Here is a 57671-nt window from a genome sequence, read left to right on the forward strand (position 1 = left end):
TGCAGCCTCAGTTTTTGGAGCCTTGGGCTTTGGTTCCGAAACACTGGCAGTGGCCTGCACAGAAGTGATATGGGAGGGGTGAAACGGCGTTCAAGAGGGCCGAAACAGGCCCTTTTTTACGCTCCCGCCTTGATTTTTAGCCCTTTTCACCTAGCCGGTTCCCGTCATGACGCTCGTCTCCATCCCCGCCAATCCGGTTCCGGAGGACGTCGTCTCGGGCATCATCAAGACGCCCGACGGCGCGGAACTGAGGTTCGCGCGCTGGGCGCCGCCGGCGGGGCGCAAGGGCACGGTCTGCGTCTTCACCGGGCGCAGCGAGCAGATCGAGAAATATTTCGAGACGGTGCGGGACTTGCGCGATCGCGGCTTTGCAGTGGCGATGATCGACTGGCGCGGCCAGGGGCATTCCTCGCGCCGCCTGCGTGATCCGCGCAAAGGCTATGTCCGCGACTTCTCCGATTTCGAAGTGGACGTCGAGACCTTCGTGCAGCAGGTGGTGCTGCCGGATTGTCCGCCGCCTTATTTCGCGCTGGCGCATTCGATGGGCGGCGCGGTCATGCTACGGGTGGCGCATGCGGGAAAGCGCTGGTTCGACCGCATGGTGCTGTCGGCGCCGATGATTGATCTGCCGGGGCGCACGACGTCGTTTCCGACCCGGGCGCTGCTTCGGACCATGCGGCTGATGGGGCAAGGCGGCCGCTACGTGCCCGGCGGCAGCGATGCGCTGACCGGCACGGAATCCTTCATCAACAACCCCTTCACCAGCGATCCCGTGCGCTACGCCCGCAACGCCGCGATCCTGGAAGAAGACCCGACGCTGGGCATTGGCTCGCCGACGGTGGCCTGGGCCGATACCGCGTTCAGGGCAATGAATACCTTTCGCGGCGTGAACTACCCGTCCGAAATCCGCCAACCGATCCTGATGCTTGCCGCCAGCAACGACACCATCGTTTCAACGGCGGCGATCGAGGAATTCGCCTATCACTTACGCGCCGGCTCGCATTTGGTGATCGCAGGCTCCAAGCACGAGATCCTGCAGGAGCAGGACCGCTACCGCGCGCAATTCTGGGCCGCATTCGATGCGTTCGTGCCGGGCACGCCGCTGTTCAAATGATTGCGCAAGTACGCGCCGGCGTGCCCCGGATGCTGCGCAGCGCCATAAGCGCGTTCACGCGCGTCTTCAACGCGCTATGGCGAGCGGCGTGGTGCGCTGCTGATCCGGGCTCCATAAGTAGGTCCCGGCGCTGCGGAGCAGCGTTACACGCCGCACCGCGTCCGGGACACGAGAGCTCACATCTTGGCGGCCGCCGGCTTCGGCAGCCGTGCCGTGATCCGCTCGGGCAGCCGCTTCTCGACGAACAGCGTTCTGACCTCGGCGACGCTGAGGTAGCGCGCCTCGCCTTCGCCCTTGCCGAGGATTTTCAATAGGACCGGCCACTCGCCCTTCATCAGGATCGGGAAGTACCAGCGCGCTGCATCGTCGCGCTTGATATTGTCTGCCATGAAGGCCTCGATCTCCTTCGCTGTCAGCCCGATCTCGATGCCTCCAGCGGGATCTTTGCAGTCCTTGCCGAAGCTGGCGAGCCGTTCGATTTGGTCTTCGTGGACGTTCGCTTCGGCGTCGAGAATGCGTGAACCGCCGCCATGCTTGTCGAGCGGGCCGTTGCGCAGCTCGTCGAGCACGGCGCCAGACGTTGCGCTCTTGAATACGCGCAGCGGCCCGAGGCCGTTGGCAATGACGGCGACCATCCAGGCTTTCCGCCGCACCTCTTTTTGGGCCGAGCCGGTTTCGCCGCTGGCCAATCCGATCATTTCGGACAGTTGCGAGAGCGGCACGACCTGGCCGCCGACATAGCCGTTGGCGACCAAGGCGCGCAGGAAGGGGCAGGGATTATTGGGCGAAACGGGAAACTGCCCGGCAGGCGCAGCGCCCGGGGCGGTGGCAATGTGGTGGTCTGACATGGCTCAAATCCTCAAAGGCGCCGAATATGAAAAATGGTCTGTCACCGACGCCGAGCGGATGACGGTTTTGAAAAGAAAATTCGGCGGGGCGCTACTTCAGGGTGTGGCAAGTTTTGGCGGAATTCGACGCTGTGTCAACCGACCGGCTCACACACGTTCAGGAATCTGCGGCAAGCTTTGGCGAGGATTCGACGAGGGTCAATCTGGTGAAGGGGATGCCGGCTTTCACAAGGCCGTCGCGGTAGTGCGCGACGTCGGCCGCCGACTTCCAATGAAAGTTCCGCAAGTACCGGTCGACGGTCAGGTTTGGATAGTTGCTCAGCAGAACCTTGGCCGCGCTCTCGGCTTCCGCGGTTCGTCCCAACTGCGCGAGCGCTGCCGCCCGTATCGCCAGCGCCTGGAGATGATTGGGATTCACATAAAGCTCTTCGCGCGACCAGGACAGCGAAGCGTCGTATTGCCCGAGCAGGTAATGGCTGAACGCGTTGACGGCGGCCCACTGATATCGAGGGTCGTTGTTGCCTTGCTGTGCCGCCATCGTAAACAGTTCGATGGCTTGCCGGTGTTCGCCACTCATCAGATGACAAAAGCCGAGCACGCCGCGAGCACCCATGTCGTACGGATTGAGCCCGACTGCGCGCTTTGCGGCATCCATTGCCGCCTCGTAGTGTCCTTCGACAGCGTGCAGATAGGCCAGAATCTGAAACGCGAAAGACGAGCGGGGATCGAGCCGGACGCTGCTCTCCGCAAGACACATCGCGGAGTCCCACAATTCGCGCGTGCTCTTGATCCATCCGAACTGAATGCCCTGGATCTGGATGGTAGCGAGATAGGCGCGTGCGATCGACAGCGTCGGATCGAGCGCGATGGCTTCCTTGAACAGGCTGATCGAGGTTTCGTAGTCTGCCTTGGTGTGCAGGTAGTAGTAGGACAGCCCCTTGAGGAAGCGATCCCAGGCGGTGATGTCGTTCGAAGAGGAGCGGGGCGGGGCGGACGCTTCCGCCCGGTAGATTTCGGCCGCGATCGCCGCCGACAGGCTGGTGGTGAGCTCGTCCTGCATCGCGAACAGATCGCCCATGTCGCGGTCGAACCGGCCGGTCCATAACTGCTCGCCGGTTTCGGGCGCGATCAAGTCGGCGGTGACGCGGATCTTGTTGGCGGCGCGGCGCACCGAGCCCTGGATCAGGTAGGTGGCATCGATCTCGCGCGCGATCAGGCGCGTGCTCACATTCTTGCCCTTGAACGAGAACGTCGAGTTGCGGCTCAGTACCCGATAGAACGATTGCAGTGATAGCGCGTGGATCAGGTCCTCGGTCAGCCCGTCGGAAAAATACTCGTCCGCGCTTTCGCTCAAGTTCGTGAACGGCAGCACGCCCACGATCGCGGTGCGATATTGGGCAGGCAGGTTGGTAGCCGATGTCTCGGACGCGGCCTTGGGTGCCGGGCCGACGGCATCGGCCCCCCCGGGCTGCCAGGTCCAGACATGGATCGGCTCCTCGATGTTCTTGAACCGGTAGGGACCGGCGTCGACGAATGTGACGCTGAGGCGCTTGCCCGCTTCATGGCAGGCCTTGCCCGAAACCGCCACGCCGCCGGGGGCGGCAACCGATTCGAGGCGGACCGCAATGTTGACGTCATCGCCGAACACCTCGTCCTCGTCGGCCATCACGTCGCCCATGTGGATGCCCATGCGAAACTGCATGGCGCGATCGGCGGGCAGGTGCTCGTTGCGTTCCGCCATCACCATCTGCATCGCGACCGCGGCCTCGATGGCGCCGACGATAGAGGGAAACTCCAGGAGGAAGCCGTCGCCGGTGTTCTTCACCAGACGGCCGCCGTGATTGAGGATGATCGGATAGATCGCGCTTCGATGGGCCTTGAACGTGGCGTGCGTCCCCGCCTCGTCGGCTCCCATCATTCGGGAGTAGCCGGCGACGTCAGCGCAGACGATGGCTGCCAGGCGTCTTTCCATATCCCCACTATATCCCCAATGACACCCGAACGGGCAGGATAACCACTACGCGGTCAGCCAACCAATTCCAATGTTTATAAAATATGCGCAATCTGGTGGAAGCCCGATTTGCTCATGATAGTACTGCAATCCCTAAGGGATTGGCATGTGCGCAACAGGGCTGCTGGCGCCAAGGGAACCGTCAAATGATGATAGAGATGCTCGGCATTCACCAACTCTGGCTATTCATCCTCTCGGGCCTGTTGCTCAATATCACCCCGGGGCCGGACACGGCCTACATTATCGGTCGCAGCATCCAGTTCGGATGGCGCGGCGGGGCGGCGGCAGCGACCGGAATCAGTGCCGGCTGCCTCGTTCACGTGTTCGGCGCCGCCATCGGCCTGTCGGCGCTGTTGATGGCGTCATCTGCCGCTTTTGCGGTCCTGAAATGGGTCGGCGCCGCCTATCTGCTGTTTACGGGTGTCCAGATGCTGCTATCGCGTTCGCGCCCGCTGGCGGAGGCGGGAGTGGCAGGCAATGGCTCGGCAGGCAGCGAGACATCGCTTGCCCGCGTGTTCTGGCAGGGCGCCCTGACCAACGTGCTCAATCCGAAGGTGGCGCTGTTCTTTCTGGCGTTCCTGCCGCAGTTCGTGGCGGCGGAGTCGGCCCACAAGACCTTGGCGTTTCTGGTGCTCGGCCTGATCTTCATCACCAGCGGCACGTTGTGGTGCTTTTGCATCGCCGCCTTCGCGGCCCGGGCCGCGGGCCATATCCGGCAATCGGCCGGCGCGGTGGCGTGGATCAACCGCGCACTCGGCGGGCTGTTCGTCTATCTCGGTATCCGCGTGGCGATGCTGGAGGCGCGCTGATGCTTCAGCCGTGGATTTTCACGAAGGCGCTGCCGGCGAGATAGAGGCCGAGCAAGATCATCGCGATCAGGAACCAGCGGCGAAACACGTCCGGCTGCATGCGATTCCGCACCGCCTGTCCGATGAACATGCCGGCAAAGGACGCCACCATCGCGACCGCGCCGGGTAGCGCAGTTGCCGCCGTCAGCAAGCCCGCGGTGGTGAGATTGAAGGCGAGCGCCACCGTGGCGACGGTAAAGAACACGCCGAGCGCCTGCACCAGTTCGTCCTTCTCCATCCCGATCGCCTGCAGATAAGGCATCGACGGAATCACTTGAACGCCGGTTGCGGCCGACACCACGCCGGTGATCAGACCGACGATGCCGCCGATCCATTTCTCGTCGCGGCGTGCGACCTTGAAGTGAAGCTTGCTGAGACCGAGGATCGCGTAGATCACCAGCAGCGTGCCGAGAACGACGGTGCCATAGGGCGCGTACGGGCCGGTCAAAAGTCCAGCGTTCAGCCAGATACCGGCGACGGTGCCGGCCATCAGCGGCCATAGGCGCCGCATGATGTCGCGCAAATACGGGCCGCCAAAAGTCTGCCAGATATTGGTGACGATCGCCGGCACGATCACGATCGCAATCGCCTGCGCCGGCGGCATCGTCACCGCGAGCAGGCCCATCGATACCGTCGGCAGGCCGAGCCCGATCACGCCCTTGATGAAACCGGCCAGCAGGAAGGCCGCGGCGATGAGAATGAGCATGGAATCGAACATGGGTCGGACCTTGACCCATTGGCGCATCGGGCACAATCTGGAGATTACGGAGACAGCCTTCGGGAAAAGCGAATGCTCTGGTCTCCGTCATTGCGAGGAGCGATAGCGACGAAGCAATCCATCTATCCCCGTGTGGAGAAGTGGATTGCTTCGCTCGCAATGACGGCTCCACAAGGAATCCCCATGCGTTTCGATCTGGTCGATCTTCAGCTCTTCATAGCGGTCGCCGAGACGCGAAGCATCACCAATGGTGCGCAACGGGTCCATCTCGCGCTGGCGTCGGCGAGTGAGCGGATCAAGGGCCTGGAGGAAGCGCTCGGTGTTTCGCTGCTGAGGCGAGGCCGCCGCGGCGTCGAGTTGACGCCGGCCGGCGAAAGCCTGCTCGACCATGCCAGGATCGTGCTCCACAACATCGAAACCATGCGCGGCGATCTCGCCGACTTTGCCCGCGGCATGAAGGCCACCGTCCGCTTCCTCGCCAACACGTCGGGGCTTTCGGAATATCTGCCGAAGACGTTGGCGGGCTTTCTGGCTGCACATCCTCACATTTCGATCGATGTCGAGGAACGCGAAAGCAGCGAAATTGCACGCGCCATCGTCATCGGTGCCGCCGATCTCGGGCTTGCCGCCGAACACGCGCTTGCAGACAATATCGAGCGGATGCCGTTCAGCGAGGATCGGCTGGTGCTGGTTGCCGCGCGGAACGACGAACTGGCTAATCGGCGGCAGGTCGATTTCGCCGAAGTTGTCGAGCGCGATTTCGTCGGCTTGATCAGCTCGATCGCACTCCACGCCCATGTCAGCGGACACGCGGCGCGTCTCGGTGCGCGGCTGCGCTTTCGCGCGCGGCTGAACAGCTTCGATGCGATCGGCCAGATGGTCGCCGCCGGCATCGGGATTGGCGTGATGCCTGAAGTCGCGGCAAAACGATGCGCGCGATCGATGAAGATCAATGTCATCAGGATCCGGGACTCCTGGGCCAACCGGCGGCTCGTGATCTGCGCCCGGAGCTTTCGGGCGCTGCCCAAGCCCGCGCAGCAATTGGCCGAGCACTTGCGCAAATCTGCGCCACGTTGAACTTGTGAGGGAGCGCGAATGCTGAAGGTCTGGGGAAGCCCGGCGTTACTTGCCGGTGGCGAGGCCGGCAGCCTTGATGACGCGCGCCCACTTTTGGGCCTCGGTTCCGATGTAGTCGCGAAAATGCCCCGGCGTGTTGCCGGCGACTGTCAGGCCTTGATCTGCAAGCTTCTGCTTCACCTGCGGATCATTCATCGCCTCGTTGGCGACGCGGTTCAGGGTGGCGACGATCGCCTCGGGCACTCCGGCCGGCGCGATCATGCCGTACCAGTTTTCGATCAGGAGATCCGGCATGCCGACTTCCGCGGTGGTCGGCACCTCAGGTGAGGTGGACGCACGTTTCGGCGCGCCAAGGGCAATCGGGCGCAGGCTGCCCGCCTTGATATGCGGCAGCAGCACCGGCAGATCGAGGAACGCCATCTGCACCTGCTGGCCGAGCAGATCGTTGATGGCGGGCGCGGCGCCCCGGTAGGGCACGTGCACGATGTCGATTCCGGCTGTCTGCTTGAGCAGTTCACCGGCAAGGTGCGGCATGCCGCCGACACCGGCGGATGCAAAATTGAGTTTTCCGGGCTGAGCCTTGGCGAGCGCGATCAGTTCCTTCATGTCGCCGGCGGGCACGTTACTGGCGACGACCAGCATCTCCGGCACTGTCGTCACCAGCGTGACCGGCGCAAAATCCTTCGCCACGTCGTAGGGCACCTTTTCCATCGCCGGGTTGATGACCAGCGCGCTCGCGCTCACGATGCCGATCGTGTAGCCGTCGCGCGCCGCCTTTGCGACCGCATCCGTGCCGAGCACGCCGCCCTGGCCGCCGCGATTGTCGATCACGATCGGCTGCTTTGTGATTTCCGACATGCGCTGGCCGACCAGCCGCGCGATGATGTCGTTGGGACCGCCGGCCGGGAACGGCACGATCAGCTTGATCGGTTTGCTCGGGAAATCCTGCGCTGAGGACAGCGTCGGCAACAGCAGCAGCAGCGCCAGTCCGGCAAGCAGCTTGCTCAGCGGTCTCATGAATGCTCCCCGATGGCGCATCTGTTGTGCGCGTTGGCGGGCATCGTACGCGATAGACTGTTCTATGCAAGGTTCCGTCGGTAGCGGCGGAAGCCGAGTCTCGTCAGAGCAGGAGTTCGTCCGTGCGTGCGAGCCGGACCGATCGCTGCGTGATCAAGTGGCTCCAGACCCAGTTGTGGTGACGAATGACGCTCGCCGCGTCGAGATGGGGCCGGTCGTTCACAGTATGGCCGTCGGTCACCACCACAACGTCGTAATGGTTCGAAACGGCCGATCGGACCGTTGCATCGACGCAAAGATCGGTTGCCCACCCCGTAATGAGGATCCGGTCGGGCGCGATTTCCTTCAGGCGCGCCGCGAGATCGGTCTCGACGAAGGGATCGTTCAGGGTCTTGCGTATGACGATGTCGGCAGCCGCGCGATTCAGCTCCGGCAGAAGCTCCCAGCCCGACGTGCCCGGCACGAAATCGTCTTCCGCGCCACTGCAATGCTGTACGAAAATCACCAGGCCTGAACGTTCGCGGATGCTGGCGGCGAGCCGGTTGATGCGCTCGATGATGCCGCTCAGATCGTGCTTCGGTTTCCCATTGAGAAGCCCGACCTGCATATCGACAACGATCAATGCATCCATCGGGGTCCAGGGTCCTGTGCTGCTAGCCGTTCAGCAACTTCAGCGTGGCCTCGTGCACCCGGGCGTCGCCGGCGGCGACGATGCGGCCGCCGCGCTGGGCGGGGCCGCCCTCCCAATTGGTAACGACACCGCCGGCGCCGGTGACGATCGGGATCAATGCCGCGATGTCATAGGGCTTGAGTTCGGTCTCGACCACGAGGTCGAGATGTCCGGCCGCCAGCATGCAATAGGAGTAGCAGTCGCCGCCATAGCGCGACAGCTTCACCGCATTTTCGACCCGGCCGAAGATCTCGCGGTCGGCGGCGTTCATCAGCAGCGGACTGGTCGTGAAGGAGGTCGCCTCGTTCAGCGACCCGCAGCGGCGCACCGTCAGCCGGCGCTCGCCGGATGGCCCGGAATAATGCGCTGAGCCGCTATCGCCGGAAAAGCGCTCGCCGATATAGGGCTGGTGCATCATGCCGAACACCGGCGTGCCCTTGTGCAGCAGCGCGATCAGGGTGCCCCAGATCGGAAATCCCGCGATGAACGATTTGGTGCCGTCGATCGGATCGAGCACCCAGACATAGTCGGCATCCTCGCGCTCGTTGCCGAATTCCTCGCCGACGATGCCGTGCTGGGGGAAATTGGCTTTGATCAGGCGGCGCATGACCGCCTCGGCGGCGCGGTCGGCCTCGGTGACCGGATCGAAATCGCTGGCGCTCTTGTTGTCGATCGAGAGTGAGGTTCGGAAGAACGGCAGGATGGTCTCGCCCGAAGCGGTAGCAAGGCGCCCGATAAACGCTGTAAAATCGATGACCGTCACGGCTGTCCCTTACCGCACTAGAAATGCCGTCTCTTGCCTAGCCCAATCCGGGCTGCCGCGCATCGCCAACGGCACGTTATTCCCATTCGTCTTGCCAACGGACTTTCGAATCGGCTTTCGAAAAGGCTTCGTTTCAGGCGTGGATTTTTGGTTAGCGCGGCCATCACGAAGTTGCGATTTTTGGCATACCAGCACTGCAATAAGCATGGAACTGACGCGATCGTTGCCTTAAGTACTTGATATTGTTTAGCTAAAAGACAAAAACTCGCCGGTGTTGCCGATTGGCCAGACTGACCCGGTTTGCACCGAAAGAGATCCGAAAACCCTTGCCTTTTGTGCAGCGCGGTCGCATATTGTTGCGGTGCGGTAGCGCCTCGCGCTATCGCTGCCCTCCTTGGGCGTTTCCTCCCTAGACTTGGGCCGCTTGTTCATTCAAGCGGCCCTTTTTTCTTTTGGGGTAGACGTCATTCCGGGGCGCGAAGCGAACTCAGATGCGCAATCGCGCATCCTGGAATCTCGAGATTCCCCGATGCGCAATTGCGCATCTGAGGCCTGGTCCTTTCGGACCATCCCGGAATGACAATCTGACTTCTACTCCGCCGCCGCCTGGAACGGGCCGAGGTCGCCGAGCGGCACGTGTGCCAGCGCGTCCGCCAACATCGCGAAATCAGTGACCACCTGGGCAAAGCGCGGGCTGCGCTCCCTGCGCCGCTCGTCCATGTAGATCGCACGGTTGAGTTCGAGCTGCACGGTGTGCAGGCCGCTCGCAGGGTTGCCGTAGTGCTCGGTAATGAAGCCGCCGGCATAGGGCTTGTTGCGGCCGATCGAATAGCCGAGCCCGCTCATGATGTGCTCGACGACATCGGGCAAAAGGCTCGCGCAACTGGTGCCATAGCGATCGCCGATCACGATATCGGGCCGCCGCGGCTCGTCTCTGGACACGCCGACCGACGGCATCGAGTGGCAATCGACCAGGATCACGGTCCCGAACGCCTGATGGGCCTTGTTGATCAGCCGCCGCAGCGCGCGGTGGTACGGCTTGTAGAGCGCCTCGATCCGCCTCAGCGCGTCATCGACGGAAAGCCGCTCGCGATAGATTTCCTGCCCGTCGCCGACCACGCGCGGGATGGTGCCGAGGCCGCCGGCCACCCGCATCGAGCGGGTATTGGCAAAGCTCGGCAGGCGGCCGGTGAACATCCGTGGATCGAGTTCATAGGGCTCGCGGTTCACGTCGACATAGGAGCGGGGGAAATTGACCCGCACCGTCGGAAAGCCCTGGTCGCTCAGGCCACCGATCAATTCGTCCATGAACGAATCCTCGGAGCGGCGCAGCGCGGCGAGGTCGATTCGGGAGGCGTTGAGGAATTCGGACGGGTAGACCGAGCCGGAATGCGGCGAGTTGAAGATGATCGGCGCCCGCCAGCGCTGCGGCTCCACGATCTCGAAGGGAGGCGACAGTTCGCCATCAAACTGGGTCATCGTCGGGCGCCGTCCCTTGAATGTCCGCATTTCCCCTCGGCCGGCCGGTCATGCGACCGATTCTGCCGAAGGGCGGGTATTGTAAGGATGCATTGTCCGTAATCGTAATCATTCTGCCAAGCGAAAAAAGCCACGGTTCTTCTGAAAGGTGTCATAAACGCCTGAAAAGCGCCGCCTTGATCGATCCTGATGCGCGCCGCTACAAAAATAGCGCCGCCCGCTGCCGCCAAGAAGCCGTTACCTTTCACCCGAAATTTACCCTCTGTCGGGCTTAGTGGGCGCAATGATCCTCCAAGCTAGGTTCGACGACTGACCGCCATGCACAAGATCCTCCTCGCCGAAGACGACAACGACATGCGACGTTTCCTGGTCAAGGCGCTGGAAAACGCCGGGTTTCAGGTCTCACCCCACGATAACGGCATGTCGGCCTATCAGCGGCTGCGCGAGGAGCCGTTCGAGATGCTGCTGACCGATATCGTGATGCCCGAAATGGACGGCATCGAGCTGGCGCGCCGCGCCTCGGAACTCGACCCCGACATCAAAATCATGTTCATCACCGGCTTTGCCGCGGTGGCCCTGAATTCCGATTCGGAGGCACCCAAGAACGCCAAGGTGCTGGCCAAGCCGGTTCACCTCCGCGAACTGGTCAGCGAAGTGAACAAGATGCTGGCGGCCTGATTCGGCGGCTATTTCGTTCGAAAAGGCAACAGAAATTAGTCCCGAGCATCCTTGCCCGGGCGCTTTGGAGCCGATATACGGACCCCACCCAATACGAATAAAGCTGGAGCGGGATGACAGGTCATCCCATTCCGGGGCGCGTAGCTCAGCGGGAGAGCACTACCTTGACATGGTAGGGGTCACAGGTTCGATCCCTGTCGCGCCCACCAGCCTTCGCTTGCTTCGCAAGCTACGGCTCGGCAAGCCACGCGGAGACCGTCAGGTCGAAGCGTGTCCGGTGCAGCTTGAACAAAGTGAAAGCGAAGACGGACTGCTAGTCGCAACCTCACGCCGGTAATCCGGCCTTGAGCAGGCCCGCCTCGTGACGCGCCCGATCGGCCTCATGCTTGTAGTGCTGGGTCGCAAGATAGGCAGTCACCGAGAAGCCGGGCTCGAGCTTCACGACCTCTGCGGCATGGGCGCCGGCCGCAACGGCGTCGCCCATCTGCGCGAAGATGGCGGCGAGGAAGGCGTGATGGGTGAAGTCGGGCCGCGTGATCCGCGCGAATGCCTCTGCGGCCTCGGCAAATTTCTCCGCGCAATAATACGCGCGACCGAGGTGGCTCCAGAAACGCTCGGGGTGGAACGGGTTGAGGCGCATCGCCTTCTTGATCCAGTCGATCCCTTCTTCCGGCCGCCCCAGCCAAGTCAGAAACTCGCCCTGCTGCACCACGACGATATCGTAGTTGGGATTGAGCGCGAGTGCCCGCTCCTGATGGTAGGCCGCCCTGTCATGATCGTCGCGCGTCAAGTTCACGGCGGCCAGGATGCGGTGAACGTCGCTGTCATTGTCATCGAGCGCCAGCGCAATCTGCAACTCGTCAGCTACCTGCTGGAAGGTGGCGTCGCGATCCTCGCACCATCCGTAGACCCAGGTCTGGCCCAGCACGCACGCCTTCCAGGCGTGGGCGTGCGCATAATTCGGATCGAGCGCGATGGCGCGGTCGAGCAGGATCTGGGCCTGCGCATTGTCTTCACGCCGTGAGCGGTGGTGCAGGACTTTGGCGGCGAGCACGCATTCATAGGCTGCCATGTTGTCCGGCCGCTTGCGCTTCGCCCGTTCCTGCGTGGCGGCCTCGACGCGGCCGGGAAGCGTGGCAACGATCGCCCCGGTCACCTCATCCTGGATGGCGAAGATATCCTCGAGCTTGCGATCATAGCGTTCGGCCCAGACATGCCGGTCGGTTTGCGCGTCGATCAACTGCACGGTGACACGGACGCGATCGCCGACCTTGCGTACGCTGCCCTCCAGGACATATTCGACGTCGAGTTCGCGTGCGACCTCCTGCACCTTTACGGCTTTGCCCTTATGCACGAAGGTCGAGTTCCGCGAGATGACGAGAAGGTCGCGGAAGCGCGACAGTTCGGTGATGATGTCCTCGGTGAGGCCGTCGGCAAAGAATTCCTGCTCCGGATCACCGCTCATGTTGACCAGCGGAAGCACAGCGATGGACGGCTTTCTGGTACCGGACGTCGCCGCCGAGCTGTCCTTGCCACTCTCGGTCGCTGCGGTTGCTGGCTCAAGCCGCACCCGAAAGACGTGGATCGGGCGGCTGATATTCTTGACGCTCTGCTCGCCGAGATCCTCAAATGCGATCTCGTCGAGCCGATCACCGACTTGGTCGCGCACCGCCCCCGAGACGCATATGCCGCCCGGCTCGGCGAGCACCTCGAGCCGCGCCGCGACATTGACGCCGTCGCCAAAAATGTCGTTTTCCTCGATGATGACGTCGCCCAGATTGATGCCGATGCGGAACTGAATCCACCGTGCCGGCGACACGTCGGCATTGCGCCGCATCATCCTGCGCTGGACTTCGGCGGCGCACAGCACTGCGTCGGCAACACTATGGAATTCGACCAGCAGGCCATCGCCGGTAGTCTTGATAATGCGACCGCGATTCTTGGCGATGGCCGGATCAATGAGTTCAAGCCGGTGGGTCTTCAGGCGTGCGAGTGTCCCTGCCTCGTCGACCTCCATCAGCCGGCTAAAGCCGACCATGTCGGCGGCAAGGATTGCTGCGAGCCTTCGCTCGGGTCCAGGCGTTTCCATTTTTTCGCCTCGCTGGCAGGCAGTCTAGCAGATTTGCCGTGCCGGCCAAGACTGGACGGCCGCCAGCCTCATCCCGGTCGATCACCCACCCTAGATTGCAATGACGAGGCAAAATTTCGAAGGAGTTCGTCTCACGCTCGATGATCGGGCAACGCCAACAAGCCTGTAAGAACCGCCGGCGCATTGAGCACCGCGAACTTCTCGCGCGGGCTCAGAAAGCCCGCCGCCTCATCGAACGTTTCGGCATCTTCGATCTTCGCGCGCGCGATCGCGAGATGCGGATCGACGTCGCCGCGCTTCCGCGGCTTTTGTCCGGAGAGGTTGTTCAGGTGTGCTTCGAGCAGGCGAGCATCGTCGAGCAATTCGCGCAGCGGGCAGGGGAGCGACGAATGCGGCGCGCCCGCGAGCTCATTGGCGCGCGCCAGCACCGGCGGCGGCGCCGTCTGCTCGGGGGTTCTGAACAATCCGGACCTGCGGTTTGCGCCCGGCGACGACGACAGCATCGCGATCGGAATGGAAAGCAACAGCCCGAGGATCACCGGCGTCATCCACAGCAGCAACGAAAGCGACACGGCATAGGCGCTGATGGCCATGGCGATGCCAATCAATGTCGGCACCGAATAGGTGCTGACGATGTCGCGCTGCGCGACCGCGCCATCGTCCCGGCGCTGAACCTGCCATCCTGCGTCGCGCCCGAACAGGATTTCGCCGACAGCGGACGACTGGAAGATCATCATGACAGGCGCGGTCAAACCGGAAAGGATTGTCTCGGCCCCGATGCCGGCAAGCACCAGCAGGCCGCCGCCGAACTTCCTGCGCGTGTCGCGATCGGCAAGGAGCACGATGAAGGCCAGCAGCTTCGGCACGATCAGCATTCCCATCGTGCCGGCAAATACCCATGCTGCCAGGACCGGATCCTGCGCCGGCCATTGCGGAAACAACGAATATCCTTTCGGAAAATATTCGGGCCGCACGAACTGCGCTTGCAATGAGACCAGGATTCCGAAAACAAGAAAGATCAGCCAGAGCGGCGCGGTGAGATATGATCCGATCCCCGTCAGCAGATGAAGCCGCGAGACCCAGTGAAAGCCGCAGGTCGGCAGCAGCGCCAGATGCTGCAGATTGCCCTGGCACCAGCGACGGTCGCGCGCGGCAAAATCTGAAAGTGTGGGCGGAGATTCCTCGTAACTGCCGCGGAGCGTCGGCGCCATGTGGATGGCCCAGCCACCGCGCCGCATCAGCGCCGCCTCGATGAAGTCATGGCTCATGATATGCCCCCCGAACGGCTTGCGTCCGCTGAGTTCGGGCAGCCCTGCATGTTGCGCAAAAGCGCGGACGCGAATGATGGCGTTGTGGCCCCAGTAATTGCCTTCCGAGCCATGCCACCATGCGATCCCCGCGGCCAGCATCGGACCGTACAGGCGGCCTGCGAATTGCTGCCAGCGCGCGAACAGCGACCTTGCATTGACGATGACCGGTAGCGTCTGAATCAGCGCGGCCTTCGGATGTGCCTCCATCGCGGCAACGAGCCGAACGATGCTGTCGCCCGTCATCAAGCTGTCGGCGTCCAGGATCAGCATGCATTCATATTTGGAGCCGAACCGCCTGACCCACTCCTCGATATTGCCCGACTTGCGCGCGATGTTCTCAGGGCGGTGGCGATAGAAGATTGCGGCGGCGCTGCCGACGTCCTGCCGAAGCTTGAGAAAACATTTTTCCTCGGCGATCCAGATCGCGGTATCGGTGGTGTCGCTCAGCACGAACCAGTCGAACTGCGCGCCGTGTCCGGTCTGCTCGACCGATTCATAGATCGCGCGCAATCTCGCCAGCACGCGATAGGGGTCCTCATTATAGGTCGGCAGCAGCATCGCGGTGCGGCTATGGATCGCGGGCAGAGGCGCACTGGCGTCGATGCCGAGCTCATCCCTCCTTCTCATCAGCAGCACGAAGAAACCGCCAAGCGCCGACATGAAGGAGAAGGCGATCCATGCAAACAGCAGCACGAACAGTGCAAGGATGATCGACTCAAGGACCGTGACACCGCCGACCCGGAGCACCCGGTACATCTCATAACAGCCTGCCGCGGTCAGCATCGCGGTGCCGGTCAGAACGAAGGCGCGCCGGATCCACAGCGGCGCAAAATCGGGCGCCGGCGGCGGCTCGAACCGCCGCAGCGCCTGCACCGTCATATCCGTCGGCGATTCCGAAGGAAGGAAATCGGTCAGCGGGATATCCCGCTTTCCAGGCGAACCGCCGGCTTTCGTCAGGGTGTCCATCGATAGACCCAGACCTCCGATACCGCCTCATCGTTCTGCATGAGCGATGCGCGGAGTTCGACCGGGGTCTTTTCCTTCAACAACTCGAAGCTCAATCGCCAGCCACCTGTCGCCGGATTTGGCTGGGTAACGATGTTCTGGATCTTCGCTTTCTCGGCCGTTACGACACCGCGCAAGCTTTTCGGATCGACCGATTTCAGCCGCTCACCGGTTACGTCGAGCACGAAGAGCGTCGCGTTGTCGCCTCGTGTGCCGATCCCCGTCCGGGAAAATCGTGCCAGTGACGTCGACTTTGGCGTATCCGGCCCCCAGTGCAAACGATAGGTGTAGGTGTGCTCGCCCTTGGCCGGCAATGCCGCTTTGGGGCGCCAGAACAATGCGATGTTGTCGTGAATCTCTTCCTTGGTCGGAATTTCGAGCAGCTTCACCTCGCCTTCGCCCCAATCGCCGATCGGCTCCGCCCACAGGCTTGGCCGGCGCTCGAAATTCGATTCCAGGTCCTGGTAGGCGGCAAAATCCTTCTGACGCTGCATCAGGCCGAAGCCGCGTGGGTTGATATCGCCAAACGAAGAGACCTGAAGGTCGCGCGGGTTGTGCAGCGGCCGCCAAAGCTCCTCGCCGCGGCCGTTGAAAACCGCCAGGCCGTCTGAATCATGCACCGACGGACGGAAGTCTTCGACGTCCTTGCGGTCGTTCGGTCCAAAGAAGAACATGCTGGTCATCGGCGCGAGGCCGGCTTGTTGCAGATCGACGCGCGGATAGATCGCCATTTCGACGTCGAACACGGTGGTGTCGCCCGGGCGGATGGTGAAACGATAGGCCGCGGCGGCGCTCTCGCTATCGAGCAACGCGTGCACGACGATGGAGTTGGCGCCCGGCGCCGGCTTCTCGATCCAGAACGTCTTGAAGAACGGGAATTCTTCGCCCTTGGCTTCGCCAGTGTTGATGGCGAGCCCCCGCGCCGAAAGACCGTACAATTGTCCCTTGGCAACCGCGCGGAAATAGCTTGCGCCGAGAAAGACGCAGACTTCGTCATAATAGTCGGGCTTGTTGATCGGCGCATGAAGGCGAAAGCCGGCAAAGCCGAGATCGACTGCCGGGCCCGGCGGCGCCAGGTCGCCGAATGAAAACAGGTCAGGCCGGTAGGCGATTGGTGCCGCCTGGCCGTCCTTCACCTCAAAGAGATCGACGCGGTTCTTGTAGAAAAATCCGCGATGAAAAAACTGCACCTCGAACGGCAATTTTTCGCCGCGCCACAGCGCGCGGTCCGGCAAAAACCGGATCGCCCGATAACGGTCGTAATCGAGATTGGCAAGATTGTCGGGCAACTTCTCGCTTGGCGCCGTGTAGGCTTTGCTTGCGAGGTCGCGCGCCATTTGCCGGACGATGGATCGATCGAACGGCGCAGGCTGGGCATGGGCGGCGGACAAAAGCCTGGATGCCGTGATGGTTACCAATGGTAACGCAGAAACAGCGAGGAAATCCCTGCGATTCACTAAACAACCTCGCGGTTACTGATGCGGACCATCTGCAACGCAGCGCACACTGGACGGTTCCCCGCGCCGGAATAGATCTGCTGTTTTTCCCGATTGCCTAAGATCCGGTCACGGGCGCGCTAGCTTCGCAGCGTATGGCTTATCCGCGTAACCACGTCGTCCCACTGGCGTTTTTCGGAGACGGGATAATTGATCATCACGCAGTTCAGGGTGCCGTTGCCGCGGTTGCAGCGGTTGTACCAGATCCGGTCCTTGCGAATGCTGGACACAACGAAAAAATCGGACGTGATCCGTCTATAGATGATGCCGGCAGGCGGCCGCATCTTGGCCAGGAACGTGGCGGGCGAATCGTTGTCGGGGTTGGGAACGGACTGCACCGTCAGGTCGGCGCGGCGGTCGTCGGTGAAAAAGCGCCGTCCTGTGCCGCCTTCCGGCGGTCCGGCGTCGACGGTGAAGATCGAGACCGGCATGTCGACGCTGGTCCCGGTGCTCGCGATCACGTATCGCCGCCATTCGGCGTCGCCGGCAAAGGCGAGGACGGGAACGAAGCTCAAAGCGACGATGGCAGCGCAAAGGTGCAGCACACGCATGGAACGGTCTCCGGTTCGATTCGAGACAATCGATTCCATCGAGGTTCGTTCCAGCTCCGGACATTTCTAGCGCGCAGCCCCGCCCGCGAGATGCTTGCCCGCGATGTATCCAAACGTCAGCGCGGGGCCCAGCGTGATACCGGCGCCGGGATAGTTGCCGCCCATGATGCTCGCCATGTCGTTGCCGGCGGCGTAGAGGCCGGCGATCGGCTGGCCGTGTTCGTCGAGCGCGCGGGCATGCACATCGGTCTTAATGCCGGCATAGGTGCCGAGATCGCCGACCACCAGCTTGATCGCATAGTACGGTCCGTCCTTGATCGGCGCGACGCAGGGGTTCGGCCCGTGCAGCGCATCGCCCTGGTAGCGGTTATAGGCGCGCGATCCCTTGCCAAACGCAGGATCGCGCCCCTCCGCGGCCGAGGCGTTGAACTCGGCAACCGTCGCTTCGAGCCCCTGTCGATCGATGCCGGTTCTATCAGCCAGTTCAGCCAGCGTTGCGCCGCGCTTGAGGTAGCCGGTGGCGAGATGATGGCGCAGCGGCATCGGAAACGGGGGCACGCAGCCCAGACCGTATTTTCGCAGCGCGCGGTGATCGCACAGCAGGAACGCAGTGATCTCCTCGCCAGGCCTTGCAGCCTTCACCATTGCCTGCACGAAGTCATGATACGAATTGCCTTCATTGGCAAAGCGCCTGCCGTCGCGCATCACCGCAATCACGCCCGGTTTCGCGCGATCGATGAAATGTGGCATCACGCCCTTGGAGCCGTCCTTGCGTTCGGTGATCGAGACCGGCACCCAGGCCGCCGCGTTCGGCAGCGTATCCTCGATGCGGCCGCCGGCGGTCTCCGCCAGGCGCAATCCGTCGCCGGTGTTGCCGACGGGGCCCGGCGAAAAATGCTCGGCGCCGGTGGGCGCGTGCGGAAACATGGTCTTGCGCCTCGCCGCATCATGCGGAAAGCCGCCGCAGGCGAGCACCACGCCGCGCTTGGCGATGATGCGCACCAGCTTGCCATGGCGCTCGACGATCGCGCCGCGCACCGCGCCGTCCTCGACGATCAGTTCGTGCACCGGCGAGGACAGCCACAACGGAATTTTCAGGTCAAACGCGGATTTCGCCAGCCGCCCGGCCAGCGCATTGCCGTTGGTCAAGGTCATGCCGCGGCCGTGGCGCATCACGTCCATCAAATGCTTCGACAGGCGTTTTGCGACGTAGACCGCCGAAGTCAGCGATCTGGTCGCCCGCATGAAATGGATGATCTCCTTGCCGGAGCCCAGCATCATGCCGAACACGGTGAGTTCGGGGAGGGGATTGCCGAGATCCTTGATATGCTCGCCCAGTTCGCGGCCATCGAACGGCCGCGTCACCATCGAGCGACCGCCCTGCGCGCCGCCCGGAGCTTCGGCGTGGTAATCCGGAAAGGTCAGCGGCATGTCGAACTGGACGGCCGTCTTCATGGTGAAGAAGTCCACCGCCGCGGGACCGGCCGAAAGAAACGCATCGACGCGCGCGGCATCAAAACTATTGCCGGCCTCGTGGCGCAGATAGGTCCGCGCCTGCTCCGGGCTTTCCTCGATGCCCCACGCCTTCGCCAGCGAAGTGCCGGGGATCCATAGCCAGCCGCCGGAGCGGGCAGTGGTGCCGCCGAAGCGCGGCTCCTTTTCAACGATGAGAACGTTGAGCCCGTGATGCCCCGCGGTGACCGCTGCTGACATTCCGGCACAGCCGGAGCCCACCACCAGCGCGTCGCATTCGTAATTCTCTTGTTCGTTGCCAGCCACGCGATCCGCCTCGTTTCCGTTTCTTGGGCAGACATTTGGGTTGGGATCGATTGGCCTGTCAATCGCGGGCGTTTCTTCCTTTACCTCGTAGCGCCGCCGTGCATCCAGGGAAGGGCGGCCCCTCAAGTTAAGCGCTTGCCCTAACCGAGCATCGGCGGCACATTTGTCGGTGCGACACCAAGATCGCGGTGACGAATATCCGAGGAACCCTGATGGCGGCCATGCGGATCGACTGCGACATCCATCCCGCCCTGGGCGGCACCCGCACCACGCTGTTGCCTTATCTCGACGATCACTGGAAAGAGCAGGTCGTCAGCCGCGCCATCGACGGCCTCGATCTCAACTCCTATCCCCCCAACATGCCGTTCACCGGCCGCGCCGACTGGCGGCCGGCCAATGGCAAGCCGGGCAGCGATCTCGAGATGGTGCAGCGCGGCGCGTTCGGCCAGCTCGGTTCAAGCCATGCGATCTGCAACGTGGTCTATGGCGCACAGGCGGTGTTCGATCCTTACATGGCGGCCGGTTTCTGCAAGGCGATCAACGACTGGATCGCAGCCGAATGGCTTTCGAAGGATTCAAGGCTGAGCGCCTCGATCGTGTTGCCCTTGCAGGCGCCGGATCTGGCGGTGGAAGAAATCGAGCGCAGAGCCAGCGACAATCGCTTCGTCTCCGTGCTGGTGCTGGCGCAGGGCGAAACGCTGCTCGGACGCCGGCATTACTGGCCGGTCTGGCAGGCCGCCGCAAAACACAAACTTCCGGTCGCGATCCACGCCGGCAGCGCCTATCGCACCGCGCCGAGTTCGATCGGCTGGCCGTCCTATCGCTACGAATATTATCTGGCCGAAGCGCAGGCATTCCAGGCCCAGGTGCTGAGCCTGATCTACGAAGGCGTGTTCGGCAAATTCCCCGATCTCAAGGTCGTGCTGATGGAGTCGGGCGTGAGCTGGCTGCCGGCCTTCATGTGGCGCGCCAACAAGACCTGGCGCGGCGTCCGCGTCGAGGTGCCCTGGGTCGAGCGCGAGCCGGCCGTGATCATCCGCGACCATGTCCGCGTTACCATGCAGCCGTTCGACGGTCCGCCCGATGCGGCCGGCGTTGCCGACGTCATCGAGCAGATCGGCTCCGACAAGATGTTCCTGTTCGCATCCGATTATCCGCACTGGCAGTTCGACGGCGACGATCCGATGCCGCCGCATCTGCCTGATAGCATCGTCTCGCGTATGTGTGCCGACAATCCGTTAGAGACCTTTCCGCGACTGAAGCTCGCCGCGTGAATTTGAACACACACGGAGGATCGCATGAGTGACGTCATCGACCGTCCCATCCTCGCCGAAGAAGCCGCCGCCCAAAGCCGGCTGCGCATCATCGATTGCGACGTGCATCCCAGCATTCATGCGCATGCCGATATCGAGCAGTTCATGCCGAAGCGCTGGCAGGAGCATTTGCGCACCTACGGCAGTCATCTGCGCACGCCCTATATCGGCACCACGCCCTATCCGCGTTCCTCGCCGCTGATCGCGCGCCGCGATGCCTGGCCGCCGACCGGCGGGCCGCCGGGCTCCGATCTCGATTTCATGCGCAAGCAGCATCTCGATCCGCTCGATATCGAGTACGGCATCTTGCAGGTGCTCGACCTCTTCATCTTCTCCCAGCAGAATCTGGAATTCGGCGCCGCGATCCAGCGTGCCATCAACGACTGGCAGCTCGCGTTCTGGTCCGATCGCGAGCCGCGGCTGAAAGCGTCGATCCTCGCGGGTCAGGACGACACACAATTCGCGATCTCCGAGATCGAGCGCTGCGCCAAGATCGGCCGTTATGTGCAGATCAACGTCTGCCCGCGCGCCAACGAGCCGCTCGGCCGCCGCCGCTACTGGCCGATCTATGCCCGCGCGCAGGAGCTCGGCCTGCCGCTCGGCATTCATGTCGGCGGCTATGGCGGGCATGCGCCGACCGGCGGCGGTTGGCCGTCGTATTACGTCGAGGAGCACCAGTCGAACGCGCACACCATGGCCGCGCAGCTCACCAGCCTCGTGCTCGAAGGCGTGCCAGAGCGTTTCCCGAACTTGAAGATCGTCTTCATTGAAGGCGGCTTCGGCTGGATTCCATCCGCCACCTGGCGCATGGACCGGCACTTTGAGGCGTTCCGCAGCGAGGTGCCGCATCTCAAGCGCCGTCCGTCCGAATATGTGAAGGAGCATTTCTGGTTCACGACGCAGCCGATCGACGAGCCGGACGAAGCAAAACATCTGCGCTCGCTGATCGAATGGGTCGGCGCCGATCGCCTGCTGTTCTCGTCGGACTACCCGCACTGGGATTTCGACGATCCGCGTTATGCGTTCAAGACGCCGCTGACCGAAACCGAGCGCCGCAAGATTTTTAATGGCAATGCGCGCGCCCTCTACAAGCTTTAGGAAACGACAGGATCACATGGCCCGCCACATCGTCGCCCGCACGTCCGATATCCCGCCCGGCGGCAACAAGGTGTTCGGCGTCGAGGGCCGCGACATCGTCGTGTTCCACGTCAACGGCGAATTCTTCGCGCTGCTCAATCGCTGCCCGCACGAGGGCGCGCCGCTGGCAAAGGCCGCCTGCGTCGCGCGCCTGACCTCGCCGGAGGCCCGGCGTGTATGAGCGCTCCCGCGTCGGCGAGCTCTTGCGCTGCCCGTGGCACGGCTGGGAATTCGATATGCGCAACGGCCAGTCCTGGTTCGATCCGAAGCGGGTGAAGGTGCGCTCCTATCCGGTCGCGGTCGAAAGCGGCGAGGAGCTGCAGAAGGGGCCTTATGTGGCCGAGACGTTTCCGGTGCAAGTCGAGGACAGCTACGTCATCATCGAGACGTGATGCTCTGGGGGGTGGGCAAAGGCGCAGTTGCGCCGTGCCCACCGTCGATGACTCCGCTCGTGATGGTGGGCACGCGGAGCCTGTCATCACTCCGCGAGCGCCCTTGCGCTCGTCGCCGGGCACGCATTCGCGCGACTCGGTGGCTTTGGCCACCCTACGTTTCTGAACTCCTTTCGCAGGGAGGTGGATTTGACTCATCACATGTTGTGCCGGTCGCCCTTGAAGGTTCTCGCGTGGCTTGTCGGATTGCTGTGTCTGTCGGCGGCGGGAGCCGACGTCGCGCATGCCTGCGCGTGCGACTCAATCTCGCCTGCCCAGGGCTTCGCACGCACTCAATACGTCTTCACCGGCAGGGTGACGGAAGTGAAGGACCATACCTGGACCGTGGACGTCGATCGAGTTTGGAAAGGGGCCGACAAACTAGCCGCCCGCGTCAAGCTGCTGGATGTCTACAAGGACATGGATTGCGAATTTTACTTCGAACCGGGCCGCGCCTACCTCTTCTTCGCGATCGTGGCGAAGAGCAGTCGCTATGTGTACTATCAACCCGAGGTGTGCAACTGGACCAACGCATTGCGCTCGAAGCGCGTCGCCAGTCCGCACGGCGCGATCTGGCTCGAAGATTTGATCGTCGAGAACTACGGCCCTGGTGAGCCCCCGAGAGGCGAAGACCCCTGGAAACGCCTGCCGGAGCACGACCGCGACTGACCGTTACATTCTCTTCGAGATCTAACCAGGCTTGCCGGTCAGCCCATCGACCATCGCGCGCACGATGGTCGCAATTTCCTTGCGCAACGCCTCGACCGGCACCGCGATCAGTTTCTGCTCGAGCCCGAGCAGCACCATGCCGTGCACGGCGGAGAACAGACTGCGTGCGGTCACGCCGAGTTCGTCCGGCGTACGCTCCGGAAAGAGTTCGGCCAGCGGCTGATAGATGTGTCGGAATAGATTCATCTGTTCGCTGATCGCCCAATCCGGCACCGGCTTGCCCGGCGCCATCCGATGCTCGAACAGCGCGCGCCACAGTTCGAGATTCTCGGCGGCGAAATCGCAATAGGCGACCGCGATGCGGACCAGCGTTTCACGAGGGGAGGGCGGCCCATCGGCTTCGGCAGCCGTGAGCGTGGCGTCGAGCCGCGCCAACGTGCGCGACCCGACCCGCAGGATCAATTCGTCCACGTCTTCGACGAGATTGTAGACCGCGCCGTTGGCGATGCTGATGTCCCGCGCCAGATCGCGCGTTTTCAGCCCCGCCAGACCCCCTGCGGCAATCCGTCGCTCCGCGGCTTCGATCAGGGATTCCCGGAGTTTTGCTCGTCTTTCCAATGCTTTAGACATTTTCTTCCAATCTTGAGCGATGCTCAAAATAATTCTTGAGCAACGCTCAAACTATGCTACAAACCTTTCATGAGCAATGCTCATAACACAGGGAGCCACCAATGTTCAAAACTGTTTTGACGCTTTTCCGGGGCAGCGTGGCTGCCGCGGGAGAAGAACTGGAAGACCGCGCGGCGCTGCTCATTCTCGACCAGCAGATGCGCGACGCCGCCGCGGCGGTCGAACGTTCCAAGCGCTCGCTGGCGCTGGCGATCGCGGGCGACCAGCAGGAGGGTCGCCGTCTCGACGCCACCAACGCCCGTATCGCCGACCTCGAAGTCCGCGCCACCGCCGCGCTCGATGGCGGAAGGGAAGACCTCGCCCGCGAAGCGGCGCAGGCAATCGCCAATCTCGAGGCCGACCGCGATGCCGCGATGACCGCGCGGACGCTGTTTGCGTCTGAAATCACGCGCATGAAGCGCCAGGTCTCCAACGCCGAGGCGCGGATTACCGAGCTTGATCGCGGCCGTCGCATCGCTCGCGCGTCGGAAGCAGTTCGCGCGCTGCGAAGGGGCGGCGTCGAAGTCGCGCGCCCTTACGAATCCACACTGCCGGAAGCGGAGAACACGCTCAAGCGGCTGCGTGAGCGCCAGATCGAGGCCCAGGCCGCCGCCGACGCCTTGATCGAGCTCGATGCCGCCAGCGGCCCGCTGGCGACCGCCGAAAAGCTCGCCGAACAGGGCTTTGGGCCACGCCTGAAATCAACCGCGGACGACGTGCTCGCGCGGTTGAATGCCAAACGCACGCAAGCTGCCTGACACTGAACCCGATCGATTAAAACCCATACCAACAGGAGATTATCATGAACCAGAACGTCCAACCCCACAGCGGTGCCTGGGTTACCTTCACCTACATTTCGTTCGCCGCCTCGGCCTTCATGGTCGCCGTCGGCGTGTTCTTCCTGCCGCTCGATCTCTGGATCAAGGGCTATCTCGCAATGGGCATCGTGATGCTGGTGCAGTCCTGCGTCACCCTGACCAAGACCGTGCGCGACATGCACGAGAGCGGCAAGCTGGTGAACCGTATTGAGGACGCCAAGGCTGAACGGCTGCTGATGGAAGTTTCCAAAGCCGCGTAACCTGTGGCGCGGTGCTGGCGAGGGCGGACGGCGGATGTTACGGCATCCGTCGTTCGCTTGTCCGCCTTCGCCCTCACCAGAAACAGCAACTCGCTACCGGACAAAGCAAACTGAAAGGGAATGTCCGTGCCTCCTCCTGAAAATGACGACGGCCGTGGGCATCCGACTTCGCTGCAAAGAGCGCTCGTATTCGTGTTGCTGGGTCCCGCCCTCGGAGTGCTCATAGCCTTTTCAGTGGTGGCCATTGCGATCCGCGGATACGCCGCCGATCTTTTCGGCGTCTCGATAGCGTTTTTGTTCAGTCTGGTTGTATGTGCGATCACCGGTATCGTTGATGGAGTCCTGGCTTGGGCTGCGCCAATTTCCTTGAGGGCGCCCTTGACCGCGATCGTCGGGGCGGCCGTTGCCGTCGGTCTCGTTCTTTTCCTGGCAGCCCAATTGGGGGGCCAGATGACGCCGCCGCTGCACACGCTGATTCCAATCGCAGTCATCGGAGCGCTCAATACAGGTGCGTGCTCGCTGCTCACGTACTATTACCGTCGCAGGAAGGCTTGACCTGGCCAGCATCCGCACCGCCGTTTCCTGTCACGAATTATTTGATGCCGCCGTTCAATGCGTCGTTTACCCTGCGGCAATCGCAACATATCGCGCTCATGGCTCCTTAACGGGCCCCGGCGCATAAATCCGCCCCCGAGCGGGAAAGCGGCATGGCGTCTGTCTGGAGCGACAATTCGGCGATCCGTCACGCCTTGGGGCAGGTGCGCTCCGCCGCTACGCGTCTGGGCGGATATGGCCTCTTTTGGCTGAAGGCACTGCGCCAGCCCACCATCGATCTCACCCTGCGCACCCATACCGGGCTGATCACGCGAATCGTCGAGGCCCCCGGCCTGTCGCTTTCCGAAGCCGAGCTCGACGAGCTGGTCTCGCAACTGCGCGTCGTGGCGGCCAAGACACTGCCGAAGGAGAGCCTCACCTACGGAATATTCTCCGGCGAGCGCGAACGGCTGTCGCGCGCCATCGTCACGCTGATCTCGGAGCAAGCAACGGGCCGGCCGATTGCCTTCAACGCGCTGTCGGTCATGAAGGTGGAACTCGACGGCGAGCCGGTGGAGGTCACGCATCTCGGCCTCGTCATGGTCGATCCCGATGAGCGGGGGCAGGGGCTCTCCTGGGTGCTGTACGGCCTGACGGCGCTCGTTCTGTTTGCCCGCGACGGCCTGCGTCCGAAATGGATATCGAACGTCACCCAGGTGCCGTCGGTCGTCGGCATGGTCAGCCAGACCTTTTCGGATGTCTTTCCGTCGCCCCATCCGGACTCACGCCAGAGCTTTGCGCATCTGCAACTGGCACGCGGCATCATGTCCCGTCATCGCGCCGTGTTCGGCGTGGGTGAGAATGCCGGGTTTGACGAGGCGCGGTTTGTCATCACCAATGCCTATACCGGTGGATCGGACGCGCTGAAGAAAACGTTCGAAGCCGCACCCAAACATCGCGGCGAACAATACAACGCCTGGTGCGCGCGCGAGCTCGATTACGCCAGGGGCGACGACGTCCTGCAGCTCGGCCGCGTCGACCTTTCCGGTGCCCGCCGCTACGTCCAGCGGGATGTGCCGGCCGGTTCATTGCCGGCGCTGCTCGCGGCCTCCGTCGTGCTGGCGTTGCAGCGGCTGATACTGCCGGTGGTTTACTGGCTCGACGATACGCGTCCGTTCGGCAGCTTGCGGCCGTGGCGAGGGAACGGCCGATGACACCAGGTGAAATGTCATCTGGCATGATCGCCGATTCCATCGTCAATCTCTGCGGCGCGATCGGGCTTGGCGTCGCCATGATCACGCTGCACCGGCGCGATCCCAAGGGCCCGCTGACGCGGCGTCTCCTGGTCGCTCTTGGCATTATCGCGCTGCTGTTCCTGGCGCGGGGCACGGCTTGGTGGAGCGGCAGCGCGGGGCTCAACAACCTGTCGGCAATTCCGGCCGCGCTGATCCCGCTCGGCGCATTGATCGTTACTGAAGGTATCCTGCGGCGTCATGCCCCGCGCCTGGCCAAGATCGCGCTTCTGAGCGGCGGTATCGCGCTCGGTCTCGCCGGCGCTGCCGGGTTGGAAACCCTCGCGATGCCCGCCGCCATCCTGCTCGCGTTGTTTCAGCTTGGCGGCTTCGCCATCTGCGCCTGGTTGCTTGCGACCCGTGACCGGGCGACGCTGATGGTATCAGAGAATCGCATCGTTAGCCGTCTCGCCGTCGGCGCCATCCTGGTCATTCCCTTCATCGTCACCGATTTCAGGGTGCTGTTTCCGGATATCCCGGTCAGGCTCGGGGCATTGGGAGCATTGCTCGTCGTTACCGCGATATTGATCGCGGAACGCGGTGCGGAGACGCAGCGTCAGGCGTTGATGATGACGGCATTGCGGCTGTCGAGTTCGGCCCTTCTCGGTACTGCCGCGGCGTTTGTTGCGCCGGACGCCGATGCGGCGCAGGTCATGCGATTCTGTGCGATAGCGATCACGGGCGTTCTCACCATCGGGCTGATGGTGGACGCGCTGCGCGCCCACTTCGAATCCCAGGTGCCCGGTGTTCTCAACTCCGTCGCGGCCTCGCCAGCCAGAACGCGCGACGCGCTGATCGCGGAACTCGCGCGTCATCCGATCTTCGAGAGTGCCCGGCGTTATCGGGAGAGCGAACTCTCGAGCTTCGATCCGCAACTGCTGCGTGATTTTCTCTCGACCCGGCGTGTGCTGCGCCGGCCCGATGCGCCGTGGGGCCTGACATCGTCCGATCCGGCCGTCGAACGTGTGGTGTCGCTGCTGGCGGCCAACAGCGCAACGCACCTCATCGTGCTATCGCACGATCCGATCGACGTCATCACACTGGCAGTTCCCGTGGTTTCGGCCGATCCGGCCACGGAAACCGCGCTGGCCCTGCTGCGGCGCCTGCTGGCGCTGACGCCGGAGGCGACGTGATATTCAGTCACGAGATTTTTCACGCGCGACGACGTACGAAATTCATCGTGACTGTGATAAGACGCCGCCGTAGCGATTTCATGATAGGGCAGGCCAATGTCGAAGCAAGCGATGCGTGAGGAGGCCGAGCGCCTGATCCGCGAGACGATGCAAAAGAAGACCATCGTCGTGAAGCAAGGACAGACCAGGATCGAGGCGGTCTGCGGCAAATGCGGCGCGCCGAACCGCGTCCAGGCCGAGAAGGGCGCGACCCGCGTCAAATACGTCTGCAAGCAATGCGGCGACAAGCAGGTAACGCTGTAGAGTTTTGCAGTTGTCCACACTATCGCCACGCAGACGGTCAGCTTCCTCCCCCGCAAGGGGGGAGGGAACGCACCTTTGTTGAGGCGGCAGCAGCGCGACGCTTGTTATCCCTTCACAAACCTGGCGAACGCCTCCGCATAATCCGGATGCCAGCGCGACAGCGCGGGGCGGTTCTCCACGATATCGCCAATCGCCCACAGCATGCGCCGCTCGTCGAGTTGCCGTGGCACGTCATCGTCCGGACAGAGGATGTAGAAGTCGCCGGCATCGACGCGTTCGATCATGAAATCGATCGTTTGCTCCGGCGTCCAGGCGCCGGGCGGCTTCTCGGTGCGGCCGCGCGCGGTCAGGGGAGTGAAGACGTGGCCGGGGATCATCAGATGCGCGCTGATCTTGCAGCCCGGCAGGTTCCGCAATTCGTGTTGCAGCGCCTCCGTCTGCGCTTTGACGCCGGCCTTCGAGACGTTGTAGGCGGGATTGCCGGGCGGCGTCGTGATGCCTTGCTTGGAGCCGGTGTTGATCACGAGGCCGGGCCGTCCGCGTTCGACCATGTGAGGCACGAAAACTTGCGTGCCGTGAATGACGCCCCACAGGTTCACCGCGAGAATGCGCTGCCAGCTCTCCAGCGGACCAAAACTGTTGCTGTCGGGGCCAATGCCGGCATTGTTCATCAGGATGTCGGTACCGCCGAACCGCTTTTGCACCGCGGCTTCCAGGCCCGCAACCTCATCGAAGCGGCTGACGTCGACCGATGCCGTCATGATGTCGGCCGCGCCGCCTTTGGCGACGGCTGCCAGTCTGGCCGCGGCCTCGGCGAGGCGCTCGGCGCCGATGTCGGCGATGCACACCTTCATGCCGCAGCCGGCGAAACGCATCGCGGCGGCGAGCCCGATGCCGGAGGCGCCTCCCGTGATCACGGCAACATGATTTGGCGACATCGCGGGATGGGGCATCGTCATTCTCCGGACAGTTGAGGTATGTATTCGCAGGCCGACGCCTTAGGCTACCATGTACGAACGGGCATGGGAGGCTTTCGCATCGGCTGCTTTCCGCAATCCTTCGGCCGCATTACGGTTCATGCCACGGTCATAGATGTGCAAACATAGCGGCACAAAATTCCAACCGACTTCAAGGGAGTGTAGTCATGGCAGTCACGCAGGCGATTCCGATCACGCGCCATCCTTACGCGGATGGTTCCTACAAGAGGATGCTGATCGACGGCCAGTGGGTCGACGCCGCCTCCGGCAAGCAGTTCGAGACCCACAATCCGGCGACCGGCGAATTGCTCGCGACCGTCGCCGAAGGTGACGCGGAGGACATCAACCGCGCCGTGGCGGCGGCCCGCCGCGCCTTCGAGGGACCGTGGAGCAAGGTCAAGCCGTATGAGCGGCAAGGCCTGTTGCTGAAGCTCGCCTATCTCGTCGAGAAGAATTTCGAGGAGCTGTCGCAGCTCGACACGATGGACATGGGCGCGCCGATCAGCCGCACCCGCGGCAACAAGCTGCGCGTGCTCGGCATGCTCCGCTATTACGCCGGGCAGGCGACGGCGCTGCACGGCGAGACCATCGAGAACTCGTTGCCCGGCGATATCTTTTCTTACACGCTGAAGGAGCCGGTCGGGGTGGTCGGGGCGATCATCCCCTGGAACGGCCCGCTCGCTGCGACCGTCTGGAAGATCGGTCCCGCGATCGCAACCGGCTGCACTGTGGTGTTGAAGCCCGCCGAGGAAGCGCCGCTGACTTCGCTGCGGCTTGCCGAACTCTGCATGGAAGCCGGCGTCCCGCCTGGCGTCGTCAACGTCGTGCCCGGCTATGGCGAGACCGCCGGCGCGGCGCTGGCGTCGCATCCCGATGTCGACAAGGTCGCCTTCACCGGCTCGCACGTCACGGGGCAATCGATCATCCGCGCCTCCGCCGGCAACCTCAAGCGCGTGTCGCTCGAACTCGGCGGCAAGTCGCCCGATATCGTGTTCGCCGATGCCGATCTTGACGCGGCGGTGCCGGGCGCCGCGATGGCGGTGTTTGCCAATTCCGGGCAGATCTGCAGCGCGGGTACGCGGTTGTTCGTCGAAGAGAACGTCTATGACGAATTCGTCGGCCGCGTCGCCGAGTTCGGCAAGAAGCTGCAGGTCGGTAACGGCCTCGATCCGGGCACGCAGATCGGGCCGTTGGTCTCGCAGCAGCAGATGGACCGCGTCGCTGGTTACCTCGACATCGGCCAGAAGGAAGGCGCCAAAGCGGTGGCCGGCGGCGGCCGCCTGACCGAAGGCGCGCTCTCGAAGGGCTTCTTCGTGCAGCCGACCGTGTTCGCCAACGTGCAGGACAATATGCGGATCGCGCAGGAGGAAATCTTCGGCCCGGTGATCTCGGCGATCTCCTTCAAGGATACCGACGAGCTGGTCAAGCGCGCCAATGCCACCACCTTCGGCTTGGGCAGCGGCGTCTGGACCACCAATGTCAGCAAGGCGCACCAGGTCGCGAAGGCGCTGCGCGCCGGCTCGGTCTGGGTCAACTGCTATCAGGCGATGGATCCGGCCGTGCCGTTCGGCGGCTACAAGATGAGCGGCTACGGCCGCGAGTCCGGCAAGCAGCACGTCGAGGAATATCTCAACGTCAAGGCGGTCTGGATCAAGACGGCCTGAGACGCTTCAGATCGGTGGATGCGATGGCGGCGGCTTCGGCCGCCGTTGTCCTGAACCTTTTACGAACAAGCTGAAGCGGTTACATATTCGTATCAACACGGAGTTCTGGAAGAGACATGAATTATCCATCGTTGTTTTCGCCGCTCAAGGTCGGCCCCTATCGGCTCAATCATCGTCTCGCGTTGGCGCCGTTGACGCGGATGCGGGCGGCGAAGCCGAGCCTCGCGCCGCGGCCGCTGAATGCGGAATATTATGCGCAGCGCGCGACGCCGGGCGGATTGCTCATCGCCGAAGCCTCGCCCGTGATGGCGACGGGCTTCGGCAGCCCCGGCGTTCCCGGAATCTATACGGAAGCGCAGATCAAAGGCTGGCGCGAGGTGGTCGATGCCGTTCACGCCAAGGGCGGAATCATCTTCCTGCAGCTCTGGCATGTCGGGCGCGTCTCGCATTCCTCCTTCCAGCCGGGCGGCGTGTTGCCGGTCGCGCCATCGGCGGTGCCGATCGCCGACCTGAAGACGGGCACGGCAGACGGCAAGGCAGTGCCCTACGAGACGCCGCGCGCGCTTGAGACGTCGGAAATTCCTGGCGTGATCGACGCCTATCGTCAGGCCGCGAAGAACGCGCTTGCCGCCGGCTTCGACGGCGTCGAGGTGCACGGCGCCAACGGCTATCTGATCGAGCAGTTCCTGCAGTCGCACACCAACCTGCGCACCGATCAGTATGGCGGCTCGATTTCGAACCGCGTGCGCTTCCTGATGGAGGTGACCAGGGCCGTGGTCGAAGTGTGGGGGGCCGACCGCGTCGGCGTGCGGCTGTCGCCCTATGGTGTCGCCAACGGCAGCGGCGAGCCGGACCCGATGCCGCTCTACACGTATGCCGTCGAGCAGCTCAATCCGCTTGGCCTTGCCTACCTGCATTTCATCGAGCCGCGCTCCTCTGGCGCCGGCCGCGCCGAGGTCAACCACCAGAACGTGCCGTCGGCGATGGTGCTGTTCCGCCCGATCTGGAAGGGCGTGCTGATCACGGCCGGCGGCTTCACCGGCGAGACCGCCGATGCGGCGATCAGGGATGGCCATGCCGACGCGGTCGCTTTCGGCCGCATCTTCATTTCGAATCCGGACCTGCCGCGCAGGCTGCAGCGCGGCTTTCCGCTGACGCCCTATAACCGCGCGACGTTCTACGGCGGCGATGTGACAGGCTATACGGATTATCCGGAGCACAACGAGCTGGAGCAGGCGTGAGCCACAGGCGTCATTGCGAGCGAAGCGAAGCAATCCATGCCTCAACGAGCGGATAGATGGATTGCTTCGTCGCGGAGCCTGTCATCCGGCGGCGCTTCGCGCCGACCGGGTGGCTCCTCGCAATGACGAGAAGAGGCAGCACAGAATGTTTCCAGAAGAGGAATTAGAGAAAAAGAAAACCAAGGCGGTATCCCTCGGCAAACCCGCCGCGGGCCAATGCCTGTGCGGCAAGGTCGCCTTCGAGATCGACGTGCCGGCGCGCTGGGCCTGGCACGATCATTCGCCGTCGAGCCGCCGCGCCCATGGCGCGGCCTACGCGACCTATGTCGGAAGCTGGCGCAAGCGCTTTCGCATCACCAAGGGCAAGGCCAGTCTCACACGATACGAAGACGAGGCCAACAAGACGGTACGCAGTTTTTGCTCCAATTGCGGCACGCCTGTTGTCTATGAGCGTCCGCGCTCGCCGCACATGGTCAACATCCCCCGCGCGCTGTTCTCCGGCCGCACCGGCCGCCAGCCGCTCTATCACATCGCGATCGAGGAATTGCAGGAGTGGGCCTATACCGGTGAACCGCTGGTGCCGCTGAAGGGATATCCCGGCGTGGTCTGGCAGCGCTCGAAAAAGAAGAAGCGCGCGGACCGTGAAGGGATGGTCTAGAGCGTGGACCCACGACGCGCAGCCAGCCATAGCGGATGGATGCGAGCTGGACGAAGACGATAAGGGGCTTGAATCACGGCAAGACAGTCCGGCTCAATGTGGCCCGCCAAGGAGCGGGTCGGACGCTATGCACCCGAAAGCGGACCTATTATGCTCACCCTGAGCTTTGTCGTTCTTGACCCACTTCGGACATGCCGACTGCGCCGCGCTTGCCTACAATGATAGTTCGAAAAGGTGAGGTCGGCAGACCGGCTAGAGGTCACTAAACTCCACGGCCGACGCTACGCTGGGAGTCGCCTTCGTCTAGTCACCTTCTCGGCGAAGGCATAAATGTCGGTTGCGCCGCTGCGGATAACCTCAAAAAACTCCAGATTACTATCTTTGCACGTCTTGCGGATACTCAACAAAATTCAACGGCAATCCGTGTTCGTATCGCGCCGCACTCCAGCACTCGGTTGGCAAACCTTCCCTAATGGTAGTAGTTGAATGACGGAATTACGAGGAATTGAAAGCGTCGATCTGCGCGAACTAGAGAGCCAACGTGCGCTTACCGCGGGTTTGTGGTCAACGCTGAAAGAACAAGGCGTGAGAGACGGCACACCGGGGCGCATCGAATGCTATTTCTTCGCTAAAAGCGACGCGCACGTGACCGCTCTTGTAGCTGCCTTCCCGCGCTGGGAACGCGAGATCGCGAACAGTGACAATCCTCTCGGACGGCTCTCGGTACACATCATCTCTCCTCCTGTCCACCTGAGCAAAGAGGCTTTTCTTGAACTGGTCGACGTCGCGATGATCGCAGCGCATGAGAGCTCGTGCATCTTCGACGGTTTCCAGGTGGATACGAGCGCGCTGCAGAAGAGACGGTGGTGGAAGTTCTGGTGACGACCAGAGTCGCCGCCCTTGGCCATATCGGCAAGGACAATCCTGGCTTCGGAGGGCGTTCGCAGTTGTATATCGAAGGAGTCCGCAAGGCAGGGCCGCCATAGTGACACCGCAAGTATCGATGTCCGTTACTGATCCCGGAACGGACGCTGTTGTCGCGACGATGCGCGCTCATCGGCCGACGCTCTTTCAAGGCTTTAGTTCGCGAGGTCTAGTTGTTGCACCAGAACCACAGACGCGCGGCGCGAGCTGCCAGCGGCGCCGCCATGCCTTTCTTTCAACAAACAACGGACATTCCCTGCCGACAGCAACGGCAGGAGACCATCCATGCCCATCCACATTCTGCGGCTGCTCGCGAGTGTCCTTTCGCTGGCGCTCATAGTCTCTACATCCGCGACTGCAGAACCGAAACTTGAAATGCATCGTGTCGGCGTTAACATAGCTGATGGCTCAGGATGGTATCCGGCTGTTTCGAGCAAAGGCTCGTTCTCAATCCTCCTGCCAATTCCCTTCAACGATTTCACAACTCGCGACCCGGGCACGGACGAAGTGAGCCATGTCGTCGGCGGCAAGAGTTCTGAGGGAATCAAGTTTACAGCGGTTGAACTGCCGGCAAGTGCAAAGACGCCTGTCGACCTCGCGGCGATCCCCAAATCTTTCTCATCCAATCCGGCTAACAAAGTGTCTGATGTAAGCCGCAATACTAACGATGAAGTCGATAATCTGTTCTTCTCAGTCGCCAACACGGCAACGACTGCGCATTTCCGCTACATCAGGATGAAAGGTACGCTCCACATACTAACGATTGAATACCCCAATGCGTATCGCGACGTGGTGGCGGAAAAGAAAGATAAATTCTTCGGATCCTTTAAACTCAAGGGGAATCCTGATCGAGCAGAATAGGGTTTGTCCGATCGGAATATCTCCTCCTGGCAGATATTGTTGCAAAAATCTTTTTGGGGTAGCGAACGAAAATTCTTAGAGCCCGTGAATGCATCTTACGCCCGGCGACGTGAAGGACCAAATCAGTTCATCCAAGATCGATCACGGACCTTCGTAGCGGTGTTGAAAAGCGGTGCAGCAGCAGAGAAGTCCAAAGATCCGCCTTCACGAGATTTTAGGAGCTGAACGATTTTCGACTTTGCAACAATATCGGCACCTTTCAGACATGCTCGCCTAGCCTGCAAATGTCCGTTCATCGGGGTAGACCGGAGTCGCCGTGGTCCTGCCAAACCGACGCGAATGACCCATTGCGGTCATTCTGGCGGACGAGGGAATCGGAGCAGGAATTGCTCAGCTCTGGGCATGGCGTCATGCAAGAACTGCTTGGGCTCTCGAAGCCACAGACCATCGTACTCGCGTGACTTTGACTCCGAGATCAGAACGTCCATTGGGAGGAAAATCAACTGAGCAGACCAACCGGGCCACCAGCGGTTCGCTTTCGCTTCCATGTGCCCGAGCAAACGGCTCCAACTTGAAAAACCATGATAGTCGAACGCCATATCGTCGCGCACCACCACGATGTGATTGCCAGTGAAACCCTTTGACGGCTTGATCCAGAGCGGAGCAAAGCCGGACCTCGGATTCGCCTTCAGAAAAGCATGGGCGAGGATATGGCACGCCCCACAAGCAAAGAAGACTCGCTCCGGCAGCGACCAACGACGAACCGGATCCTGCTTCACTCGGTCAGCGAGAACATACATGGAGACAGCTCCAATCTGATCGCGTCAGGATGTCTGATTCGTCGCCTTTTGGGGCCTTAAACGACCTTTCGAACGCCGTGGTCAATGCCCGTGGTCGGGGGTAGAGCGGAAGTCGCCGGATGATGCCGTGATGTCGCAGCCTGACCCCAACCGGACATGTCGCGAGCCGCTACTCGAATCGACCCGTCGGAAAGGGAAGTAGCTTTGCCAGATCGAGAAGCCAGAGCTAAGGCCGGCATTCTTCTTGACGGAGCAGTTAGTCGGTAGGATCATATTTGACTTGAGACGCCCGACCTTCCGGACGAACCCGTGCGGTCCCGCGCCTTCTGTTTATGGCCTCGTGGTTGGCAGAACGGGAGGTTAGCAATGGCTATCGATTACACCTCAGCTTCAATCGCGCTATCACAAACAGGTGCTGCTCAGGCGCCTCGGCGGCAGTTCTTCTGCGACGAGGTTGGGCGGCGAGAATTTGTCTGCGGCGGAGGCGCCAGTCTCTTTAGCCTGATACTTGCTACAATACTCGGTAGCTCGAAGCCAGTCAGGGCGCAGGCCGTCGCTGGATCATTGCCAGAGCTCGACCGCGTGGCAGTTCGAATCGTGATCGACAGCTATCAGTTCGCTGTCGCCCCGAGCAGAAAGCTGCCCAATCTCGATATCCAGCACTTTGGCTGGGGTCTTAGCGAGAAGCCGCCGCGCAGAACGTTGGTCAGCGAATTCGGCCTTGCGATGCAGGTCGAGTCGCGACGCGGCAACGAGACGCGCAATATCCTGGTCGATTTCGGTTTCACGTCGGAGGCACTTCTCAACAACACGAATCTTCTTGGCATTGATCCCGCGGCCATCGACGCACTTGTGCTCAGCCACGGGCACCAGGACCACTTTGGCGGTCTCGTTGGTTTCTTGCAGGCGCACAGCGGCAAGCTAAAACCCAAACTGCCGCTGTTTGTCGGCGGCGAAGGATGCTTCTGCGCGCGCGAGTGGACTGGCCCGCCGGTGCGGGGCAGCTTCGGCGTCATCGACCGCAAAGCACTCGAGGCGGCCGACATCGCCGTAACCGTCGCGGACAAACCTGCCCTGGTTGCGGATCACGCCGTGGCCACGGGGCAGATCAGTCAGAAGACCTTCGAGAAGGTGCTGTCACCGAGCGCAATGACCATTGGTTTCGACCGCGGCGTCGGCTGTTATCCCGAGCGCCTCAGCGAGGCGGAACGTACTGCGCCGGTCGTACCGGATCAGTTTCAGCACGAGATCGCGACGGCGTTCAATCTGAAAGGACGGGGGCTTGTCGTCCTAACTTCATGCAGCCATCGCGGCGTGGTCAACGCGATCAAGCAAGCTCAAGCCGTCTCCGGCGTGGAAAAAATTCATGCGGTGATCGGGGGCTTTCATCTCGCGCCCTATCAAGAGGACTACGTTCGAGATACGGTCAAGGCACTCCAGGAAATCGATCCGACTTTCGTGATTCCGCTGCATTGCACGGGGGAGCCTTTTTACGAAACCGCGCGAGCTGCGATGCCGACAAAGCTCTTACGCTCGTACACCGGAACTCGATTGGTTTTCGAGGCGTGAGCGTAGCCTAACCATCACATGAATGTCCGTTCGTGGCCCATCAACGAAGTGGCGACCCGCCTCATTGAGGCCCGCTCAATGAGGCATGGCGGACTAGATTTGCTTACCTTGAGTTCTTCGCATTTTGACCCATTGCAGACGCGCGGGGCCTATTGCTGCGATCTACTTTCAAGCAGCCGGTCGCGGACCTCCTCCGATACGAAGCGTTCCGCCCGCTGCCATGCCTCGTCATTGTCACCGCGGAACTGAAAGTACTTTCTGAACACGACGCGCTGGGTTGTTGTATCGATGGTAGCAATCCGCACAACCTGCACCAGCGTGCTTAGCTTGTGAACGATGCCGATAATCAGGATCTGCGCGCCGGCCTGTGACGCCGCGCGCAGCCGATCGCGCAACGCCGGTCCGTCGGTCGGACAATTTGGTGCGCAGGAGGACGGCACGAGCTCAAAGCGCCGGTCTGCCGTGACGTTGTCCCGCAGCGCAGTCATGAAAGTCCGCAATCGCTTTTCATGCACGGCCGTCTGATCGGTGGGCTCGTTCGACGTGTCGATATAAATGAAATCGTCGACAGAGACAGCCAAGGCGTGGCCCGCGGTCGCGGCGGATGCATCTGAGATGAGGCTGGATCCGAGGAACAGACCCGTGAACAGGCCGGCTGTGGTAAGAGCTTGCAACAGGGAGGCGGGGCGCATGGCGAGGGCTCGATCTCCGAGGCTGAATTGCGGTGCGACTGTAACCCTTTCCAAGCATCAATTGCTGCATTCCCTACCGCTATCCGGCACCGTCGTTCAGACCAAGTCGCGCCAAATGTCCAAAGCGGATTTGACCAGAACATTGGAGGTCGTCAGCGGAAAGTCAGCTTACAAGTTAGTCATTCAAGGCTGCTTGAAGTGCTCGCATTGCAAGCGCCGACCAAATACGCGCTGGTCGTCAACCTCAAGACCGCTAAAATGCTCCGCCTCGATCTTCCGGCGGCGCGGCTCGCCCCGCGCATGGCGCGGCCTACGCGACCTATGTCGGAAGCTGGCGCAAGCGCTTTCGCATCACCAAGGGCAAGGCCAGTCTCACACGATACGAAGACGAGGCCACCAAGACGGTACGCAGTTTACGCGCAGCCAGCCATAGCCGGATGGATGCGAGTTGGACGAAGGCGATAAGGGGCTTGAATCACGGCAAGACAGTCCGGCTCAATGTGGCCCGCCAAGGAGCGGGGCGGACGCTATGCACCCGAAAGCGGACCTATTATGCTCACCCTGAGCTTTGTCGTTCTTGACCCAAATCGGACTTCAGCTGTTACCGAGATAGGCGACGGTTTCGATCTCCACCAAGACTTCCGGTTTCGCAAGAGACCGCACTTCTACAAGCGTGGAGGCAGGAAAGTCTCCGGTGAAGAACTCGCGGCGCGCTCGCCAGACCTCGGTGTTTTTCTTGATATCGACGACATAGATCGTCATCTTTACCAGATTGTCCATCGTTCCCCCGGCCGCATTGATGATGCGATCAATGCGTGAAAATATTTGCTTGGTTTGTTCGTACTCATCTTTTCCAACTATCTCAGTGCCGCCTTCGAAGGGACGTGCTACTTGGCCGGAGATGAACAGCATGTCGCCGGCGCGTATAGCGTTTGACCACAGACCGGGGCCGACCTCAGCTACATCGGGGACGGAGAGCTTTGTCCTAGGCATTGCATTCTCCCTATGAAGTTATCTCTGATGCGTTTCGCTATTGGTCTATCACAAATATAGGCGAGCGCGTCGCGGAATTGCCTCGGATGAAAGATGTACGATGCACACCCTGCGCGACTTGTCGTTCGGCTGGATTATAAGGTAGAGCCTTGACTGCGACGCGGCCGGAGTCTGCTTGTGGCCCGTATGCGACGACTCCGACCTGTGACGTAGCGTCTGTTGCTAGGAGTGGACCGGCCATGGTTCAGACGCGGGCCAACCGACGCAACTGACCCAAAACCGGCAGTTTCGGTGACGTCGCCTTTTGGCCCTACGCTGATCAGGGTCAACGTCGTGGCCGCGGATTGACATTTCTCTCGTCGGGGAGATTGCATGGCGCGCGCAGCTTTACGGACCTCGTCATGAAGCTTATAGCGCATCGTGGATGGTCCGCGGGTCGGGGTGAAAACTCGCTCGCCGCGTTCGCACGTGCCGCCCGTGACGGCAGAATATCTGGTGTCGAATTCGACGTCTGCCTTGCAGCGGATTCCGACACATTGGTGGTGTCACACGAGCCGCCGCGTCATGTCGAGAATGCGCTTACCCTCGATGCGGCACTGTCGCTTCTTTCGCCGACTGACCTTGAACTGTTTGTGGAGGTGAAGGAGACGGGACTTGTCTCTAGAGTCATCGAGAGGCTGGTTGCCAGCAACGTGGCCCGTCGCTCGGTCGTGTTTGCCTTTGCCGCCGTCGCAAGATCCTTTCCGTGGGAGGGTGCGCGACCGGTGCGCCTGGGCCTCATCGTCATGTACCCGTGGAACCTGAATCGTGCGGTGCGCAGGTATGAGCCGGATGTCCTCCTGCTCGGCTGGGACGCGCGCGCTTGGACGCGAGTCGCTTTTCGCGCCTGGTGGTCCGTTTTCTCGCTTGAGCAGCTTGCGCGACGCCACCACGTGCCGGTTGTGGTAGGAGTCGTGCAACGCATGAACGACCTTCATTGGCTCTCGCGGCAGCACCTCTACGGGGCAGTTGCCGACGTCGACCGCACTCTCGACCAGCGCCAGACCTGATTAGGCCGCGCAAACCCCTTCGTCGCCCGTGAAGTATTCGAAAGCAGCTGACAGATCGGCCTGATCTGGTGGGGAACTGTTTCGGTGACGTCGCCTTTTGGCCCGTAGGTGAAGTGGCGGCACGTTGCATCGAGGTCCGCTCGTGGACGTGTAGCGGACTAGGTTTGCTCACGGTGAGTTATTCGCATTTTGACCCAACTCGGACCCCCCTGTTGACGCACGCGCTTTGCCGCCGTGCCAGGGCCGGCCCGGCAAGATGCCCACTTGAGGCGATCGAGCCTCCTACGATACCGCTCACAGGTCCGCAACTAAGTGCTAAGCTCCTCCTTGTCCCAGCGGCGTGGTTGGTCTGGCCGTTCGGAGGGCGCTGTGACCGAGCAGCAGGTTCATAGGCGATTAGCGGCAATCTTGGCTGCCGACGTGGTCGGCTACTCCGCGTTGATGCAGCGCGCTGAGGTAGCCACCTACGCGGAGTTCGAACGGCTCAAGCGGGAATTGATCGAGCCTGGTCTCTCCCGCCACGAAGGGCGACTAATCAAGACAACGGGTGACGGCGCGTTGGCCGAGTTCGCAAGTCCATCGGCTGCGGTGCGATGCGCGGTGGACATACAGGAAAGCATCGCATCAGGCCGAAGCCCCCTTAACCTTCGTATTGGGGTCAATCTCGGGGAGGTTATCGTTGGAGCTGACGGCGATCTTTTTGGCGACGGGATCAACATTGCGGTCCGGCTGGAGGGGACCGCCGATCCGGGCGGCATCCTGATTTCCGAGAAGGTGTACAGCGAGGTCGAGGGCAAGCTGGATGTTGGCTTCGAGGACCGGGGCGAACAGCGGCTCAAGAACATCTCCAGGCCGGTCCGCGCTTACGCCGTTCGCGCCGGAGCGCGCAGCATGCTGATCGATAGGCTAAGTGCGGCCCCGCCACTCCCGGACAAGCCTTCCATCGTCGTGTTGCCGTTTGACAATATGAGCGGCGATCCCGAGCAGGAATACTTCGCGGACGGAATGGTTGAGGAGATCACCACCGCGCTTTCGCGGTTCAAATGGCTGTTTGTGATCGCCCGAAATTCGAGCTTTACGTTCAAAAACAAAGCCGTCGATGTGAAGGAGGTCGGACGCAGGCTTGGCGTGCGCTATGTCCTTGAGGGGTCTGTGCGCAAGGCATCGGGGAAAGTCCGCATCACCGGGCAATTGATTGATGCGATTACTGGCGCACACATTTGGGCGGACAGGTTCGAGCGTGACCTCACGGATATTTTCGTTCTCCAGGACGAAGTCACCGTTGCCGTCGTCTCGGCCATTCAGCCAAGATTGCTTCAAACAGAAATCGATTTGGCGGCGCGGCGGCGACCGGAGGACCTCACCGCTTATGATTTTTATCTCCGGGCTTTGCCGCAGTATTACCTATCGACCCGCGAAGGGCTGGCAGAGGCGCTCAGGCTGGCGCATCGCGCTCTGGAGCTGGACCCTCGGTTCGGCTTTGCCGCGGCTCTGGCCGCGAACTGTTATACGCTTAAGGTCCTTTTGGGCTATGACGACCCTCAATTCAACCGCAAGGAAGCAGTTCGACTGCTTCGCCTGGCATTGAGCATCGACGACAGTGATCCGGAAACGTTAGCGTACGCTGCCATAATCTCGGCGTTCATGGTCGACGATATTGAAAGTGGAATCGAAATGGCTGATCGCGCGGTCGCGCTCAACCCAAATTCATATACGGCATGGCGCGGCAGAGGCTGGGTCTATCGAAATGCGGGGCTGCCGGAGGAAGCGGTCCGGAGCTTCGAACGCGCCGTGCGCATGAGCCCGGTAGACCCGACGCTACACCGGTCGTTTACCGGGATGGGGATGGCCTTTATTGAGCTTCGTCGCTTTGACGAGGCCATCGCCGCAGGGAAGAAAGCCCTTCGTCAGAACCCCTCCCATCCGACAGCGTACCGCTGTCTCGCGTCCGCTTTCGCCCACCTCGGACGCGACGCCGAGGCGCGTGAGGCGGCGGCGCGTGTGCTTGAGACCGATCCCGGTTCTACGATATCTGCGTTCATCGCCCGGGGCGGACAATCAAACGCGACGCTGTTGATTGAGGGGCTTCGGAAGGCGGGGTTGCCCGAGTAGCCCTCCATCCCATGAGGTGATCAAGGCGCACTCTGCTGCGGCGCATGAGTCCGGTTTTGGCCCTTCCGCGACATCGGGCTATGTCCGCTATTCCGCCGCTGTTGAGGGTTGGGCGGACGTCAGTCAGTCGCTTAATGAGTACACGGCCTGGAGCGGGATGAGGCCGTGACGACGGACCATCTCGTGCCTCGGACGCAAGCTGCCTGAGTGCTGCGAGCCGGGTCCCATTCTACTTTGCATGGGGTTGTTTTCGCGATTTTGTGCCTGAGTCCCACAGTGTACCACTGCCGCGCTGCACGGCGTCGGGGACACGGAAAATGTCTGTGCAGAGCAGCCATGACCGCGCTCCATTGCTTACACGCGTCAAGTTTGGTCATCTGTTTCCACCCCGCACTTCTTCGAAGCGGCGGGTGGGAGGGACTATGAGAAACAAGATCACCGGCCGTTCGGCATTCCTGGCGCTGCTCAAGGACGAGGGCGTTACGCATCTGTTCGGCAATCCCGGCACCACCGAACTGCCGATCATGCACGCGCTGAAGGACCATCCCGACCTCACCTATGTGATGGCGATGCAGGAAAGCCTGGTCGTCGCCATGGCCGACGGCTTCAGCCGCGCCTCCGGCAAGCTCGTCGCCTGCAATGTCCATGTCGCGCCCGGTCTCGGCAACGCGATGGGCTCGCTCTACAACGCCAGCTTCACTGGCACGCCGCTGATCCTGACCGCCGGCCAGCAGGAGCAAGGCCACGGCCTGACGGAGCCGGTGCTTTATGGTCCGCTGGTGCAGATGGCCGCGCCCTTGGTCAAGTGGGCGGTGGAGGTGACGCGGCTGGAGGACCTGCCGCGGATCGTGCGCCGCGCCGCCAAGATCGCGACCACGCCACCGACGGGGCCGGTGTTCATCTCGCTGCCGGGCGATATCCTCAATTCCGAGGCCGGCATCGAGCTTGGCCGCTCGACCCGCGTCGATACGCGCGTCAAACCATCGGAGGAATCGCTGCAGGCGCTCACCGCGCGGATTCTCAAGGCAGAGCGGCCGGTGATCATTGTCGGCGACGAGATCGTGAAAAGCGATGCGCTGCAGGAGGCCGCTCAACTCGCGGAAACGCTGGGTTGCCCAGCCTACCAGTCGCCGACGCCCTATGGCGCCCATTTCCTGTCGGAAAGCCCGTGCTTCATGGGTGCGCTGGCGCGCATCCAGAAGATCGCCCGTGACGCACTGTCGCCGTACGATCTCATCATCGCGCTCGGCGGCGATCCCTTGCGGATGTCGGTCTACAGCGAAGTCGATCCGTTGCCGGACGGATTGTCGATCGTGCAGATCGGCCTGGTCGACCACGACCTCGCCAGGAACTATGGGGCGGATATCGCGCTCAAGGCCGATGTGCGGGAAACCTTGCGCGCCCTGGTGCCGGCTCTAAAGGCCGCCGGCGGCAGTACGCTCCAGGCGCGCGCGAGCCAAGGATTGGACACGCTCGCCGCGAAGAATTGGACGGCGCGGCGCAGGCCGCTGGTCGAACAGATTGCGAGACACGCCGATACTTCGCCGATCGATCCGGACTGGCTGGCGCTGCAGGTGGTCGAAGCGATGCCGGACAACGCCATCCTGGTCGACGAGGGATTGACCTCGGCGCGGCAGATCATCGCGCTGCGTCCGCATCGCGACCGCTACGGCTATCACGCGCTCGCCTCAGGCGGCATCGGCTGGGGATTGCCGGCGTCTGTCGGCGTCAGCCTCGCCAATCCGCAGCGGCCAGTGGTGTGTTATTCCGGCGACGGCAGCTCGATGTACTCGATCCAGTCGCTGTGGACGGCCGCAAACCACAAGCTGCCGTTGACGTTCGTCATCGTCAATAATGGCGGCTACCGCATCATCAAGCAGCGGCTGCTCGCCTTCCATGGCGACGATCATTACGTCGGCATGGATTTTGTGGATCCCCCGGTGGATTTTGCGGGCGTTGCGAAGTCGCTGGGCCTGGAGGCGACGAAGGTCACCGATCCCGGCCAGCTCAAATCGGTCTTGTCATCCTCCTTCAGCCGGCCGGGGGCAAAACTGATCGAGGTCGTGGTAAGCAATTCGGTGAATTAGTCGAAATCGGTAGGGTGGGTAAAGCGCAGCGTGCCCACCATATCAGAGGCGCGGTGTGGATAGGTGGTGGGCACGGCGCAAGTGCGCCTTTGCCCACCCTACGAATTACTCCGCTGCCTGCACATGCGGGCGAAATCTCGCCGCCGGATGCGTCTGGGTGAGCCGTGCGCGTCCCGCTCCGAACAGCTTCTCTCGCAGCGTCCCCTTCGCGTACTCGCTTTTGTACCGTCGTCGCCTTGTCAGCTCCGGCACCAGCATGTCGGCGATATCTTCGAAATCGCCGGGCGAGGTGGCGAACGCGACGTTGAGGCCGTCGACGTCGGTCTGCTCGAACCAGGCCTCGATATCGTCGGCAACCTTCTCGGGCGTGCCGATCACGACCGGCCCCGCGCCGCCGATGCCGACATGCTCGACGACCTCGCGGACGGTCCAGACCCGGTCGGGATCGGCGCGGGTGACGTTGTCGAGCGCAGTGCGGCCGGCGTCGTTCTGGACGTGGCGCACTTGCTGGTCGAGGTCGTAGCTCGAGAAATCGACGCCCATCCAGCCCGACATCAAGGCCAGTGCGCCCTCCGTCGCGATGTGCGCCCGATAGTCGGCGTATTTCGCTTTCGCCTCTGCCTCGGTGCGGCCGATAATGATCGTCATCATGGAGAACATCAGGATTTCAGCCGGATTGCGGCCGATCTCCTGCGCCAGCGCGCGGATCGCGGCAACCCGCGGCCCGATGATCTTGGCCGACGGGCCCGACATGAATACGCATTCGGCATGTTGGGCGGCGAACCTTCGACCGCGCGGCGAGGTGCCGGCCTGGTACAGCACCGGCGTTCGCTGCGGCGACGGCTCGCTAAGATGGATGGCGTTGAGCCGGTAGTTGCGGCCCTCGTGCTGAATGCGATGCACCTTGGAAGGATCGGCAAAAATCCCGCGCGCGCGGTCGCGCAGCACGGCGTCGTCTTCCCAGCTTCCTTCCCAGAGCTTGTACACCAGCTCCATATATTCGTCAGCGATGTCGTAGCGGTCGTCATGTGCGGTCTGCCTGTCCTTGCCGGCGCCGCGGGCGGCACTGTCGAGATAGCCGGTCACCACGTTCCAGCCGACGCGTCCCTCCGTGAGATGATCGAGCGTCGACATTCTCCGGGCAAACGGGTAGGGCGGCTCGAAAGAGAGATTGCTGGTGACGCCGAAGCCGAGATTCTGCGTCACCGCTGCCATCGCCGGGATCAGCATCAGCGGCTCGTTGGCCGGCGTCTGCGCGGCATTGCGCAGGGCAGCGTCCGGGCTGTTGCCGAAGACGTCATAGACGCCAAGCACGTCGGCGAGGAAAAGTCCGTCGAACCGGCCGCGCTCAAGCGTCTTCGCCAGATCGAGCCAATAGGGCAGGCGGTTGTAGTCCAGCGTGCGGTCGCGCGGATGGGTCCAGAGCCCCGGCGATTGATGCGCCACGCAGTTCATGGCGAAGGCGTTGAGCCGGATTTGTTTTGTCATGACGCGAACCTCGCAGCGCACAGTTCCCTTGCGCATTTGCCCGGTTAAACGCCGGGCTGTTGCCTGAAATTGTTGCATCCTCGCTGCGTTTAGCAAGGCCCATTCGACGGGCCCTGCCACTTCCAGCGGGCGGCTTATCCCGATAGGTTGCGCCCCAACACGTTAGCGAACAAAGGAAAGAAACATGGCTGATAGAGCCGACGCGGTTGCGCGGGCACGCGAGCATCTTCATTCCGGCGCGTTTCTCGCCGAACTCGGCCGCAGGGTCGGCTATCGGACCGAAAGCCAGAATCCCGGCAGCGGCGAGGCGTTGCGCGCCTATCTCGTGGACGACCTCCAGCCGGCCTTCGCCGCGCTCGACTTCTCCACCCGCCTGATCGAATCGCCGACCGGCAAGGGCCCCTATCTGCTGGCGGATTATCGTGAGGATCCCTCTCTGCCGACCGTGCTCACCTACGGCCATGGTGACGTCGTCGACGGCATGGAAGGCGAATGGCGCGACAATCTCGACCCGTGGCAGGTCACGACCAAGGACGAGCGCGTCTATGGCCGCGGCACCGCCGACAACAAGGGCCAGCACAGCATCAACCTCGCGGCGTTGCGCGCGGTGCGCGAGACCCGCGGCGGCAGGCTTGGCTTCAATGCCAAATTCATTATCGAGACCGGCGAGGAGATCGGCTCGCCCGATCTGCGGCAGGTGTGCGAAGCCCATCGCGAGGCGCTGAAAGCCGATCTGTTCCTGGCGTCGGACGGGCCGCGGCTCTCGGCCGATCGGCCGACGATCTTCCTCGGCTGCCGCGGCGGCAACCGCATTCATCTCGATGTTAACTTGCGCGAAGGCGGCCACCATTCGGGCAATTGGGGCGGCGTGCTCGCCAATCCCGCGACGATCCTTTGCAACGCCGTCGCGAGCCTCGTCGACGGCAAGGGACGGATGAAGCTCGACGCGCTCAAACCGCCGCGCATTTCAAACGCGGTCCGCGCGGCGCTTGCGGATGTGAAGATCGAGCCGACCGCGGACGAGCCGGCGCTGGCGCCCGATTGGGGCGAGGAGGGGCTATCGCCGGCAGAGCGGCTGTTTGCCTGGAATACGCTGGAGGTTCTGGCGATGTCGTCGGGCAGTATCGAGAAGCCAGCCAACGCCATTCCGGGACACGCCAATGCCGTGCTGCAGCTCCGCTTCGTCGTCGGCACCAAATACGAAGAGGTCATTGACGCCGTGCGCACGCATTTGCACGCCAACGGCTTTCCGATGGTGGAAGTCAGCGGCACGCAACGTTTCGCCGCCTCGCGCACCGATGTCGACAGCCCCTGGGTGAATTGGACTGCGAACTCGATCAGGGAGACTACCGGCAAGTCGCCGGCGATCCTGCCGAACTTTGGCGGCTCGCTGCCGAATGACGTGTTCGCCGAGGGGTTTGGCCTGCCGACGATCTGGGTGCCGCATTCCTACCCTGGCTGCTCGCAGCATGCGCCGGACGAGCACATCCTGCTGCCGGTGACTGAGGAAGCGCTGGCGATCATGGCAGGGATATTCTGGGACCTCGGTGAGAAGGCGAAGGCGTGACTCCGTCATGGCCGGGCTTGTCCCGGCCACCACCTTCTTGCGGATGCTACAAGGCCTGGCATGACGAGCTGAGAGGTCGTTGGCACGCCGCTGCCTTACACCTCTTCATCCAGCGCGACCAGTTCGCGCTTCTTGCGCAGCGCCGGCAGCAGCGGGCCGACCAGCAGCACGACCGCAAACAGAAGGCAGGCGGCCGAGATCGGCCGTTCGATAAAGGTCATCAGATTGCCCTGGGAGAGGATCAGCGACTTGCGCAGATTGTTCTCCAGCATCGGTCCCAGCACGAAGGCCAGCACCAATGGGGCCGGCTCGTAGCCGAGCTTGCGCATGAAATAGCCGATAATGCCGAACGCGATCATCACATAGACGTCGAACACATTGTTGCTTGAGCAATAGACGCCGATGATGGTGAACAGGATGATCAGGGGAAACAGGATGTTGTAGGGCAGCTTGAGGAGCTGGACCCACATGCCGATCATCGGCAGGTTCAACACCAGCAGCATCAGGTTGCCGATATACATGCTGGCGACGATGCCCCAGAACAGGCCGGGGTTCTGCGTGATCATCAAGGGCCCAGGCTGCAGGCCGTGAATGACGAAAGCGCCGAGCAACAGCGCCATCACCACATTCGGTGGAATGCCGAGCGTCATCAGCGGAATGAAGGCGCCACCGGCGGCGGCGTTGTTGGCGGCTTCGGGTCCCGCCACGCCCTCGATCGCGCCGTTGCCAAAGCGCTCCGGTGTCTTGGACAGTCGCTTTTCCAGAGCATAGGACGCAAAGGAAGAGATCACCGCCCCGCCGCCCGGCAGGATGCCGAGCAGAAATCCCATGATCGTTCCGCGCGACATCGGGCCCGCGCTGGCCTTCCAGTCTGCTCTGCTCGGCAACAGATGCGTGATCTTCGTGTTGATGATGTCGCGTTTGATGATTTGTTCAGTGTTGAGCAGCACCTCGGCGACACCGAACAGACCCATGACAACAGGGACCAGCCCGATGCCGTCGATCAGTTCGACCCGGCCGAAGGTCAAGCGCGGTTGCGCGGTGATGCTGTCGAGCCCGATCAGCCCGAGCACAACGCCGGTGCAGGCCATCAGCAGCGCCTTTGCCATCGAGCCCTGCGTCAGGAAGGTGAGCACCACGAGGCCCAGCACCATCAGGCTGAAATATTCGGCCGGCCCGAAAGCGATCGCGACGCTGGCAAGTTTTGGCGCCACCAGCATCAGCGCGATCAACGCGAAAGTGCCGGCGATGAACGAGCCGAACGCGGCGATGCCGAGCGCAGGACCAGCGCGGCCTTGTTTCGCCATCTGGTGCCCGTCGATACATGTGACGACGGAAGCGGCCTCGCCGGGAATGTTGACCAGGATCGAGGTGGTCGAGCCGCCATACATCGAGCCGTAATAGATGCCGGCCATCATGATGATGCCGGATTCCGGCGTCCCCGACAGCGTGATCGGGAGCAACAGCGACATCGCCGAGATCGGGCCGATGCCGGGCAGCACGCCGACCAGCGTTCCGATGAAGACGCCGATGAAACAATAGATCAGATTGATTGGCTGAAGGGCGACGCCGAAGCCATGCGCGACGTTGATGAGCGTGTCCATGGTGCGATCAGCCGATTTCGAAGATGCCCGAGGGCAATTGGATCAGCAGGAGGCGTTTAAGGATCCACCACATGCCGAGCGGCACCAACAGCGCGATCGGAATGGTCAATTGCCAGCGCACCGGATCGACCAGCCGCAACAGCAGTACCATCAGCGGGATCGACGACAGCAGGAAGCCGAGCGGATTGAGCGCAAAGGCGAACACGGCGAGGCAGGCGATGACGATCACCGGTTTTGTCCAGCGCGTGTTCTGCCAACGCGAACCGAAGGTCGGCCCGCCCTCGGTGAGCGCCGCGACGATGATCGCCACGGCGAACAGGCACATCAGGATGCCGGTATAGAACATGACGTAACCCGCCCCGGGATCGTTGATGGTGCCGAGCTTGAGCTTGAGCCCGGACCAGATCACAAAACCGCCGAGCGCGAGCCCGATCAGCCCGCCCCACAGTTCGGAATTGTTGAGGCGGAATTTGACGTCACTGTCGTTATTCATGCGAAACTCTCTCAGGCGTTCCCCGGACGCAGTGCAGCGCCATCAGCGCGTTTACGCGCGTCCGGACGCGCTATGGCGTTGCGCTGCAGAGCCGGGGTCCACGGCTGGCGTCATGGGTCCCGGTCCTGCAGAGCAGCGCAAACGCGCTGCACCGCGTCCGGGACACGGTTGCGGCTAGTTCGTCTTCTTCGCCAGCCCGAGCCTGTCGATCACCTTGCGCTCGGATTCGGTCACTTCGACGACGAACTTCTTGTAATCCTCGGTATTCCTGTAGTTCGGCACCATGTCGAATTTGGCGAGCGTGGCGATCACGGCGGGATCTTCGAGCGCCTTCTTGAAAGCGTCGTGCAGCTTGGCGACGACCTTCGGGTCCATCCCCTTCGGTCCGGCGATGCCGAAGGGCGAGTCATAGACCATGGGATAGCCGAGCTCCTTCAGCGTCGGCACGTTTGGGTAGTTCGGCGAGCGCGCAGAGGTCCACACCATCAGAAGCCGCAGCTTGCCGGCGTCGACCAAGGGGCGCCAGCCGGTCGAGTCCGCCTGCAGCATGGTGTGCTGCCCCAGCACCGCGGCATTGGTCTCCGCGCCGCCCTTGAACGGCACCTGCGTCAGTTTGATCCCCGCCATCGAGGCGATCTGCTCCATGCCGATATGCAGCGACGTGCCGGCGCCCGGCGTCGCATAGGTCACCTTGCCGGGATTCTGCTTGGCGTAGTCGATCACATCCTGCCAGGTCTTGAATGGCGACTCGGCGCTGGTGGTGACACCGAACGTGTAGCCGGTGAGGTGAACGATGTAGGTGAAGTCCTTGGCCGGATCCCACGAGACTTCCTGCATCAGCGGCAGCCGAAACACCGTGATCGGAATCTGTGCGATGGTGTAACCGTCAGGCTTGGCGCCTGCCGCCATAGTGGCAGGCCCGACGGTGCCGGAGCCGCCGGCCTTGTTGTCGATTGCGATCGGCTGTCCCAGAACCTTCGAAGCGCTCTCGGCGATCGCGCGCATCGAGATGTCGGTCGAACCGCCCGCCGGCCACGGGACGATCAGCGTAATCGGCTTGGTGGGATATTCTTGCGCGCCGGCGGCTGCGGATATCAGCATGAAGGCAGCAATGGCGGTCGCCAAATGGCTACGTCTGAACATATGCAACACTCCCTTGCAGCTTCTCTTGACACGAGAGCCGCTTGTTTCTTCCCGGGCTCGATCATCCCTGAAATCGCCCAGGAAGAAAAGCGTGTTGGCGGCTGAGGCTCGCGCCGTCCGCGTCGCAACAAGCTGGAAATGACGCCAGCGACAGATGGCCTGCCGCGGCATCCCGGACTACGGAATTTGGCTGCCGCCGCGCCATGCGAATTCGGGCAATGACGACCAGCCTGGATTGTCGGCCCACTCGTTCGCAACGTCACCGCTCGTTAGGCAGCGCGGCGCAGGGCAAACGCTCCGGTCGCGGTGACCGATGGCTTGCAACCGATCATGTCCGCCGTCAGCCGCGCGCTGCCGCACGCCAGCGTCCAGCCGAGCATACCGTGTCCTGAATTGATGAAGAGGCCGTCAAGCGGCGACCAGCCGATGATCGGCCGGCTGTCGGGCGTCATGGGACGAAGCCCGCACCAGGGCTCGATGGCACCGGCTGCGTCGATCCCAAGCAGCTCGGCGGAGGCGCGGCGCAGGACTTCGACGCGTCCTGCATCGATCGTGGTGTCGCTTTCGAGATCGGCGATGCCAGCAACCCTTATGGCCGTGCGCCCGTCGCGCGCGAGCGGCGCAAATACCAGCTTGCGTTCCATATCCGTGACGCTGTGCCGAAGAAGGCGCGCCTCCGGCGCCGGTGAAAGCGTGATGCTGTAACCTTTGAGCGGATAGATCGGCAGATAGAATCCGCACGCTTTCGCAAAAGCGCCGGATGCCGCGCCCATGCACAAAACGAAATGGTCCGCCTGCACGTGTCCCTTGCCGGTGTCGACGGCAACCAGCCGGCCGCCGGAGCGAACCGGCCCGGCAATTTCGCTACCGAGTACCCATTCGACGTTGCGTTGCCGTCTCAGGCGGAGCGTCAGTCCGGCGCAAAAGGCCGCGCAATCTCCGACCTGCTCGGAGGCCGTGAAGATGCCGCCCGCGAGTTCGTGCGCGTCAAGTCTGAGCGCAGGCTCCAGCGCCAGGCATTCCGCGGGCGTCAACACCTGTTGGCCGTCGTCGTCGGCTTTCGCGGTGACCGCGCGTCGCGCACTATCGAATTCGTTCCGGCTTCGGAACACCACCAGCTTGCCGGCCGTTCGCAATCCGAATGAGAGCATCAGGCTTTGCGTCAGGCGCGCCAGCTCGCTACGGCTCAAGGCGGCGAGCGCAAGTTGCGCTGCAATGGTCTCGCGCACGGCTGCCGGCCGGCAAGCGAGCAGGAAGCGCGCTCCCCAGGAAATCAAGGCCGGATCGAGGCCAGCGCGGATGCGCATCGGCGAAGTCGACGACAGCAGCAGCGACGGCAGCTTCCTGAGTGTTGCCGGAGACGCCAGCGGCGCCACGAATGCGTACGAGAGCTGGCCGCCATTGGCTGCGCTGGCGTCTTTCGCGGTGGAGGCATGCCGGTCGACAATGACGACGTCGTGCCCGGCCTCAGTAAGGCACCATGCGGTCGTCAGTCCGATTACGCCGGCGCCCAGTACGCAGATTTTCATTTCGAGGTCTCGTCCTGGTGATCGTCCGATCGAGGGTGAGAATCGATCGGCTGTTGCGCACCAGGTTTAAGGCCGCCGAATAGCCGCCATTGATGCCAAATCTGCATGATGCAAAATTTGCAAAACCCGCCGGCGGCGTGGCAGGCTAAGGAAGATGCGATCATGCGCGAATGCGGAACGGCTGACATGAGCAGGCGAGAATTGACGGGGATTGCCGCAGAAGCGAAAGCGAGCGGAGGTGATGCAAAGCTTGCATTGGTCATCCCGCGTGGCGACCCGCTACGTTTGCCGGCATGGAACTTCACATTTCCTATCGAGAACCAGCGCCGGTTGGCCTCCGCAGCCATGCGTTGCCCCAGAGAGGCTATCATGGCGGCCGTCGTGGCGGCGCGGCTATCGCCTGCAATGCGGGGGGCTTAATGGAGCTCCGCTGGCTTCAGGATTTCCTGATGGTGGCCGAGACCGGCAATTTCACCCGCGCCGCCGAGAAGCGAAACACGTCCCAGGCTGCGTTCAGCCGACGGATCAAGTCCCTCGAGGCTTGGCTCGGTTTCGACCTTATCGACCGCAGCGTGTACCCGACGCAGCTCACGCCGCAAGGCGAGCGCTTCCGCGAGCATGCCGGCGAGTTGCTGCGGCAGATGCTCGACAGCCGCGTCGAGCTTGGCGGCAAGCCGCTTCGCCGCAATGAACATATCCGCATCGCGCTGCCGTTCGCGATGGCCACCGCCCGGTTGCCGCATTGGTGGCAGGCCTGGTCACAGGAGCGGCGGTTGAGCTGCTCGGTGGTTGTCGGCAACATCCACGATCTCGTCACCTCGCTGGTCTCCGACAACGTGGACCTGATGATCTGCTACCACCACGCCCAGCAGCCGATCCATCTCGATCCGGACCGCTACGAACGCGTCACGCTCGGCACCGAATTCCTGCGGCCCTATGCCAGCGAGGCGCTGATGGCGAAGGGCGGCGCGTCGCTGCCCGGCCGGGCGTCGCATCCGGTCCCCCTTTTGATGTATTCGCCCGGCGTCTATTTCGCCCGGCTGGTCGATCTCATCCTGGAGACCGCCCCCATTTTCGGCGTGCGGGTCATTGAAAGCGACATGTCGGACGTGCTGTGCGGGATGGCGCTCAGCGGACGCGGCGTGGCTTGGTTAACGGAGGGGACTGTGGCGGCTTCCGGCCGGAAGCGGCTGGTCCCGATCGGCGGCAACAAATGGGCGTTGCCTTTGTCTTTAGTCGCATTCAGGGGCCGAATGCATGATGGCCAACGGGCGCTAAATCTGTTTTGGTCCGAATTGTGCAGGCATAGTGCCGGGCACGCCGGAGGCGGTCTTGCCAAGGGTCTTGCCAAGGATCTTGCCAAGACAGGTTCGAGACCGCCGGCCAAACGGCCCGGCAAGTTGCTGAGTTAGGGTTGATGAGCAATCATCTGAAACCTTTGGAGGGAGAAGTTACGTGAAACACCGTCATATTATCGGCTGTCTGGTCGCGGGTGCGTTGTGCGCCGGGCCGGCAACGGCCCAGGAGCTCACCGGGACGCTGAAGAACATCAAGGACACCGGCGCCATCACGCTCGGCTACCGCGACTCGTCGATCCCGTTCTCCTATCTCGACGACAACCAGAAGCCGATCGGCTACGCCATGGACATCTGCTACAAGATCGTCGATGCCGTGAAGAAGGAGCTCAAGCTCGACAAGCTCGAGGTCAAGCTCAACCCGGTGACGTCGTCGACCCGCATCCCGCTGCTGGCCAACGGCACGATCGATCTCGAATGCGGCTCGACCACAAACAATGCCGAGCGCCAGAAGCAGATTTCCTACACCAACACCCACTTCCTGACTGCCAGCCGCTACGTCACCAAGAAGGCGAGCAAGATCAATTCGATCGACGATCTGAAGGGCAAGCCGGTGGTCTCGACCGCGGGCACCACCAATATCAAGCAGCTCACCGAAGCCAACGCGGCGCGCAGCCTCAACATCAATATCATCCCGGCGAAGGATCACGCCGAGGCATTCCTGATGGTCGAGACCGATCGCGCCGTGGCCTTCGTGATGGACGACATCCTGCTCGCGAGCCTGGTTGCCGGCTCAAAAGCGCCGGGCGATTACGTCATCTCCAAGGATGCGTTCTCCAAGCCCGAGCCCTACGGCATCATGCTGCGCAAGGACGATCCGGCCTTCAAGAAGGTGGTCGATGCGGCGACGGCGGCGATCTATACCGGCGGCGAGGGCCAGAAGATCTACGACAAGTGGTTCACGCAGAAGATCCCGCCCAAGGGGCTGAACCTCAACACGCCGATCAGCGCCGAGCTGAAGAACGAATTCGCCAAGCCGTCGGACTCGCCGGATCCGGATTCGTATAAGTAAGTGATACGTTGACCCTCATGGTGAGGCGGCGCGCCAGCGCCGTCTCTAACCCATGAGGCCCCGGTTGGGCCTTCATCCCTAGACGCCGCGCAAATGCGCGGCTCCTCAGGATGAGGGGCTTCCACCCGGCAAGTCCGGCCATTTTTTGAAAGCAAAGAATGGCCGGACATTTGCATACGCAGTCATAACCAAACGGCTTTACCGGCACTTTCGGGGACAAGGTGCAGCGTGAACTATAACTGGAACTGGCACATCTTTTTCGAGCCGAACCCGACAGGGGCGGGGACCTATCTCGACATGTTGGTGGCGGGACTGCTGCTGACCATCAAGACGGCGCTGCTGGCCTGGGTCATCGCGCTGATTTTCGGCACGATCATCGGTATCCTGCGCTCGCTGCCGTCGAGAACCGCGTCCTGGATCGGCTTTGGCTATGTCGAATTCTTCCGCAACATGCCGCTGCTGGTGCAGCTATTCCTCTGGTTCTTCGTGCTGCCGGAACTACTGCCGCGCGGCGCGGGGCTGTGGCTGAAGCAGATGCCCAATGCGCCGTTCTGGACGGCAGCGATCGGGGTCGGGTTGTTCATGTCGGCGCGTGTCGCCGTGCAATTGGCCGCAGGCATCGCCTCGCTGCCGCGTGGACAGAAGAATGCCGCGACCGCGCTGGGTCTAACCACGGCGCAGGGCTACCGCTACGTGCTGCTGCCGATCGCGTTCCGCATCATCCTGCCGCCCCTCACTTCCGAATTCCTCAACACCATCAAGAATACGTCCGTCGCGATCACCATCGGCCTGATCGAACTGACCGGCCAGGCGCGGGCGATGCAGGAATTCTCGTTCCAGGTGTTCGAGGCCTTCACCGCCGCGACCGTGATGTATCTCGCGATCAACATCGTCGTCGTCACCGGCATGCGCTTCCTTGAACGCAGCCTGGCGATCCCCGGCTATATCACGGGGAAATAGCGATGTTCGACAATCTCGATTTCGATGTCATTCGCCGCTCGCTGCCTTACCTGTTCCTCGACGGCATGAGTTTTACGCTGATGCTGACCGGGTTGTCGGCGCTGGGCGGCCTGGTCTTCGGTACGCTGATCGCGCTGATGCGGTTGTCCGGCTACAAGCTGCTCGGCCGCGTCGCCGGGCTCTATGTCGACTTCATGCGCTCGCTGCCGCTGGTGCTGGTGATCTTCTGGTTCTATTTCCTGGTGCCCTATATCGGACAGTGGTTGACGGGGGCGTCGCGGCCCATTCGCGTCGGCGCGTTCACCTCATCGCTCGTCACCTTCATCATGTTCGAGGCGGCGTATTTCTCCGAAATCATGCGCGCCGGCATCCAGTCGATCTCCAAAGGGCAGCCGGCGGCCGCAAGCGCGCTCGGCCTGACCTACAGCCAGTCCATGCGCTACATCGTGTTGCCGCAGGCGTTCCGCAACATGCTGCCGGTTCTGCTCACGCAAACCATCGTACTGTTCCAGGACACCTCGCTGGTCTACGTGCTGTCGATCCCGGATTTCCTCGGCGCCGCCAGCAAGGTGGCGCAGCGCGACGGCCGGCTGGTCGAGATGTATCTGTTCGCGGCCGCGGTCTATTTCGTAATTTCCTGTGTCGCGTCCTATGGCGTCCGGCGCCTGCAGGCACGCATTGCCATTGTTCGGTGAGAGCCTATGATCGAAATCAGCCACGTCAATAAATGGTACGGGCCGAGTTTCCAGGTGCTGAAGGACTGCACCACCAGCGTCGCCAAGGGCGAGGTGGTGGTGGTGTGCGGCCCGTCGGGCTCGGGAAAGTCGACGCTGATCAAATGCGTCAACGCGCTTGAACCGTTTCAGGAAGGCCAGATCATTCTCGACGGCATCAAGGTCAACGATCCCAAGACCGATCTGCCAAAACTGCGCGCGCGCGTCGGCATGGTATTCCAACATTTCGAGCTGTTTCCGCACTTGAGGATCATCGAAAATCTGTGTCTCGCGCAGGAGAAGGTGCTGGGCCGCTCGCATGACGAGGCCATGGCCAAGGGCCACAAGCTGCTCGAGCGTGTCGGGTTGACGGTGCATGCGAATAAATACCCGGCCGAATTGTCCGGCGGCCAGCAGCAGCGCGTTGCGATCGCGCGGGCGCTTGCCATGGACCCGATTGCGATGCTGTTCGACGAGCCGACCTCGGCGCTCGACCCCGAGATGATCAGTGAGGTGCTCGACGTGATGGTCGATCTCGCCCATGAGGGCATGACGATGATGGTCGTCACCCACGAAATGGGCTTTGCCAGCAAGGTCGCGCATCGCGTGATCTTCATGGACAAGGGCGAGATCGTCGAGGACGCGCTGAAGACCGATTTCTTCGGCAGCCCGCGCAGCGAGCGCGCGCAGAAGTTCTTGTCGAAGATCTTGTCGCATTAGGGATACCGCGGCCCATCCGCGTCATTGCGAGCGAAGCGAAGCAATCCATGATGCCGCAAATGGAGGAATGGATTGCTTCGTCGCTTGCGCTCCTCTCAATGACGGTTACCTATAACGTCCGCCGCGGCGGCATCGCTATCTTTTAGGAGACTCTTACTTTGGAACAGATCGCTTACGTCAACGGCTCGTTCGTCCCGCTTTCAGAGGCGAAGGTCTCGATCCTCGACCGCGGATTCCTGTTTGCCGACGGCATCTATGAAGTCGCCGCCGTGCTGGATGGAAAATTGATCGACAACGCCTCGCACCTGGCGCGGCTGGAGCGCTCGGTCGGCGAGATCGAGCTGGCGCTGCCGGAGACGACGGCGCGCATCCAGGAGATCCAGAAGGAGCTGGTCGCGCGCAACGATCTCGTCAACGGCATGGTTTATCTGGAAGTAACGCGCGGCGCTGACACCGGGCGCGATTTTGCGTTTCCGAAGAACGTAAGGCCGACGTTGATCATGTTCACCTCCACCAAGGACATCATCAACGCGCCCTCAGCCAAGACCGGCATCAACGTGATCACGGTGCCGGACCTGCGCTGGGCCCGCCGCGATATCAAGAGCGTCGCGCTGTTGGCGCAAGTGTTGGCCAAGCAGGCTGCGGCAGTGGCCGGCGCCGGCGAGGCCTGGATGATCGAGGATGGCAAGGTGACCGAGGGCGGCTCGTCGTCATGCTTCATCCTCACGCAGGACGACGTAATCGTGACGCGGCAGAACGGCAGCGAGATCCTGCCCGGCTGCACCCGCAAGGCCGTCGTCGCGCTGGCTGAAGAACGCCAGCTCCGCGTCGAGGAGCGGGCATTTTCCGTCGAGGAAGCGCTGGCCGCCAAGGAAGCCTTCGTTACCAGCGCCAGTGTGTTCGTACAGGCCGTGGTGTCGATTGACGGCAAGAAGGTCGCCGACGGCAAGCCCGGCCCGATGACCAACCGCTTGCGCGAGATTTATGTGGAGTTCGCCAAGGCGACGGCGGTGTAGCACTCCAAGATGTCGTCGTCCGGCTTGACCGGACGACCCAGTATTCCAGAGACGCCAGTGTTTGAGCCGAAAGGCCGCGGCGTACTGGATGCCCCGCCGGAGCCTGTCATCGGGCGCGCATTCGCGCGACCCGGTGGCGGGGCATGACAGCGGAGCGCGCGGGTGCGCGGTTCACACCCCTCACTTCTTGCCGAACGTCGTCAGTTGCGCGCCATCGTCGGCAACGAAAACCGCGAGCAGCCTTGCAGGCTCCGTTGTGCTCGCGTTCTCGCTGACGAGGTGCTCGCTGCCGGGTGGCTCAAAGAAGCTTTCGCCCGCCTTGTAGACGCGGGCCGGGCCGGTCGCCGAATTTTCTGACCGGATGCTGCCCGACAGCACATAGGCGAATACGCTGCCGGCGTGATGATGGCTGGCCGACTTGCCGCCCGGCTC

At 62.3% G+C, this 57671-nt stretch carries 53 protein-coding genes, 1 tRNA gene and 2 pseudogenes (1 of these 56 running past the window's edge); 32 read left to right on the plus strand and 24 right to left on the minus strand.

Translation table 11 applies throughout. The annotated features are described in order from the left end of the window. Positions 1-166: 166 nt before the first annotated feature. A complete protein-coding gene (locus V1290_RS23830) occupies positions 167-1114 on the plus strand; it encodes an alpha/beta hydrolase (protein WP_334366630.1) in 948 nt (315 codons plus the stop codon). A 176-nt stretch (positions 1115-1290) separates the two neighbouring features. Here V1290_RS23830 and V1290_RS23835 read toward each other — a convergent pair whose 3' ends face one another. After that, complete coding sequence (locus tag V1290_RS23835; protein ID WP_334366631.1) at positions 1291-1962, minus strand: hypothetical protein; 672 nt, start codon at positions 1960-1962, stop codon at positions 1291-1293. Between the two features lie 157 nt (positions 1963-2119). Then, positions 2120-3934 (minus strand): tetratricopeptide repeat protein, encoded by a 1815-nt coding sequence (locus V1290_RS23840; RefSeq protein ID WP_334366632.1) that lies wholly within the window; start codon positions 3932-3934, stop codon positions 2120-2122. A gap of 197 nt (positions 3935-4131) precedes the next feature. Here V1290_RS23840 and V1290_RS23845 point away from each other — a divergent pair, with 197 nt between their 5' ends. Beyond that, positions 4132-4782 (plus strand): LysE family translocator, encoded by a 651-nt coding sequence (locus V1290_RS23845; protein WP_334369158.1) that lies wholly within the window; start codon positions 4132-4134, stop codon positions 4780-4782. A 4-nt stretch (positions 4783-4786) separates the two neighbouring features. Here the strand turns inward: V1290_RS23845 and V1290_RS23850 are convergent, their stop codons facing one another. Next, entirely contained in the window at positions 4787-5539 is a 753-nt protein-coding gene (locus tag V1290_RS23850) for a sulfite exporter TauE/SafE family protein (protein WP_334366633.1), read from the minus strand. A 183-nt stretch (positions 5540-5722) separates the two neighbouring features. Here V1290_RS23850 and V1290_RS23855 point away from each other — a divergent pair, with 183 nt between their 5' ends. Beyond that, complete coding sequence (locus V1290_RS23855; RefSeq protein ID WP_334366634.1) at positions 5723-6616, plus strand: LysR substrate-binding domain-containing protein; 894 nt, start codon at positions 5723-5725, stop codon at positions 6614-6616. Positions 6617-6661: 45 nt separating this feature from the next. On the opposite strand, the gene V1290_RS23860 is transcribed toward V1290_RS23855, so the two are convergent. The 4 genes from V1290_RS23860 to V1290_RS23875 form a co-directional block, all read right to left on the minus strand. Then, entirely contained in the window at positions 6662-7633 is a 972-nt protein-coding gene (locus V1290_RS23860; protein WP_334366635.1) for a Bug family tripartite tricarboxylate transporter substrate binding protein, read from the minus strand. Positions 7634-7736: 103 nt separating this feature from the next. After that, a complete protein-coding gene (locus V1290_RS23865) occupies positions 7737-8264 on the minus strand; it encodes an isochorismatase family protein (protein ID WP_334366636.1) in 528 nt (175 codons plus the stop codon). Positions 8265-8286: 22 nt separating this feature from the next. Beyond that, on the minus strand, positions 8287-9066 hold the full coding sequence (gene hisN, locus V1290_RS23870; RefSeq protein WP_334366637.1) for a histidinol-phosphatase: 780 nt from the start codon (positions 9064-9066) through the stop codon (positions 8287-8289). A gap of 591 nt (positions 9067-9657) precedes the next feature. Beyond that, entirely contained in the window at positions 9658-10545 is an 888-nt protein-coding gene (locus V1290_RS23875) for an N-formylglutamate amidohydrolase (RefSeq protein ID WP_334366638.1), read from the minus strand. 318 nt (positions 10546-10863) lie between these two features. On the opposite strand from V1290_RS23875, the gene cpdR reads away from it, so the two are divergent. Next, on the plus strand, positions 10864-11223 hold the full coding sequence (gene cpdR, locus V1290_RS23880) for a cell cycle two-component system response regulator CpdR (RefSeq protein WP_027539837.1): 360 nt from the start codon (positions 10864-10866) through the stop codon (positions 11221-11223). 134 nt (positions 11224-11357) lie between these two features. Then, positions 11358-11432: transfer RNA gene (locus tag V1290_RS23885), tRNA-Val, on the plus strand. 116 nt (positions 11433-11548) lie between these two features. On the opposite strand, the gene V1290_RS23890 is transcribed toward V1290_RS23885, so the two are convergent. The 5 genes from V1290_RS23890 to V1290_RS23910 all read right to left on the minus strand — a co-directional run bounded on the left by V1290_RS23890 (position 11549) and on the right by V1290_RS23910 (position 19453). After that, positions 11549-13312: an adenylate/guanylate cyclase domain-containing protein gene (locus V1290_RS23890; RefSeq protein ID WP_334366639.1), complete on the minus strand. Its 1764-nt coding sequence runs from the start codon at positions 13310-13312 to the stop codon at positions 11549-11551. Between the two features lie 131 nt (positions 13313-13443). After that, positions 13444-15588 carry a glucans biosynthesis glucosyltransferase MdoH gene (mdoH, locus tag V1290_RS23895; RefSeq protein WP_334366640.1) on the minus strand — a complete coding sequence of 715 codons (2145 nt, stop codon included), beginning with the start codon at positions 15586-15588 and terminating at the stop codon, positions 13444-13446. After that, positions 15576-17084 (minus strand): glucan biosynthesis protein G, encoded by a 1509-nt coding sequence (locus V1290_RS23900; RefSeq protein WP_334366641.1) that lies wholly within the window; start codon positions 17082-17084, stop codon positions 15576-15578. Before V1290_RS23900 ends, mdoH begins: the two co-directional genes overlap by 13 nt. 119 nt (positions 17085-17203) lie before the next feature. Further along, positions 17204-17674, minus strand: coding sequence for a hypothetical protein (locus V1290_RS23905; RefSeq protein WP_334366642.1), 471 nt, complete (start codon positions 17672-17674; stop codon positions 17204-17206). Between the two features lie 66 nt (positions 17675-17740). Beyond that, the gene (locus V1290_RS23910) at positions 17741-19453 is read right to left on the minus strand and encodes an FAD-dependent oxidoreductase (protein WP_334366643.1); all 1713 of its coding nucleotides are present in this window, start codon (positions 19451-19453) and stop codon (positions 17741-17743) included. A gap of 212 nt (positions 19454-19665) precedes the next feature. Here V1290_RS23910 and V1290_RS23915 point away from each other — a divergent pair, with 212 nt between their 5' ends. The 4 genes and pseudogenes from V1290_RS23915 (at position 19666) to V1290_RS23930 (ending at position 23003) form a co-directional block, all read left to right on the plus strand. Then, a complete protein-coding gene (locus V1290_RS23915) occupies positions 19666-20727 on the plus strand; it encodes an amidohydrolase family protein (RefSeq protein ID WP_334366644.1) in 1062 nt (353 codons plus the stop codon). A gap of 24 nt (positions 20728-20751) precedes the next feature. Further along, the gene (locus V1290_RS23920) at positions 20752-21864 is read left to right on the plus strand and encodes an amidohydrolase family protein (protein WP_334366645.1); all 1113 of its coding nucleotides are present in this window, start codon (positions 20752-20754) and stop codon (positions 21862-21864) included. A gap of 16 nt (positions 21865-21880) precedes the next feature. Continuing rightward, a pseudogene (locus V1290_RS23925) lies at positions 21881-22295 on the plus strand (Rieske (2Fe-2S) protein). A gap of 219 nt (positions 22296-22514) precedes the next feature. After that, positions 22515-23003 carry a hypothetical protein gene (locus tag V1290_RS23930; protein WP_334366646.1) on the plus strand — a complete coding sequence of 163 codons (489 nt, stop codon included), beginning with the start codon at positions 22515-22517 and terminating at the stop codon, positions 23001-23003. Between the two features lie 21 nt (positions 23004-23024). Here V1290_RS23930 and V1290_RS23935 read toward each other — a convergent pair whose 3' ends face one another. Further along, positions 23025-23633, minus strand: coding sequence for a TetR/AcrR family transcriptional regulator (locus V1290_RS23935; RefSeq protein ID WP_334366647.1), 609 nt, complete (start codon positions 23631-23633; stop codon positions 23025-23027). Positions 23634-23734: 101 nt separating this feature from the next. Here V1290_RS23935 and V1290_RS23940 point away from each other — a divergent pair, with 101 nt between their 5' ends. The 6 genes from V1290_RS23940 (at position 23735) to V1290_RS23965 (ending at position 28012) form a co-directional block, all read left to right on the plus strand. Further along, entirely contained in the window at positions 23735-24430 is a 696-nt protein-coding gene (locus V1290_RS23940; RefSeq protein WP_334366648.1) for a PspA/IM30 family protein, read from the plus strand. Between the two features lie 44 nt (positions 24431-24474). Next, positions 24475-24750 carry a YiaA/YiaB family inner membrane protein gene (locus V1290_RS23945; protein ID WP_028350439.1) on the plus strand — a complete coding sequence of 92 codons (276 nt, stop codon included), beginning with the start codon at positions 24475-24477 and terminating at the stop codon, positions 24748-24750. A 120-nt stretch (positions 24751-24870) separates the two neighbouring features. Beyond that, complete coding sequence (locus V1290_RS23950; RefSeq protein WP_334366649.1) at positions 24871-25305, plus strand: hypothetical protein; 435 nt, start codon at positions 24871-24873, stop codon at positions 25303-25305. A 152-nt stretch (positions 25306-25457) separates the two neighbouring features. Then, the gene (locus V1290_RS23955) at positions 25458-26498 is read left to right on the plus strand and encodes a hypothetical protein (protein ID WP_334366650.1); all 1041 of its coding nucleotides are present in this window, start codon (positions 25458-25460) and stop codon (positions 26496-26498) included. An 11-nt stretch (positions 26499-26509) separates the two neighbouring features. Further along, positions 26510-27709 carry a hypothetical protein gene (locus V1290_RS23960; protein ID WP_334369159.1) on the plus strand — a complete coding sequence of 400 codons (1200 nt, stop codon included), beginning with the start codon at positions 26510-26512 and terminating at the stop codon, positions 27707-27709. Positions 27710-27805: 96 nt separating this feature from the next. Continuing rightward, positions 27806-28012 (plus strand): hypothetical protein, encoded by a 207-nt coding sequence (locus tag V1290_RS23965; protein WP_334366651.1) that lies wholly within the window; start codon positions 27806-27808, stop codon positions 28010-28012. 104 nt (positions 28013-28116) lie between these two features. Here the strand turns inward: V1290_RS23965 and V1290_RS23970 are convergent, their stop codons facing one another. After that, a complete protein-coding gene (locus tag V1290_RS23970; protein WP_334366652.1) occupies positions 28117-28965 on the minus strand; it encodes an SDR family NAD(P)-dependent oxidoreductase in 849 nt (282 codons plus the stop codon). Between the two features lie 191 nt (positions 28966-29156). Between V1290_RS23970 and V1290_RS23975 the strand changes: the two genes are divergently transcribed. The 5 genes from V1290_RS23975 (at position 29157) to V1290_RS23995 (ending at position 34337) form a co-directional block, all read left to right on the plus strand. Further along, on the plus strand, positions 29157-30653 hold the full coding sequence (locus tag V1290_RS23975) for an aldehyde dehydrogenase family protein (protein ID WP_334366654.1): 1497 nt from the start codon (positions 29157-29159) through the stop codon (positions 30651-30653). A 116-nt stretch (positions 30654-30769) separates the two neighbouring features. Then, a complete protein-coding gene (locus tag V1290_RS23980; protein ID WP_334366655.1) occupies positions 30770-31894 on the plus strand; it encodes an alkene reductase in 1125 nt (374 codons plus the stop codon). A 145-nt stretch (positions 31895-32039) separates the two neighbouring features. After that, positions 32040-32552 carry a GFA family protein gene (locus V1290_RS23985; protein WP_334366656.1) on the plus strand — a complete coding sequence of 171 codons (513 nt, stop codon included), beginning with the start codon at positions 32040-32042 and terminating at the stop codon, positions 32550-32552. Between the two features lie 486 nt (positions 32553-33038). Continuing rightward, complete coding sequence (locus V1290_RS23990; protein ID WP_334366657.1) at positions 33039-33434, plus strand: hypothetical protein; 396 nt, start codon at positions 33039-33041, stop codon at positions 33432-33434. Positions 33435-33761: 327 nt separating this feature from the next. Further along, positions 33762-34337 (plus strand): hypothetical protein, encoded by a 576-nt coding sequence (locus V1290_RS23995; protein ID WP_334366658.1) that lies wholly within the window; start codon positions 33762-33764, stop codon positions 34335-34337. A 353-nt stretch (positions 34338-34690) separates the two neighbouring features. Here V1290_RS23995 and V1290_RS24000 read toward each other — a convergent pair whose 3' ends face one another. Further along, complete coding sequence (locus V1290_RS24000) at positions 34691-35137, minus strand: hypothetical protein (RefSeq protein WP_334366659.1); 447 nt, start codon at positions 35135-35137, stop codon at positions 34691-34693. A gap of 366 nt (positions 35138-35503) precedes the next feature. Here V1290_RS24000 and V1290_RS24005 point away from each other — a divergent pair, with 366 nt between their 5' ends. Continuing rightward, entirely contained in the window at positions 35504-36706 is a 1203-nt protein-coding gene (locus V1290_RS24005) for an MBL fold metallo-hydrolase (RefSeq protein WP_334366660.1), read from the plus strand. Between the two features lie 149 nt (positions 36707-36855). Here V1290_RS24005 and V1290_RS24010 read toward each other — a convergent pair whose 3' ends face one another. Then, a complete protein-coding gene (locus V1290_RS24010; RefSeq protein ID WP_334366661.1) occupies positions 36856-37398 on the minus strand; it encodes a DUF2380 domain-containing protein in 543 nt (180 codons plus the stop codon). A gap of 287 nt (positions 37399-37685) precedes the next feature. Here V1290_RS24010 and V1290_RS24015 point away from each other — a divergent pair. Then, positions 37686-37811, plus strand: a pseudogene (locus V1290_RS24015) (GFA family protein); the annotation flags it as partial. 181 nt (positions 37812-37992) lie between these two features. Here the strand turns inward: V1290_RS24015 and V1290_RS24020 are convergent. Next, positions 37993-38391, minus strand: a complete 399-nt coding sequence (locus V1290_RS24020) for a RidA family protein (protein WP_334366662.1) — start codon at positions 38389-38391, stop codon at positions 37993-37995. 401 nt (positions 38392-38792) lie between these two features. On the opposite strand from V1290_RS24020, the gene V1290_RS24025 reads away from it, so the two are divergent. The 3 genes from V1290_RS24025 (at position 38793) to V1290_RS24035 (ending at position 43639) form a co-directional block, all read left to right on the plus strand. Beyond that, on the plus strand, positions 38793-39440 hold the full coding sequence (locus V1290_RS24025; protein ID WP_334366663.1) for a glycerophosphodiester phosphodiesterase: 648 nt from the start codon (positions 38793-38795) through the stop codon (positions 39438-39440). 369 nt (positions 39441-39809) lie between these two features. Continuing rightward, the gene (locus tag V1290_RS24030) at positions 39810-41552 is read left to right on the plus strand and encodes an adenylate/guanylate cyclase domain-containing protein (protein WP_334366664.1); all 1743 of its coding nucleotides are present in this window, start codon (positions 39810-39812) and stop codon (positions 41550-41552) included. A 422-nt stretch (positions 41553-41974) separates the two neighbouring features. Beyond that, the gene (locus V1290_RS24035) at positions 41975-43639 is read left to right on the plus strand and encodes a thiamine pyrophosphate-binding protein (protein WP_334366665.1); all 1665 of its coding nucleotides are present in this window, start codon (positions 41975-41977) and stop codon (positions 43637-43639) included. A 105-nt stretch (positions 43640-43744) separates the two neighbouring features. On the opposite strand, the gene V1290_RS24040 is transcribed toward V1290_RS24035, so the two are convergent. Continuing rightward, on the minus strand, positions 43745-45127 hold the full coding sequence (locus V1290_RS24040) for an LLM class flavin-dependent oxidoreductase (protein WP_334366666.1): 1383 nt from the start codon (positions 45125-45127) through the stop codon (positions 43745-43747). Positions 45128-45311: 184 nt separating this feature from the next. Here V1290_RS24040 and V1290_RS24045 point away from each other — a divergent pair, with 184 nt between their 5' ends. Then, on the plus strand, positions 45312-46694 hold the full coding sequence (locus tag V1290_RS24045; protein ID WP_334366668.1) for a M20 family metallopeptidase: 1383 nt from the start codon (positions 45312-45314) through the stop codon (positions 46692-46694). Between the two features lie 95 nt (positions 46695-46789). Here the strand turns inward: V1290_RS24045 and V1290_RS24050 are convergent, their stop codons facing one another. From V1290_RS24050 to V1290_RS24070, 5 genes are all read right to left on the minus strand, one after another. Continuing rightward, complete coding sequence (locus tag V1290_RS24050; RefSeq protein ID WP_334366669.1) at positions 46790-48298, minus strand: tripartite tricarboxylate transporter permease; 1509 nt, start codon at positions 48296-48298, stop codon at positions 46790-46792. Between the two features lie 7 nt (positions 48299-48305). After that, positions 48306-48791 (minus strand): tripartite tricarboxylate transporter TctB family protein, encoded by a 486-nt coding sequence (locus tag V1290_RS24055; RefSeq protein WP_334366670.1) that lies wholly within the window; start codon positions 48789-48791, stop codon positions 48306-48308. A 174-nt stretch (positions 48792-48965) separates the two neighbouring features. Further along, complete coding sequence (locus V1290_RS24060) at positions 48966-49934, minus strand: Bug family tripartite tricarboxylate transporter substrate binding protein (RefSeq protein WP_334366671.1); 969 nt, start codon at positions 49932-49934, stop codon at positions 48966-48968. Positions 49935-50203: 269 nt separating this feature from the next. Next, positions 50204-51463: an FAD-dependent oxidoreductase gene (locus V1290_RS24065; RefSeq protein WP_334366672.1), complete on the minus strand. Its 1260-nt coding sequence runs from the start codon at positions 51461-51463 to the stop codon at positions 50204-50206. After that, entirely contained in the window at positions 51460-51810 is a 351-nt protein-coding gene (locus tag V1290_RS24070; protein ID WP_334366673.1) for a hypothetical protein, read from the minus strand. Before V1290_RS24070 ends, V1290_RS24065 begins: the two co-directional genes overlap by 4 nt. A 72-nt stretch (positions 51811-51882) precedes the next feature. On the opposite strand from V1290_RS24070, the gene V1290_RS24075 reads away from it, so the two are divergent. The 6 genes from V1290_RS24075 to V1290_RS24100 all read left to right on the plus strand — a co-directional run bounded on the left by V1290_RS24075 (position 51883) and on the right by V1290_RS24100 (position 57239). Next, positions 51883-52875, plus strand: a complete 993-nt coding sequence (locus tag V1290_RS24075) for a LysR family transcriptional regulator (protein ID WP_334366674.1) — start codon at positions 51883-51885, stop codon at positions 52873-52875. 43 nt (positions 52876-52918) lie between these two features. Continuing rightward, a complete protein-coding gene (locus V1290_RS24080; protein WP_442894066.1) occupies positions 52919-53830 on the plus strand; it encodes an amino acid ABC transporter substrate-binding protein in 912 nt (303 codons plus the stop codon). Between the two features lie 228 nt (positions 53831-54058). Continuing rightward, positions 54059-54790, plus strand: coding sequence for an amino acid ABC transporter permease (locus tag V1290_RS24085; RefSeq protein ID WP_334366675.1), 732 nt, complete (start codon positions 54059-54061; stop codon positions 54788-54790). A gap of 2 nt (positions 54791-54792) precedes the next feature. After that, complete coding sequence (locus tag V1290_RS24090; RefSeq protein ID WP_334366676.1) at positions 54793-55485, plus strand: amino acid ABC transporter permease; 693 nt, start codon at positions 54793-54795, stop codon at positions 55483-55485. A gap of 6 nt (positions 55486-55491) precedes the next feature. Continuing rightward, on the plus strand, positions 55492-56223 hold the full coding sequence (locus tag V1290_RS24095) for an amino acid ABC transporter ATP-binding protein (protein ID WP_334366677.1): 732 nt from the start codon (positions 55492-55494) through the stop codon (positions 56221-56223). A gap of 158 nt (positions 56224-56381) precedes the next feature. Further along, positions 56382-57239 (plus strand): D-amino-acid transaminase, encoded by an 858-nt coding sequence (locus V1290_RS24100; RefSeq protein WP_334366678.1) that lies wholly within the window; start codon positions 56382-56384, stop codon positions 57237-57239. Positions 57240-57419: 180 nt separating this feature from the next. Here the strand turns inward: V1290_RS24100 and V1290_RS24105 are convergent, their stop codons facing one another. Beyond that, on the minus strand, positions 57420-57671 hold the 3' portion of the coding sequence (locus V1290_RS24105; protein WP_442894137.1) for a cupin domain-containing protein. It continues 156 nt past the right edge of the window; 252 of the gene's 408 nt are visible here — the last part of the coding sequence; its start codon lies off the right edge, out of view; its stop codon occupies positions 57420-57422.

This window comes from Bradyrhizobium sp. AZCC 1578 (assembly GCF_036924675.1).
In the GTDB taxonomy this organism is placed as follows: Bacteria; Pseudomonadota; Alphaproteobacteria; order Rhizobiales; family Xanthobacteraceae; genus Bradyrhizobium.

Coding starts and splice junctions, on each gene's coding strand:
- V1290_RS23830 (WP_334366630.1), top strand. CDS start 167: ATGACGCTCGTCTCCATCCCCGCCAATCCGGTTCCGGAGGACGTCGTC.
- V1290_RS23835 (WP_334366631.1), bottom strand. CDS start 1,962: ATGTCAGACCACCACATTGCCACCGCCCCGGGCGCTGCGCCTGCCGGG.
- V1290_RS23840 (WP_334366632.1), bottom strand. CDS start 3,934: ATGGAAAGACGCCTGGCAGCCATCGTCTGCGCTGACGTCGCCGGCTAC.
- V1290_RS23845 (WP_334369158.1), top strand. CDS start 4,132: ATGCTCGGCATTCACCAACTCTGGCTATTCATCCTCTCGGGCCTGTTG.
- V1290_RS23850 (WP_334366633.1), bottom strand. CDS start 5,539: ATGTTCGATTCCATGCTCATTCTCATCGCCGCGGCCTTCCTGCTGGCC.
- V1290_RS23855 (WP_334366634.1), top strand. CDS start 5,723: ATGCGTTTCGATCTGGTCGATCTTCAGCTCTTCATAGCGGTCGCCGAG.
- V1290_RS23860 (WP_334366635.1), bottom strand. CDS start 7,633: ATGAGACCGCTGAGCAAGCTGCTTGCCGGACTGGCGCTGCTGCTGCTG.
- V1290_RS23865 (WP_334366636.1), bottom strand. CDS start 8,264: ATGGATGCATTGATCGTTGTCGATATGCAGGTCGGGCTTCTCAATGGG.
- V1290_RS23875 (WP_334366638.1), bottom strand. CDS start 10,545: ATGACCCAGTTTGATGGCGAACTGTCGCCTCCCTTCGAGATCGTGGAG.
- cpdR (WP_027539837.1), top strand. CDS start 10,864: ATGCACAAGATCCTCCTCGCCGAAGACGACAACGACATGCGACGTTTC.
- V1290_RS23890 (WP_334366639.1), bottom strand. CDS start 13,312: ATGGAAACGCCTGGACCCGAGCGAAGGCTCGCAGCAATCCTTGCCGCC.
- mdoH (WP_334366640.1), bottom strand. CDS start 15,588: ATGGACACCCTGACGAAAGCCGGCGGTTCGCCTGGAAAGCGGGATATC.
- V1290_RS23905 (WP_334366642.1), bottom strand. CDS start 17,674: ATGCGTGTGCTGCACCTTTGCGCTGCCATCGTCGCTTTGAGCTTCGTT.
- V1290_RS23915 (WP_334366644.1), top strand. CDS start 19,666: ATGGCGGCCATGCGGATCGACTGCGACATCCATCCCGCCCTGGGCGGC.
- V1290_RS23920 (WP_334366645.1), top strand. CDS start 20,752: ATGAGTGACGTCATCGACCGTCCCATCCTCGCCGAAGAAGCCGCCGCC.
- V1290_RS23935 (WP_334366647.1), bottom strand. CDS start 23,633: ATGTCTAAAGCATTGGAAAGACGAGCAAAACTCCGGGAATCCCTGATC.
- V1290_RS23940 (WP_334366648.1), top strand. CDS start 23,735: ATGTTCAAAACTGTTTTGACGCTTTTCCGGGGCAGCGTGGCTGCCGCG.
- V1290_RS23945 (WP_028350439.1), top strand. CDS start 24,475: ATGAACCAGAACGTCCAACCCCACAGCGGTGCCTGGGTTACCTTCACC.
- V1290_RS23950 (WP_334366649.1), top strand. CDS start 24,871: ATGTCCGTGCCTCCTCCTGAAAATGACGACGGCCGTGGGCATCCGACT.
- V1290_RS23955 (WP_334366650.1), top strand. CDS start 25,458: ATGGCGTCTGTCTGGAGCGACAATTCGGCGATCCGTCACGCCTTGGGG.
- V1290_RS23960 (WP_334369159.1), top strand. CDS start 26,510: ATGTCATCTGGCATGATCGCCGATTCCATCGTCAATCTCTGCGGCGCG.
- V1290_RS23965 (WP_334366651.1), top strand. CDS start 27,806: ATGTCGAAGCAAGCGATGCGTGAGGAGGCCGAGCGCCTGATCCGCGAG.
- V1290_RS23970 (WP_334366652.1), bottom strand. CDS start 28,965: ATGCCCCATCCCGCGATGTCGCCAAATCATGTTGCCGTGATCACGGGA.
- V1290_RS23975 (WP_334366654.1), top strand. CDS start 29,157: ATGGCAGTCACGCAGGCGATTCCGATCACGCGCCATCCTTACGCGGAT.
- V1290_RS23980 (WP_334366655.1), top strand. CDS start 30,770: ATGAATTATCCATCGTTGTTTTCGCCGCTCAAGGTCGGCCCCTATCGG.
- V1290_RS23985 (WP_334366656.1), top strand. CDS start 32,040: ATGTTTCCAGAAGAGGAATTAGAGAAAAAGAAAACCAAGGCGGTATCC.
- V1290_RS23990 (WP_334366657.1), top strand. CDS start 33,039: ATGACGGAATTACGAGGAATTGAAAGCGTCGATCTGCGCGAACTAGAG.
- V1290_RS23995 (WP_334366658.1), top strand. CDS start 33,762: ATGCCCATCCACATTCTGCGGCTGCTCGCGAGTGTCCTTTCGCTGGCG.
- V1290_RS24000 (WP_334366659.1), bottom strand. CDS start 35,137: ATGTATGTTCTCGCTGACCGAGTGAAGCAGGATCCGGTTCGTCGTTGG.
- V1290_RS24005 (WP_334366660.1), top strand. CDS start 35,504: ATGGCTATCGATTACACCTCAGCTTCAATCGCGCTATCACAAACAGGT.
- V1290_RS24010 (WP_334366661.1), bottom strand. CDS start 37,398: ATGCGCCCCGCCTCCCTGTTGCAAGCTCTTACCACAGCCGGCCTGTTC.
- V1290_RS24020 (WP_334366662.1), bottom strand. CDS start 38,391: ATGCCTAGGACAAAGCTCTCCGTCCCCGATGTAGCTGAGGTCGGCCCC.
- V1290_RS24025 (WP_334366663.1), top strand. CDS start 38,793: ATGAAGCTTATAGCGCATCGTGGATGGTCCGCGGGTCGGGGTGAAAAC.
- V1290_RS24035 (WP_334366665.1), top strand. CDS start 41,975: ATGAGAAACAAGATCACCGGCCGTTCGGCATTCCTGGCGCTGCTCAAG.
- V1290_RS24040 (WP_334366666.1), bottom strand. CDS start 45,127: ATGACAAAACAAATCCGGCTCAACGCCTTCGCCATGAACTGCGTGGCG.
- V1290_RS24045 (WP_334366668.1), top strand. CDS start 45,312: ATGGCTGATAGAGCCGACGCGGTTGCGCGGGCACGCGAGCATCTTCAT.
- V1290_RS24050 (WP_334366669.1), bottom strand. CDS start 48,298: ATGGACACGCTCATCAACGTCGCGCATGGCTTCGGCGTCGCCCTTCAG.
- V1290_RS24055 (WP_334366670.1), bottom strand. CDS start 48,791: ATGAATAACGACAGTGACGTCAAATTCCGCCTCAACAATTCCGAACTG.
- V1290_RS24060 (WP_334366671.1), bottom strand. CDS start 49,934: ATGTTCAGACGTAGCCATTTGGCGACCGCCATTGCTGCCTTCATGCTG.
- V1290_RS24065 (WP_334366672.1), bottom strand. CDS start 51,463: ATGAAAATCTGCGTACTGGGCGCCGGCGTAATCGGACTGACGACCGCA.
- V1290_RS24070 (WP_334366673.1), bottom strand. CDS start 51,810: ATGGCTGCGGAGGCCAACCGGCGCTGGTTCTCGATAGGAAATGTGAAG.
- V1290_RS24075 (WP_334366674.1), top strand. CDS start 51,883: ATGGAGCTCCGCTGGCTTCAGGATTTCCTGATGGTGGCCGAGACCGGC.
- V1290_RS24090 (WP_334366676.1), top strand. CDS start 54,793: ATGTTCGACAATCTCGATTTCGATGTCATTCGCCGCTCGCTGCCTTAC.
- V1290_RS24095 (WP_334366677.1), top strand. CDS start 55,492: ATGATCGAAATCAGCCACGTCAATAAATGGTACGGGCCGAGTTTCCAG.